The sequence below is a fragment of the Streptomyces noursei genome (assembly GCF_001646665.1).
GTDB classification, from domain to species: domain Bacteria; phylum Actinomycetota; class Actinomycetes; order Streptomycetales; family Streptomycetaceae; genus Streptomyces; species Streptomyces lavendulocolor.
In genome coordinates, this window is sequence record NZ_LWBU01000383.1 from 1 (window position 1) to 56,915 (window position 56,915).

The following is a 56,915-nucleotide window of genomic DNA, read 5'->3' on the forward strand; positions in this document are numbered from 1 at the left end:
GGCGTCGACACGCTGCGTGTCCGTGGTACCGATCCCGGCCGCCGCGGCCGGTGCGGCCGGCGGAGCCGCCACGGCCGCGTGCGGCGCGGCAACCGCCGTGACGGAAGCGAGCGCCGTCGCGGTCACAAACCCCCGGGTGACAGCCCTCCGCACACGAGCGGAGTTCACGTTGCTGATCTTCATGCTGGTTCTGGTCCCCCTGCTAGGTCCCGCACGCGGTTCCCGAACGCGTGCCAGGTGGTCGGGGCGCAGTCTTGGAGATCGCCCGAGGGGAGTCAAAGTGGAATTGACAGCTCCTGTCCGATCACCCGCCGGTATGACTGCTTAACGTGCCACTTGGCGCCAATCTTTGACTGAAAGGCGACTTGTACTGACCGGAACAGAACTCACGGGTAACTCGGAACACAACGTTCCACTTGGTGTGCCACCAGCGAGTACGCCCCCGCGCGGGACACACGGAACGGCTCCGCCCCAAGCGGGACACGGCTCGGCCCGCTCCACCGTCCGACCGGATGGCGTCGTACCGCTTTCGTGCGGGACATGTGAGGAAAAAATGTGGGCCGGTACACATCAACAAGGCCACTCGTGTTGATGCCTTATCATCCCGGCCGCTCCGTCTCTCGCCGCCACCCGTCGACGGAAGCGGGGGATACCGTCGTGGCCGATCGCCCGGCAGTCTGGGCTTTCACGGCCGTCGCGGGCGGACGGGCGTCTTCCTGCTGTGGTCGCCGGACTCGCGGCGGTCGTGGGCGGAAGGCCGGACGGCCCCTTTCGACGGAACCAGTGCCGGCCTTCCTCAGACGTGCAGTTCCGCCGGGAAGCCGGTCCAGCGGAGTTCGGCGGGAAGATGGCCGGTGTCGTTGAACAGGAGCACCGCCGGGGGGCGGTCGGGCGTGTAGCGGATGACGGTCATCGCCGCGTTGGCGTGGTTGATGCCCAGCCATCGCCACCTCGGCGCGTCGAGGGCGGCTCGAACGAGCCAGCCGGCGAGGAAGTTGTGCGTGACGACGAGCTCGTGGCGCGGTTCGTCCCCGGCAACGGGTCCGGTGAACTCCGCGAGCGCCGCCGCCGCGAGCCCGGGGCCCTGCTCGCGTTCCTCGCCCGTGAACCGGTCGAGGAACGCGAGCCAGGCGTCGGCCGCCTGCGTCGGCAGTTCCTCACGGGCCGGCAGGTAGGGCAGGTAGTCGCCGGCCGCTTCGCAGGGACGGCAGAAGACGCCGTCGAGCCGTTCGGCGATCAGCCGGGCGGTCTGTTCGGCACGGGCGAGGGGGCCGTGGTGGATCGCCGCCAGCGGAACCCCGCGCAGCCGCTCCCCCAGCAAGGCGGCCTGCCGGCGGCCGGCATCCGTCAGTTCGCTCTCGTCCGAGGACGCCTCGGCGTGGCGCGTGAGGTAGAGGTAGCGGGCAGCCATGCCGGTCATGGGCGCGTCCTTCCACGAGGGTGATCTTGGGGACTCGTGGAGGGACGCGCACCGGCCTGGGCGGGGTTCCACGAACGCTCGGTCGAGCAGGCCGTGGTCGGAGCAGCACGTCACGGGGGCCGGGAGGGCGAGTCCCGATCCTCACGCTCACCGTCGGTTTCCCTCGCCCGCCTACGGCCGGACCGTCGGCGTACTCCGGGAAGCGCGCACCCGGGTACGGAGAAACGTGCCTGGCCCTGGCGATTCAACGGAAAGCGTCGGCGTTCTCCGAGGCCCACTGCCGGAACGGACGAGCCGGTGCTCCGGTGACCCGAGAAACGGTGTCGCGCACCATCAGCAGCTCGGGGTTCACGTCTCCACCGGTGACGTCGAGCACCGCGTCCGCGGCCTCGGGCCCGAAGACCGCGACCATCTGCGCGTGGGCCTGCCGGCGGCTGATCTCCGCGAAGGGAACCTCCCGGCCCAGCACCGCCGCGATGGCCTCGACCTGCTGTCGGGCGGTCACCGGCTCCGGCCCGGTCAAGGGGTAGGTGCGTCCGTGGTGGCCGGGCTCGGTCAGTGCCACCCGTGCCACCGATGCGATGTCCGCGGGATGGATGGTGGGCAGCGCGGTCCCGGCGTACGGCGCGCGGACGGTCTCGCGGTCACGGATGGACGGGGCCCACATCAGGGCGTTCGACGCGAACTGCGTCGGCCGCAGGATCGTCCAGGCCATGCCCGTTTCCTGGAGCAGTTGCTCCACCGCCAGGTTTTCCTGGGCGGGTCCCAGGTGCGGGTGGGTCTGGACGGTGATGGACGACACCAGGACGACGTGCTCCACTCCCGCCTGCCGGGCGGCTTCCAGGATGTCGGCGTCCGAGCCCAGCCGCGGCACGAGGAACAGCGAGCGCACCCCCTTCAGCGCGGGCTTCAGCGACGCCGGCTCCGCGAAGTCGCCCTCCACGGTCTCGACTCCCCGGGGGAAGGAGGCCCGGGCGGCGTCACGGGTGAGCCCTCTCAGCGGCCCGACACCGCGTGCGTGCAGATCCTCCAGCAGGGCACTGCCTATGTTTCCCGTTGCTCCGGTCACCAGGATCATGAGTGTGTTTCCCGTCGTCGGATGATCGAGTGGGCGACACGCTAGAACCTCCATCACGCTTCGGGTCAAGGGCCCATCGCGGTCCGCCACGTACCCTTCGTCGGTCGCCGAAGTGATGGGGCATCCTGGAGTCATGAATCCCGGACCCTCGTCCAGACCTGCGGACACGTCGACCCCCGCCGCCAGGCTCGCCTCCTTCGCCGCCGCCCTGGCGGACGAGACCCGTGCCGCCATCTGCATGACCCTGCTGGAGGGACGCGCCTGGACGGCGGGCGAGCTGGCCCGCGCCACCGGCGTCGCCCCCTCCACCGTCAGCGGGCACCTGACCCGGCTCCTCGACGCGCACATCTGCGTGACGGAGCGGCAGGGGCGGCACAGTTACGTACGCATCGCCGACGCCGCCACCGCCCGGCTCGTGGACGAACTGGCCTCACACGCCGTTCCCGGCCGCGACGCGGCCCACGCCGTTCCGGTGGTCGCCGCCCCCGACCCGCTGGTGCGGGCCCGCACGTGCTACGACCACTTCGCCGGGCGGCTCGGCATGGCGGTGACGGACGCGATGGAACAGCGGGGCCTGCTGCGTACGGAGGGCGTCTTCGCGCTGACCCCGGCGGGGCTCGACTGGTGCGAGGGCGCGGGGATCGACGTGACGGGTGCCGGGCGCAGACCCCTGGCGAGTTCCTGCCTGGACTGGACCGAACGCCGGCGCCACCTGGGCGGCCTGGCGGGAGCGAGGCTGTGCGCGCGGGCCCTGGACGAAGGCTGGGTGGTACGGCCGGAGAGCGGTGGACGGGGCCTGCTGGTGACGCGGGCAGGAGAGAAGGCCCTCGGCGAACTCCTGGGTCTCACCCCGCAGGAGTGGAACTGACGGACCGTCCAGCCCCTCCGGAAACGGGTCAATATTTCGGTGACGGCCGAAGTATCCGCGTGTAGGGTCGGATGCATGAAGACACCCCCGCGTGCCCTTCCCCCCGGCCTCCTCACCGGCGGCGCCGTCTGCTTCACCGTGTTCGCCTGGGCCTCCGCCTTCGTGTCCATCCGCAGCGCCGCAGCCGCCTACTCCCCGGGGGCACTCGCCCTCGGCCGGCTGCTCGCCGCCTCACTGGTCCTCGTGGTGCTCCTCCTCCTCCGCCGCGAGGGCCTGCCTCCGCGCGGCGCCCGGCGAGGCGTCCTGCTGTCCGGAGTCGTCTGGTTCGGCGGCTACATGGTCGCGCTGAACTGGGGCGAACGCCTGGTCGACGCGGGCACCGCGTCCTTGCTCGTGAACACCGGGCCGATCCTGATGGCGCTCCTCGCCGCGCGCCTGCTGGGCGAGGCCCTGCCGCCACGGCTGCTCATGGGCACGGCGATCTCCTTCGCGGGCGCCGTGGTGGTCGGCCTGTCGATGTCGTCAGGGAGCGGCGGATCGACGTCGGTGCTCGGCGTGGCACTGTGCCTGCTCGCGGCCGTGGCCTACGCGACCGGGGTCGTCGCGCAGAAGCCCGCGCTCTCCTACGGAACACCGCTGCAGGTCACCACGTTCAGCTGCCTCACAGGGGCCGTGGCGTGCCTGCCCTTCACCGGCCAACTGGCCGCCGAGATACCCCGGGCCCCGCTCTCCGCCACCCTGAACATGATCTATCTGGGGGTCGTCCCCACCGCCCTCGCCTTCACCACCTGGACCTACGCCCTGGCACGGACGCCCGCCGGGAAGCTCGGCGCGACCACCTACGCCGTGCCGGCCATCGTCGTCCTGCTGAGCTGGTTCGTCCTGGACGAGGTCCCTGCCTGGCTGACCCTGCTGGGCGGCCTGCTGTGCCTGATCGGGGTGGCCATCTCCCGCTACCGCCCCCGGGCCGAGAGGGACGCCGCAGGGCGACCGGACGCGCCCGAACCCCGGCCCGTGGACTCCCCGACGCGACAGCGCACGTCTCCCTGAGGTCCCGTGGCAGCACGGTGACAGTGCACGGCGGCCGCTCAGAGCTTGCCGAGGGCCTGCATCGCGGCGGTCTCGACGCGGGAAAGTTCGCGGAGTGCGGAGCCGGCTTCCACGAGGTTCTCCGGGTCGCCGGACTCGCCCGCTGCTGCGATGAGCGCGGCCACCCGCGTCCAGAGGGCGGCGGCCTCGGTGTACAGGCGGTGGCCGGTGCGCAGATGGCTGTGGTCGATCAGCTGGGTGCACTCGTCGAGGAAGTCCCGGTAGAGGTTGCGGAACAGGGCGCCGCCGGTACCGGCCTTCTCCATCAGGGCGGCGGCCCTCGGGAGGTCCTCGCCCGGGTTCCCGCTGCGCCGCAGCCATCGCGGGACCTGCTGGGCGGCCTTCTCGATGCCGCGGTGGCCCAGGTTCGCGATGGGCGGGTTCAGGAAGGAGTGGGCACAGGTCCTGATCGCGGGAACGATCCGGTCCTTCGGTGCTGCGGGGGCGGCGGGCACGGTGACGGTGAAGGAGCGGTGCCTGGCCGTCATGGGGCCCCGCTCGGCTCTGGCCCTGGCGAGGCCGGCGAGGCCGGTCGTGACCGCTCCGCCCTGCGGGGCGGTGTCCACCAGGTAGGCGCGCTCGTCGTCGTAGCCGTACATGGCGACCATGTGCCCGCCGAAGTGCACCTTGGTGCTGAAGTAATCCAGGTGGTAGCTGTCGAGTTGGAGGCCGACGGGCCGGCCGGCGTCGAGGGGGGCCGCCACGTTCTGCCAGGCCCTGCGAGGGGAGGTGGTCTCCGCGACGAGCAGGTCCAGCCCCAGTACGCCGGCCAGGTTCTTGGTGAGCTCGAAGGGTTTGACCCGGCCCCCCAGAAAGGGAAAGGGCAGGGTCTTGCTGTCCCAGTAGATGAAGGACAACCCGGAGCCCAGGCCGAACAGCATGGGTTCGGAGAAGTCCATCCCCTGGTGCCGCAGCAGCACGCCCAGCGTCGTCGTCTCGCAGTGTTGCGTACCGCGGGCATCGATGTGTTCCACGATGGTCATGCCGCTCACTCTCCCTGTGCCACCCCTGCGTACGGCTCCACGGTGCCGTCCCGCGCGTCATGAACGCCGCCCTGCGGGCGTCCGGTTGCCGGAGTGCGGCCCGCCGCCCCGGCTCCATCCTGCCTCCACCGTGCCCCTGCCGGTCGGACCAGGGGCAGGGGATACGCTGGCGGGCGGCCCATTCGGAAGTGCCATGTGAACAGGTGGGCGTCGTGGACAGCAATCACACCGAACTGGTGGGCCGGGTGCGGCGGGAGCTGTTGGAGGCGGGTTTCGGTCTGGCCGACGGAACGGATGACGAGACGCCCGGCATGCGAGTGGTCCGCGTTCCGGCCGGAGCCAGGGTCTACTGGACGCCGTTGGGCGGGTCCGCCGAGCTGCCCGGGCTCCCCGCCGGTTCCGGGAGAAACACACGGTCGGCCGTGTTCACCGCGGTGAGGGCTGTCCTGACCATGCACGGGCACACCGTCGTGGCGACCAGCGAGACGTCCGACCTGATCGTCCTTCCCTCTCCCCGGACCGATCGCTAGCCGCCCGCGGACCTTCTCGCCGGGCGGCCTCGTACCGGCGCCGCCACACCGCTTCCGCGGACGTCCGTGGTCAGTCGTCTCCCGCGGGAGGCACGCGGATGGCCAGTACGGCCACGTCGTCGTCGTTGTCCGGCGGGCGGGCGTCCATCAGGGCGTCGATGAAGGTTTCCAGCGGGTGGCCGGCGAGGTCCGCGGCGCGCCGGCGCAGGCGGTCGAGGCCGTCGTCGATGGTGTGCCGCGGGGATTCGACCAGTCCATCGGTGTAGAGCACCAGTGTCGACAGCGGCGGCAGGGTGGTGACGGCGTCGGTACGGCGGAGGCCGGACTGAGCACCGAGCAGGATGCCCTGTCCGCCGCTGAGACAGCGGGCCTGACCGTCGTGGGTGACCAGCAGGGGCGGCGGGTGTCCCGCGTTGGTCCACTGCAGGTCCCACTGCCCGTCGCGGCGGGCCTGGAGCCGGCCCAGGATCATGGTGGCCATGCCGACGTCGGTGATGTGGGGCAGGGCCTGGTCGAACCGGTCCACGATGACGCTGGGCGGCTCGTGCTGGGACCACGCGTAGGCGCGCAGGATGTTGCGGAGCTGGGCCATGCCCGCCGCGGCGTCCAGGTCGTGGCCCGCGACGTCACCGATGACCAGGGCGAGGGCGTCGTCGTGAAGGGGGAAGACGTCGTACCAGTCGCCGCCGACCTGGGAGGCATGCGGTGCGGGCAGGTAGCGGGCGCTCATGCTCAGGCCGGGGACGCCGGGCAGGTGCGGCAGCAGGTGGCGCTGCATCGTCTCGGCGACCTTGCGCTGGCGCTGGTAGAGGCGTGCGTTGTCCAGTGCCAGGCCGGCCCGGCGGGTGATGTCCTCCAGCAGGGGGATCTCGGCGGTGGTGAAGGGTTCCGGCTGCTCGGACCGGCCGAGAGTGAGTGCGCCCAGGACGTCACGCAGGCCGCGGATGGGGGCGATGACCGCGGAGTGCATGCCGCTGGTCTCGAAGAGTCGGCGCTGCTCCACGGCGACGTGGGAGTCCGGCGGCCCCTGATACGTCTGCGGTGTCGCCAGAGTGGATCCGGCGCCGCGCAGGGCCCGGGACAGCGGCAGCGGCGAGGTCTCGGGTACGGAGAGCAGGGACCCCTGGAGGTCCGGTCTGCGGCTGATCCGCCCCTCGTCGTCGTGGGCGACCACCGTCCGCTGGATCACGCCGCTCTCGGTGATGAGGTCGATCACGACCCAGTCCGCCAGCATCGGGACGACCAGCCGCACGAGTCGGTCCAGCGCCTCGTTCACGTCCAGGGTGGCGGTCAGCTGCGTCGTGGTCTCGGCCAGCAGCGCCAGCCGCTCCAGCTCCGGGAGCAGTCCCGCGTTGAGGGTCGACACCGGCAGGGCGGCCCCGCCCGGGTCGTACTCGTGGAACACCACCAGAGCCCCGGTCTCCTGGGGCGTGAAGCGCAGGGGGGCCACCAGCCAGGACGCCGTGAGCAGGGAACCGTCACCTCGCGCGAAGAAGCCCCGCTCCTCCTGGCGCACCTGGCCGGCGATGAAGGCCTTGATGATCGAGCAGCGGCTGCGCGACATGCTCGTCCCGTTGGCCCGCCGGTGCAGGAGATCATGCGCGTCACGCCCCAGCAGCTCCTCCGCGGTGCGGTCCAGGAGCATCTCCGCCTGGGCGTTCACAGCGACGACGTTCCAGTCGGCGTCCACCGCGTACGCCCCGGCTCCCAGCCGGTCCAGGGCTCGTCCCAGAAGGCGCTGCAAGGTCCCCAGACGCTCATGAGGACCGGCGGCACCGGTCGGTCTGCGCATCCCTCGCACCTCCACATCCAGAACGGGCCCGTACACCCGGTTGCCCGACTTCCGGCCAGGGAGTCGTCGCCGATCTCCACATCGTAGACATGTGCCGAGGTGGTGCGCCGCCGCTGCTCGGGACATCGCCGCCCCGAGCCGCTGTGCGCGTTGCCGCGTCCGGGCGGCAGAGCCTTGAACGAGGCCGTGGGCGGTTTCACCAGGGGCGGGACGATCGGGGCCGGCACCACCGCGCCGCAGGCACCGGCGCCAGGAGCCGGCGATGGCGGCGGAGCCGCGCCCTTCCGCCGAGGGGGCCGTTAGTGCGGCTCAGCGCACCCTCCCCCGCGGCTTCAGCGCCACCGGCGGGAGTGCGGGCGCGGGCAGCCGGCCGCCGTCGTAGCCGTGGACCTCGCCGAAGCGGGTGCCGGTCTGCCAGTCGGCGCGGGCGCGCTCGATCTCCTCGTGGGAGCGGCCCACGAAGTTCCACCACATGACGATCTCCTCCTCGAACGGCTCACCGCCCAGGAGCATCAGGCCCGCGTCGGAGTCGGCGCGCAGGGGGAGGGAGGTGCGGCCGCAGCCGAGGTAGAGCATCGAGCCGGGCAGGACCGGGACGCCGTCGACGTGGGCCTCGCCGGACATGGAGAGGACCGCGTACTCGAAGTCCGGGTCGAGCGGCAGATTCGTTTCCGCGCCGCGGGTCAGCGCGAGGTCGGCGCCGACCAGGGGGCTGTAGGTGGTGCCGGGCGAGAGCGCGCCGTCGAGTTCGCCGAGGATCACGGTGGCCGTCAGGCCGGGGGCCGTCACGTGCGGGAGGTCGGCGTGGTGCTGGAAGTGCGGCTCGACGTGGCGGTGGGCGTCGGGCAGCGCCACCCACAGCTGGGCGCCGTGCAGGAGGCGGGCGTGCGGGCGGGGGCTCTCCTCCGAGTGGGAGATGGCCCGCCCCGAGGTCATCAGGCCCAGTTCGCGCGGGCGCACCGTCTGCAGGCTGCCCGTGCTGTCGCGGTGCAGCACCTCGCCCTCGTGGAGCCAGCTGACGGTCTGCAGGCCCATGTGCGGGTGGGGCGGCACCTGCATGCCGGGTTCGTCGGCGATGTCGTCGGGCCCGTAGTGGTCGACGAAGGCCCAGGCGCCGACCATCCGGCGGCCGAGGTTGGGCAGCAGGCGGCGCACCTCGGTGGATTCACCGAGCTGTACGCGGCGGGGGCTCAGCAGCTCGCGCACCGGCTCCGCGACGACGAATCCCCGGCCGCCGCACACGGCGGGCACGGCCTGGCGATCAAGGTTGCTCATGCGTCCAACCTAGCCGTGCCCGGACGCCGCGCGTGAGGGATTGTCAGGCTCGGCCACTCACGGGTCATACCACCCGTATGCCGGGGCAACAAGCGGAGCAAAGCGGGCATATGACGTGCCATATGGAAACTCACATGCCCGAGCTCCGTGCCGCCGCCCGGCGTATGGGGCGCCGTCACTTCCTCACGGTGGCCGGTGCCGCGGCCGCCCTGGCGTTCACCACGCACCTCCCGGCCGCCGGTGCGGCGAGCCCGGCCGTCCTGGAGGGGCGGCGGATCGCGGCGGACCCGTTCACCCTGGGCGTCGCCTCCGGCGACCCCCTGCCGGACTCCGTCCTGCTGTGGACCCGCCTGGCGCCCAGCCCGTACGAGCCGGACGGCGGTCTGCCGGCGCAACGGGTCGAGGTGCAGTGGGAGGTGGCGTTCGACGAGCGGTTCTACGCCGTGATCAAGAGCGGGACGGCCACCGCCCACCCGGAGTACGCGCACAGCGTCCACGTCGAGGTCCCCGGTCTCGACCCGGACCGGTCCTACTACTACCGGTTCCGCGCCGGCACCTGGATCAGCCCGGTGGGCCGGGCCCGTACCGCCCCCTCGCCGGACGCCTTCTGGGTGCCGTCCCTGACCTTCGCCGCGGTGGCCTGCGCCGCCTACTTCGACGGCTACTACACGGCGTACCGGCACCTCGCGTCCGAGGACGTGGACATGGTGGTGCACCTGGGCGACTACATCTACGAGTACGGCGTCGACTCCGCCGGCGGCCACCGGGGCTACACCGACCGCAGCCTGCCCGCGCACTTCAACAACGAGACCGTCACGCTGCAGGACTACCGGCTGCGGTACGCGCTCTACAAGAACGACCCCGATCTCCGGGCCGCGCACGCCGCCCACCCGTTCGTCGTGACCTGGGACGACCACGAGACGGAGAACAACTACGCGGGAGCGGTGTCCGAGAACGGCGTACCGCCCGAGGAGTTCCTGCTGCGCCGCGCCGCCGCGTACCGCGCGTACTGGGAGAACCTGCCGCTGCGTCCGCCGCAGCAGCCGGTGGGGGCCGACATGCGGCTGTACCGGCGGCTGCGGTTCGGGCGCCTGGCGCAGTTCGACGTCCTCGACACCCGCCAGTACCGGTCCAACCAGGCCAACGGCGACGGCTGGCAGGCCCCCAGCGCCGAGTCCGAGGACCCCTCGCGCACCATGACCGGCGCCGCGCAGGAACGCTGGCTGCTCGACGGCTGGAAGACGTCGGAGGCGGTGTGGAACGTCGTGCCGCAGCAGGTCACCTTCGCCCAGCGCAAGAGCACCCCCTCGGCGGACTACAAGCTCTCGATGGACGCCTGGGACGGCTATCCCGCCGCCCGCAAGCGCCTCCTGGACGGCGCCACGGCCGCGGGCCTGGACAACCTGATGATCCTCTCGGGCGACGCGCACGTCGGCTACGGCTTCGACCTGAAGGCGGACTTCGCCGACCCGGCCTCCCGGACCGTCGGCACCGAGATCTCCACCACGTCCCTCACCAGCGGCCGCGACGGGGCGCAGAAGCCCGGCAACTGGATCAGCCTCACCCAGGCCAACCCCCATCTGAAGCACTACGACGGGCGCCGGGGCTACACCGTCGTCCGGCTCGGCCAGACGAACGCGGACATCGCCTTCAAGACCGTCTCCACCGTCACCCGCCCCGGAGGCACCCTGAGCACGGCCGCCACCTTCTCCACCGGCACGGGCACGCCGGGCCTCCACACCGCCTGACCGGGCCGGCGACCGACCGCCGGTTCACCCGTTCGGCGCCACCCACGGGCACTCCGGCCCCGCCCGGCTTTGCATGGGGCCATGGGCGACCTCACCTCTCCGACACGGCTCCGGCGGCACCGCCCGCCCCGCGCGGCTCTGGTCCTCGTCGTGGCGATGGTCCCGCTCTCGCTCGCCGGGTGCACGGCCGACGCGCCCTCGGCCCGGGAACGGGCGAGGGCCGCGACGGACGCGCTGTGCGAGGACCTCGGCGCCCTGCGGATGGACGCGGGCCGGATGGCCGGCCTCGGCCCCCGCTCCCGGGGCCGCGACGAGCTGCGCGACCTGCGCGAGGACGTCGCCCACGACCTGGACCTGGTGACGCACAGCGCCCGCGGCGTGCGCAGGGCGCGGACGCGGGCGGTGTCGGACGCCTACCAGCAGGTGGCGAGGGCGATCGACGGAGTGCCCGGCGGGGCGACGGGCGCCCAGGCCGGCCGGCACATCAGACCGCAGCTGGAGGCGCTGGACAGGGCCATCGCCGCCTCGCAGGCGTCCGTGAAGTGCTGACCCCCCGAGGAGGGCCGTGACCACGCCGACCGCGGACCCGGCCGCCGCGCCGCCACCGTCCGATCCGGTGCTCGGGCGGGCCTACGCCCGTCTCCTGCTGCTCTCCGTCCTCGTGGGCGCCCCTGTCGCGCTGGCCTGCTTCTTCTTCGTGGGCCTCCAGCACGAGCTCCAGGGCGCCGTGTGGCAGGACCTGCCGGAGGCGGCCGGGTACGCCGAAGCCCCCTGGTGGTGGCCCCTTCCCGCGCTGGCGCTGGCCGGTCTGCTGCTGGTCCCCGTGGTCACCCGTGCCCCGGGGCGCGGCGGGCACCTCGCGGTCCAGGGGCTCGCCAGGACGCCCAGCGGGCCGGCGGCGGTCCCGGGGGTGGTGTTCGCGACGCTGGCGACGCTGCCGCTCGGCGTGGTCCTGGGCCCCGAGGCCCCGCTGATGGCGCTCGGCAGCGGGCTCGCGCTGCTGGCGCTGCGCCCGGCGCGGCGGAGGGCGGACCCGAGGACGGCGATGGTGCTGGGCACGGCCGGCTCGACCGCCGCGATCTCGACCATCCTGGGCGGTCCGCTCGTGGCGGCGGTCCTCGTCGTCGAAGCGGCGGCTCTCGCCGGGCCCCGGCTCGTGGCACTGCTGCTGCCGTGCCTGCTGGCGAGCGCGGCGGGGGCTCTGGTCTTCACCGGGTTGGGGCAGTGGACGGGTCTGGGGACCGGGGGCCTCTCGCTGCCCGAGGTGCCGGCGCCCACCGGCCCGGACGCGGGCGACTTCCTGTGGGGCCTCCCTCTGGCGGTGGTGGTCACGGTCGTCCTCTCGGCGGGGCACCGGCTCGGGCGGCGCACGGCGGCCTGGACGGCGCGGCACACCGCGGTGCGCACGGTGGTGTGCGCCGTCGCGGTGGGCGGGTGCCTCACCGCGTACGCGCTGGTCACGGGGCGCTCGCCGGAGGAGGCGGCGCTCTCGGGCCAGGACACGATCGGCGCCCTGGCGGCGGATCCGCACGCCTGGTCCGTGGGCACCCTCTTGGTGCTCGCGCTGTGCAAGACCCTGGCGTGGGGCGTGTGTCTGGGCAGCATGCGCGGCGGGCCGATCTTCCCCGCCGTGATGATCGGCGCGGCGCTCGGGGTGGCCTGCTCGGGGCTGCCGGGGCTCGGTACGGGGCCGGCGCTCGCGGCCGGGGTGGCGGCGGCCACGGCGGCGGTCACCCGGCTGCCGCTGGCGAGCGCCGTGCTGGCGGTGCTGCTGCTCGGCCGGGACGGCGGCGAACAGACGCCGCTGATCGTGGTGTGCTCCGTGGTCGGCTACCTCGCCGCGCGGCTCCTCGAAGGCGCGGGCCGGGGCGGGAGCGGCGGCGCGGACGGCGCGGACGGGGGCGGGAGTGGCATGGGCAGCGGGGGCGGGGACGGCACAGGCGGCGCCGGCAGGGGCCGGAAAGGCGGCCCGGACGGGGGCGGCGGCGACACGGGCGGCGCGGGTGCGGGCGGGCCGGGCTCGGGAGCGGGTGCGGGTGCGGGCGGCGCAGGCACCGGCGGGCCGGCCGCGGACGGGCGGTGAGGTGCCGGTGCGACACGGCGCCCGCCCGGTGCGACGGTGCGCCGGTGCGTGAGCGTCGTGTGTGCCCGGGCCGCGGGCGCCGTGGCGGGTGATGACGTGCGGTCAGCCCCGGTAGCCCTCCAGGAGGCGGAGCCACACCTCGCTGATGGTGGGGTACGCGGGGACCGCGTGCCACAGGCGGGCGATCGGCACCTCGGCGGTGACGGCGATGGTGGCCGCGTGGAGCAGCTCCCCCACCGCGGGGCCGACGAGGGTGACGCCGAGCAGGATCTCCCGTTCCAGGTCGACGACCATCCGGGCACGGCCCCGGTAGCCGTCCGCGTAGAGGCCGGCGCCCGCCACGGCGCCGAGGTCCTGGTCGACCGCGCGCACGCGGTGTCCGGCCGCCTCCGCCTCGGCGAGGGTGAGGCCGACGGACGCCGCCTCGGGGTCGCTGAAGACGACCTGCGGTACGGCGGCGTGGTCGGCGGTCGCGGCGTGCGCGCCCCAGGCGCCGGTGTCCAGGGGCGCTCCGCCGTCGGCCCGCACGCCGATGGCGGCGCCGGCGATCCGGGCCTGGTACTTGCCCTGGTGGGTGAGGAGGGCCCGGTGGTTGACGTCGCCGACCGCGTACAGCCACTCGCTCCCCTCGACCCGGCAGGTGTCGTCGACGGAGAGCCAGGAGCCCGGCTCCAGGCCCACGGTCTCCAGGCCGAGGTCGTCCGTGCGCGGCGCGCGGCCGGTGGCGAAGAGGACCTCGTCGGCCTCGACGCGCCCGCCGTCGTCCAGGACGACGGTGACCGGTCCGGCGGGGTCCGGCCGTTCGACGGCGGTGACGGAGACCCCGGTGCGGACGTCCGCGCCCGCGTCGGTGAGGGCGTCCGCCACGTGCTCGCCGACGAACGGCTCCATGCGCGGCAGGAGGCCCCCGCCGCGTACGAGCACGGTGACGCGGGAGCCGAGCGCCTGCCAGGCGGTGGCCATCTCGGTGCCGACCACTCCCCCGCCCACCACGACGAGCCGGCCCGGCACCCGCTCGGCGCCGGTCGCCTCGCGGCTGGTCCACGGCCGGGCGCCGGCGAGCCCCGGCAGGTCGGGCAGGACGGCGCGGCTGCCGGTGCACAGGGCGACGGCGTGCCGTGCGGTCAGGACGCGCCGTTCGCCGTCGGGGCCCTCGACCGCGACCCTCCGCTCGCCGTCCAGCCGGCCGCGGCCCCGGTGGAGGCGGGCGCCGATCGAGTCCAGCCAGCCGGCCTGGCCGTCGTCCTTCCACTGCGACACCGTGGCGTCCCGGTGGGCGAGCACCGCCGGGGCGTCCAGCGGCCCCTGGACGGCCCCGCGCAGGCCGGGGACCTTGCGGGCGTCCGCCCGGGCGAGCACCGGGCGCAGCAGCGCCTTGCTGGGCATGCAGGCCCAGTAGGAGCATTCGCCGCCGACGAGTTCGCTCTCCACCACCGCGACGCTCAGCCCGGCCGCGGCGGCCCGGTCGGCCACGTTCTCGCCCACGGGCCCCGCGCCCACCACCACGACGTCGTACTCCACCGTTTCGGTCATGGGGTCAGTCTGGTGGTACGTGTGCGCCCTGGCCACATGGGCAGTCGGAATAGCGCGGCACCGGGCGTGGTTGTCCGGGGCGGTCCCCCCACACACCGGGAAGAGGTAGGCAGCATGAGCACCGTAGAGCTCACCAAGGAAAACTTCGATCAGGTGGTGACGGACAACGACTTCATCCTGATCGACTTCTGGGCTGCCTGGTGCGGGCCGTGCCGCCAGTTCGCCCCGGTGTTCGAGGGCGCGTCCGAGCGCCACGCCGACCTGGTGTTCGCCAAGGTCGACACGGAGGCGCAGCCGGAACTGGCCGCGGCGTTCGAGATCCGGTCGATCCCCACCCTGATGATCGTGCGGGAGAAGGTGGCGGTGTTCGCCCAGCCCGGCGCGCTGCCGGAGGCGGCGCTGGAGGACCTCATCGGGCAGGCCAGGAAGCTGGACATGGACGAGGTGCGCGCGTCCATCGAGAAGGGGAAGACCCAGGCCTGACGGCCGCCGCCCCGGCGGCCGTCCCCTGTCCCCCCGCGCGGGCCGGTGCGCGGCGCGCTCAGCGCTCCAGGACCAGCGCGAGGCCCTGTCCGACGCCGATGCAGAGCGCCGCGAGCCCGGTCCCGGAACCCGCCGCCGCCAGCTGGTGGGCGACGGAACCGGCGAGGCGGGCGCCCGAGGCGCCCAGCGGGTGGCCGATGGCGATGGCGCCGCCCCACGGGTTGACCACGGCGGGGTCGAGCTCGGGCCACTCGGCGAGGCAGCCCAGCGACTGCGCGGCGAACGCCTCGTTCAGCTCGAAGGTGGTGAGGTCGGCGAAGGTGCGGCCCGCCTTGGCGAGGGCCCGCTGGACGGCCTCCACCGGTCCGAGACCGAACAGCTGGGGCTCGATACCGGTGACGGCCGACGCCCGGATCCGGGCGAGGGGCTCACGGCCGCAGGCCTTGAGCCCCTCCTCGTCGACCAGCAGCAGTGCGGCGGCGCCGTCGTTGAGCGGTGAGGCGTTGCCGGCCGTCACGGTGCCGGTGCCGTCCGTGCGGAACGACGGCTTCAGCTTGGCCAGGGCCGCCATGGACGTGTTGTCGCGGACGCACTCGTCGCGGCTCAGGTCCACTCCCGCGCAGGGGACGACCTCACCGTCGTACAGCCCCTCCGCCCAGGCGGCGGCGGCCTTCTGATGGCTCGCCAGCGCGAAGGCGTCCTGCTGCTCGCGGGTGATCGCGTGCTTGTCGGCGATCAGCTCCGCCCCCTCGCCCAGCGGCACGGTCCACTCGGCGGGCATCCTCGGGTTGGTCATGCGCCAGCCGAGGGTGGTCGAGTGGAGCTGCTGGTGGCCGGCCGGGAACGCCCGCTCGGGCTTCTGCAGCACCCAGGGCGCCCGCGACATGGACTCGACCCCGCCGGCCAGGACGATCGACGCGTCGCCCAGCGCGATGGCCCGCGCCGCCTGGATGACGGCCTCCAGGCCGGATCCGCACAGGCGGTTGACGGTGACTCCCGGGACGGAGACGGGCAGCCCGGCGAGGAGGACGGCCATGCGGGCCACGTCGCGGTTGTCCTCACCGGCCCCGTTGGCGTCGCCGAAGTAGACGTCGTCGAGGCGGGCGGGGTCGAGCGCGGGCGTACGGTCCATGAGCGCCCTGACGACGTGGGCGGCGAGGTCGTCCGGGCGGACGGAGGAGAGCGCGCCGCCGAACTTGCCGATCGGCGTGCGGACGGCGTCGACGATGTACACGTCGCGGATGCTCATCGGGTGCTCTCCCCTGTGACCTCGGCTGTTCGCCAGGTGAAACAATCTTCATCCCCGGCCTCGCCCGAGTCTCCGTCCGGGCCCGCCCGGCTGTCAACGGCCGCCGGCCACGGGCCACGGGCCGGTTCCCGGCCCGGACCGGGAAGGTCAGCGGATCCGTGCCGAGAGCCCGTAGTCCAGCTCCGCGCCGTCCACCAGCAGGGCCTCCACGGTGCGGGTCTCCGGGTCGATGTCGGCCTCCATCCCCTCACCGGCGTAGCGGGGGAAGCCCGAGGCGCCGGTCCGGCCGGTGGCTTCGACGACGGCCGAGCGGATGGCGCTGTCCGCCAGGCGTGCCGGGTCGCCCCCTTCCACGTGCTCGGGAACCAGCAGGATCTCGAAGCGCTGCGGATGTGTGCTCATGCAGGCGACGCTAGAGACGTTCCGCCCGGGCCGCACGTCAGGTGGAGGCGCGGTGGATCGCGCGGGCGGCCATCAGCTCGCGGGGCTCCGGCGCGTGGTCCGGCTCCACGACCAGGTGGTCGACCAGCTCGGCGAGGTGCCGGCCGGTCTCCATGTCGATCCGCACCGTGCTCAGCCGGGGCCGCAGCAGCCTGCCGAGCAGCAGGTCGTCCGCGCCCATGACGGCCGTGTCACCCGGTACGGACACCCCCGCGTCGAGCAGGGCGCGCATCAGCAGCATGGCGTACTCGTCGTTGTGGGCGAACACCGCGTCCAGGCCCAGATCCGGCCAGCGGGCCGCGAGGGCCCCGGCCGCCTCCTCGGTGTAGGCGAGCGGCAGCGGTACGACATCGGCCCCGGCGCCGGACCCGGTGCCGCCCACTGCCTGCCGCACCCCGTCCAGGCGGGGCCCGGAGAGCGGTTCGAGACCGGCCTCCTCCGGCAGCACCACGCCGATCCTCCGGTAGCCGCGGTCCAGCAGGTGGGCACCGGCGCAGCGGCCCACCCGGCGCTGGTCGACGGGCAGGCAGTGGGCCCCCTCGACGGGCTGCGGCCCGAGGGTGATGACGGCCCGGGCGCCGGACCTCTTCAGGACGTCGACGCCGTGCGGGGTGAGCTGCGCCGCGCCGAACGCCACGACCGCGACCGGGCGCAGTTCCGCCCAGGCGCGGGCCGCCTCGTCGCCGTCCAGGCCCATGCTCGCGTACTGCACGACGGTGTAGTCGAGGCGGCGCAGTGCCCACTGCAGTTCGTTCAGGAAGTGGCCGAGGAGCGGGCCGACGGGAACCGGGACGGTGGGCAGCAGGACGATCCTGGTGCGGCCGGCGCGCAGGCTGCGGGCGGCGGCGTGCGGCACGTACCCCAGTTCCTCGGCCGCCTGGCGCACCCTGTGGCGGGTGGGGTCGCTGATCCGTACGGCGGAGGCGTTGTTGAGCACGTACGAGACGGTGGCCCGGGAGACACCGGCCAGCCGCGCGACGTCGGCGCTGGTCGGGACCGGACGTGGGGCCGGAGGTCCGGCGGGCGGCCGGGGAGGTGTCTGGCTCATCGCTCTCGGCATCCTTCCAGAACGCCCCCCGTTCCGGTCCGGCGTATGGCGCGAAAGAGAGGCGCGAAGGGGCGCTGAACGGCCTTCCCTCGCGCCGCCGACACGTGTCACCGTGGGTTCCCGGCCGCCTGCCGGCCCCGGTGCCACCTGCCGGCACCGGTGTGAACGCTGCCCGGCGGGTCCTGGACGGTCGCTTCGCCCGCTTTCACGCCCCGGAAGAGGAAGGTGTCGACGTGCGACTGCATACGACCACGTGGGACGGGGGTGACCGGGTGGCCGTGCTGGTTCACGGCATCATGGCCGACCACCGCACCTGGCGGCGTGTCGGGCCGGCCCTGGCGGAACGGGGCCACCGCGTCGTGGCCGTCGACCTGCGGGGGCACGGCGCCAGCGGGCGGGCGCGGACGTACACGGCGCAGGACCACGCCGACGACCTGGTCGAGACTCTTCCGAAGGGGGCCGACCTGGCCATCGGGCACTCGCTCGGCGCGCTGGCGCTGGCTCTCGCCGTCGAGCGCCTCGCGCCCCGGCGGGCCGTCTACGCGGACCCGGCGTGGTACCTGCCCGCGGGCGAGGGCGGGTACCGGGGCGAGCTGTTCGCGAGCCTGAAGACGGCGTCCCGGGAGCGGATCCGGGCGATGAACCCCCGCTGGGAGGAGGCGGACGTCGACATAGAGCTGGAGAGCCTCGCGGTGTGGGACGAGGCGACCGCGTACGGTCTGGAAGCCGTCGCCGGTACGGACCTGACGCCCCTCGCGCCGGTCGTGCCGTCCCTGGTGACGCCGGCCGATCCCAGCCGGCTGGTGCCGGCGGAGCGGGCCGCGCTGCTCAGGGAGCGGGGGTTCGAGGTCCGGGTCGTGCGCGGGGCCGGGCACACCGTCCACCGGGACGACTTCGACGCCTTCATGGCCGCGCTCGACGGCTGGGCCGGGCGGGCCGGGGGCGGGGTGGCGGTCACCCCGCCGTGACGGCCGCGAACGTGTCGCGGAAGGCGCCCAGCGTCGTCGCCCCGGGCGTCCGGTCCAGCACCGCCATGACGACCTCGTCGAAGTGACGGGCGAACCTGCCCTCCCCGGTCAGCAGCGCACGGAACACGGCCGCCACCTGCCGGGGGTCGTTGCGGAAGACACCGCACCCCCAGGCGCCGAGGACCAGCCGCCGGTAGCCGCACGCGGCGGCGGTCTCCAGCACCCGCTCCGCCCGCGAGGCGAGCGCGGCCGGCACCCGGCCGGCGTCCTCGGGCGCGCGGGCGGCGATCACGCCCGCGTTGGGCGCGGGAGAGGTGAGGAATCCCACCGTGAACGGCGGGTCGAGCAGCCGGCCCCGGTCGTCGCGGAAGACCGGCACGCCCGGGGAGTGGATGACCCGGTCGGTGTAGAAGGGGCTGCGCTCGGCCCGGTGGTGGGCGTAGAACTCCGGTGCGCGCAGCAGGGTGGCGTACAGCGCGGAGGCGCGGCACAGGGCCTCCTCCTGGGCCTGGGCCCCGTTGAGGTAGCCGCCGCCCGGGTTGCGGGCGGAGGCGAAGTTCAGGACGGCGACAGGGGCCGGCCCGGCGCCGGTGAGCCGCCGCGCGGCTTCCAGGCTGCTCTCCCCGGTGACCTCGAAGCGGGTGTCCCGGTCGGTGTCCGGGGTCACCGGGACGGGCTCGGGACCGTACATCGCGGTCCCGGCGAGAGCCGAGGCGACCTGGGGGGCGATGACGACCGGACGGCCGCCGGGGGCGTCGTACCGGCCCACCGCGACGATCTCCTCGGTCCGCTTGGCGATCTCTCGCAGACGTGCACTCATACCCGGCATGGTCGACAATCATTCAAGCTCCGGGCAACCGGATTTCCGCCCCCCAGGGCGCTCTTGTGGGAAGCCGCACGGGTGGCTTTAGGTGGGACGGAACCCTTCGACAGGAGGAGCCCACATGCCACAGAGCGACGTGCCGGACCGCGGAGGTCCGCTCGCCGAGGACGAGGCGGAGGATCTGCTGCGATGCATCTGCTTCAAGACCGGTCCCCCGCGCACGGTCGGTGTCGAACTGGAGTGGTTCGTCCATGACCTGCGCCTCCCCCGCCTCCCCGTCCCCGCCGACCGGCTCCGCACCGCCTTCGCCGCACTGCGGACCGTGCCGCTGGCGTCGGCACTCACCTTCGAACCCGGCGGGCAGCTGGAGCTCAGCTCGCCGCCCGCCGCGTCCCTCATGGAATGCGTCACCACCGTCTCGGCCGACCTGACGGCCGTACGGACCGCGCTGGCCGCCCAGGGCCTCACCCTCACCGGCGCCGGCACCGACCCCTGGCTCCCACCGCGCGACCGGCTGCTGCGCCGGCCGCGGTACGACGCGATGGAGACCTACCTGGACCGTACGGGCCCGGCCGGGCGCGCCATGATGCGCGACTCCGCCTCCGTGCAGGTCTGCCTCGACGCCGGTCACGAGGAGCCCGGTCCGCTGGGCTTCGAGCGGCGCTGGCGCCTGGCCCACCTGCTGGGCCCGGTGCTGGTCGCCGCGTTCGCCAACTCCCCCGTCCTGCACGGCAGGCCGTCCGGTCTGCGGTCCACCCGGCAGGGCCTGTGGGCCGACCTCGATCCGGTGCGCGCCACGGCGCCGGACACCCGCCGGGAGCCGCGTGCCGCGTGGGCGGCGCACGTCCTGGACACCCCGGTGATGTGCGTGCGGGGCGGGGACGGCGACGGCCCCTGGGCGGTGCCGGAGTCGCTGACGTTACGGCAGTGGCTGCGGCACGGGCGGCCGAGGCCCGCCACGCGCCAGGACCTCGACTACCACATCACGACCCTGTTCCCGCCGGTCCGGCCGCGGGGCCACCTCGAACTGCGCATGATCGACGCCCAGCCGGGCGAGGACGGCTGGATCGTCCCTCTCGCGGTCACCGCCGCGCTCTTCGACGACCCGGTGGCGGCCGAGGCCGCGTACCGCGTCGTCGAGCCCCTGGCGGCGGCCTCGGCCGACGCCCCGCCGCGGGACGCGCTGTGGCGCGGCGCCGCACGCGACGGGCTGACGGCGCCCGCGCTCCACGAGGCGGCCGTCGCCCTCTTCGCCCTCGCTCTGGACGCACTGCCCCGCAGGGGCGCAAGCACCGCCGTGCGGGACGCGGTCGCCGCGTTCCACGAACGGCACGTCCTGCGGGGCCGATGTCCCGCCGACGACCAGCCGATCCCCGTGACCACGTCCGGGGCGCCCGGGAAGGACATCCGTACATGACCGACCCCGAGAGGCTCAGGCGGCGGGCGCTGGACGCGCTCACCACCGCCCGGGCCCGCACCGCGCTGCTCACGAGCTGTGTCGACGACGCCGAACTGACCGCGCAGCACTCGCCGTTGATGTCGCCGCTGGTGTGGGACCTGGCGCACATCTCCAACCAGGAGGAGCAGTGGCTGTGGCGGGCCGTGGCGGGCCGTGAGGCGCTGCGCCCCGAGATCGACTCGATCTACGACGCGTTCGAGCACCCCAGGGCCGCCCGTCCCGCGCTGCCGCTGCTGGCGCCCGCGGAGACGCGCGCGTACGCCTCGGACGTACGCGGCCGGGTCCTCGACGTGCTGGAGCGCACCCCGCTGGAGGGCGGCCCGGCACTGGTCGATGCGGCGTTCGCGTTCGGGATGGTCGCCCAGCACGAGCAGCAGCACGACGAGACGATGCTGATCACCCACCAGTTGCGGCGCGGTCCCGCCGCGCTGGACGCGCCCGCCCCGCCGCCGGGCCCCGGGACGGCGGGTCTGCCGGCCGAAGTGCTGGTGCCGGGCGGCCCGTTCACCATGGGCACGTCGGCCGAGCCGTGGGCGCTGGACAACGAACGGCCGGCGCACACGCGCGTGGTGCCGGCCTTCTTCATCGACACGGTGCCGGTCACCAACGGCGCCTACATGGCGTTCATCGCCGACGGCGGCTACGGCGACGAGCGGTGGTGGGCGCCGGAGGGCTGGGCGCAGATCCGCGCGCACGGCATCGGCGCGCCGCTGTTCTGGCGCCGCGAGGGCGGGCAGTGGCTGCGCCGCCGGTTCGGTGTGGTGGAGCCGGTGCCGGAGGACGAACCGGTGCTGCACGTCAGCTGGTACGAGGCCGACGCGTACGCCCGCTGGGCCGGGCGCAGGCTGCCGACCGAGGAGGAGTGGGAGAAGGCCGCCCGCCACGACCCGGTGTCCGGGCGGTCGCTGCGCCACCCGTGGGGCGACGACGACCCGACGCCCGAGCACGCCAACCTGGGCCAGCGGCACCTGAGGCCCGCGCCGACGGGCAGCTACCCGGCCGGGCGGTCGCCGCTCGGGGTGCGGCAGTTGATCGGCGACGTGTGGGAGTGGACGTCCAGCGACTTCCTGCCGTACCCCGGTTTCGTCGCGTTCCCCTACCGGGAGTACTCGGAGGTGTTCTTCGGGCCGGGCCACAAGGTGCTGCGCGGCGGTTCGTTCGCCGTGGACCCGGTGGCGTGCCGGGGCACGTTCCGCAACTGGGACCTGCCGGTGCGGCGCCAGATATTCTCCGGGTTCCGCACCGCCAGGGACGCGGGGGCCGCCTGATGTGCCGTCATCTCGCCTATCTGGGGCCCGGCGTGCCCCTGCGCGACGTGCTGGTGAAGCCGGCGCACGCCCTGTACCGGCAGTCGTGGGAGCCGCGCCGGCAGAAGTACGGGACCGTGAACGCCGACGGCTTCGGCGTGGGCTGGTACGCGGACGGCGACCCGGTGCCGGCCCGCTACCGGCGCGCCGGGCCGATCTGGGCCGACCTGTCGTTCGCCGACCTGGCCCGCGTGGTGCGCAGCGGGGCCCTGCTGGCCGCCGTGCGGGACGCCACGCTGTCCGGCGCCGACGCGGAGGCCGCCGCCGCGCCGTACGCCGCCGGGCCGTGGCTGTTCAGCCACAACGGCGCGGTCAGGGGCTGGCCCGGGTCCCTGGGGCGGCTCGCCGCGGGGCTGCCGGCCGACGAGCTGCTGTCGCTGGAGGCCCGCAACGACTCCGCCCTGGTGTGGGCGCTGGTCCTGCACCGGCTGCGGGACGGTGACGAGCCCGGCCAGGCGCTGGCCGACACCGTGCTGGACGTCGCCGCCGAGGCGCCCGGCTCGCGGCTGAACCTGCTCCTCACCGACGGCGAGACCGTCTGCGCCACGGCGTGGGGCGACACCCTGTGGTACCTGGCCGAACCGGGCCGCCACCGCACGGTCGTCGCCTCCGAGCCGTACGACGACGATCCGGGCTGGCAGGAGGTCCCCGACCGGACCGTGCTCGCCGCGACCCGTACCGATGTCCTTCTCACCCCGCTCAAGGAGCCGTCCGAGTGAGCCCGTTCCTGGTTACCCGCACCCTGCCCGAGGACGCCACGGGCGCCGACCTGCGGGCCGACGTCCTGCACGGCCTGACCCGCACGCCGAAGGACCTGCCGCCCAAGTGGTTCTACGACGCCCGGGGCAGTGAACTGTTCGAGGAGATCACCCGGCTGCCCGAGTACTACCCGACACGGGCGGAGCGGGAGATCCTCGTCGCCCGGGCGGCGGAGATCGCCGCGGTCACCCGGGCGCGCACCCTGGTGGAACTGGGGTCGGGGTCGTCGGAGAAGACCCGTCACCTGATCGCCGCGCTGCTGCCGGGGCTGGAGAGCTACGTGCCGGTGGACGTGAGCGAGAGCGCGCTGCGCGGCGCCGCCGCGGCGCTGACCGCCGAACACCCGGCGCTCCAGGTGCACGCGCTGATCGCCGACTTCACCCGGGGCCTGGCGCTGCCCGGCACGCCGGGTCCCCGGCTCGTCGCCTTCCTCGGCGGCACGCTCGGCAATCTGCTGCCGGAGCAGCGGAAGGCGTTCCTGCGGTCGGTGCGCGCGCTGCTCGCGCCCGGCGACGCGCTGCTGCTCGGCACCGACCTGGTGAAGGACGAGCGGACGCTGGTCGCGGCGTACGACGACGCGGCGGGCGTGACGGCCGCGTTCAACAAGAACGTGCTGTCGGTGCTGGCCCGCGAACTGGGCGCCGACGTCGACCCGGACGACTTCGAGCACGTCGCCGTCTGGGACCGGGAGAACGAGTGGATCGAGATGCGGCTGCGGGCCCGCGGGCCGCTGACCGTGAAGATCCGCGAACTGGACCTGGCGGTCACCTTCGAGGCCGGTGAGGAGATGCGTACAGAGGTGTCGGCGAAGTTCCGTCAGGAGGGGGTGCGCGGCGAGCTGGCGGCCGCCGGGATGGAGCTGGCGCACTGGTGGACCGACGAGGCGGGGCGGTTCGCGCTGTCGCTGGCGACGGCCGTGTGAACGGCCCGCTGAGCCGCGGCGGCGAGTGAGCGGCGGTCGGTGTGGCGGCCGGCGGGGACCGGGGGCAGGATCCGGATCTCCGCGGTGAGCCCGTCGGCCGCCGCCACGCGCCACAGGGAGGCGAGGAGCGGGTCGTCGGCGACGAAGGCCGCCGGGCCGGTCGGACGGTAGGTGACGCGTACGGGCTGGACGGCGGCGCCGGCGTCCAGCGCCGCCTGGAACACGGCGGGCCGGAACCGGCCGTGGGCGCGCCCGCACCAGGTGGAGCCCTCGGGGAAGACGACCACGCGTGATCCGCCACGCAGGGCGTGCGCCAGCGCCCCGACCGTGCCGGGCAGGGCCCGCAGCCGGTCGCGTTCGAGGAACAGGGTGCCGCCGCGGGCGGCGATCGGGCCGAGCAGCGGCCAGTGCCGCACGTCGCTCTTGGCGAGCATCCGGCCGGGCAGGACGGCGGCGACCACCGGTATGTCGAGCCAGGAGACGTGGTTGGCGACGACCAGGCCGCGGCCGCCGTCCGGCCGGCCGACGACCCGCAGGCGGACCCCGAAGGCCCGGAGCACGGCCCGGCACCAGAGCCGGGTGGCCCGTTCGCGGCCGGGGCGCCCGAGGGGCGCGGTCAGCGGGGCGAGGAGCACCCCGGCGACGACGGTGCCCATACCGGCCGTCAGCCGGGCGACGGCCCGGCCTCGCGAGACCGCCGGGCGGGCCGTACGGGCGCACAGGCGGGGTGTGCAGGGTGCGGTGGGCAGCCACGGCGACGCGGGCGCGGGTCCGGTCACCGGGCGGGCGCGAGGGTGAGGAAGTGGCGCAGGTAGCGGGGGTCGGTGTGGCGCAGCGACAGCAGGACGAACAGGTCGGCGACGCCGAAGTCCACGTCGTGGGCGGGCGCCCCGCAGATCCGGGCGCCGAGCCGCAGGTAGCCGCGCAGCAGCGGCGGCAGTTCGGTGCGCCCGGCGGGACGGGCGACACCGTCGGCCGACCACAGCCGGTGCGGGGTGACCCAGTACTTCTCGGGCGCCAGGTGCTTGGCCCTGACGGTGTCCCAGGTCGCGGCGGCGAGGGCGCCGCCGTCGGCGAGCGGGACGGAGCAGCAGCCGGCCAGCCAGGTGTGGCCGGTGCGGACCATGTAGCGGGCGATGCCGGCCCAGATGAGGGAGATGACGGCGCCGTTGCGGTGGGCGGGGTGGACGCAGGAGCGGCCCACCTCGACGAGGTCGTCGCGGAGCGGCGCGAGGCGGCCGAGGTCGAACTCCCCCTCCGAGTACAGCCGGCCGGCGACGCGGGCCCGGTCGGGCGGGAGCAGGCGGTAGGTGCCGACGATGTCGCCGGTGGCCTCCTCCCGTACCAGCAGGTGGTCGCAGTACGCGTCGAACGCGTCGCCGTCGAGGCCCGGTTCCGGCCCGTCGAGCCGGGCGCCCAGTTCCCCGGCGAAGACCTGGTGGCGCAGTCGCTGGGCGGCCCGCACCTCCTCCTGCTCGCGGGCGAGGGCGACGACGTAGCGGGGCTGCGGCGCGGCGGGGTCGGCGGGGGCGTGGGCGAGCGTGGTGGGCGATGCGGGCATGGTGGTCTCCAGTGCCGGAGGGAAGGACCCGGACCGTGGCCGTGCCGGCCCGGCTCCTTACTTCTTCCGTGGCCGGCTGGATTCGACATGACCGCGCGGCGGAGCGTGGATGTGCGACGGCTGAATGCCCGGTACGCGACCGTGGCCGGCGCCCCGGGCCGGGACGGGCGGACGCGTCGGATCCGCGGCGCGGGGAAGGCTGGGGCGGGGGGACGCGTCGGATCCGCGGCGCGGGGAGGCTGAGCGGGACCGGGGCGTCCGCCGTCGCGGCCGCACGAACACGGCGTCCGCGACGGCACGGTGGGTGCACCGCCCGGACCGGCTCGCGCCGGCCCCCGGCGGGGGTCCGGCCCCGGACGGCCCGGACGGCCCGGACGGCCCGGACGGCCCGGGCACCCGGTCGCCCCGGCAGGCACGCCCCACCGGCCATGACCAGCCCCATCGGCCCCGGCCCCGGCCCCGCGACGACCGCAGGCCGAGCGCGCCGCCGCCACCGCCGGGCAGGGCGCGGCGAGCTCCGGGGGCCGGGCGCCGGGGCCGGGCGCCGGGCCGGGCGGATCAGCGGTCGTCGTTGAGGGTGGCGGTGATGCGGGCCGAGGCCGCCTTCGCCTCGCGCTCCGCGGACTTGCCCTCCAGGACCGCCGTCATGTACGGCTTGATCGGGTTGGCCGCCTCGACCGCGGCCCACTGCGGCGAGTTGGGCGTGGCCCGGCCGCGGGCGGCGCCGACGGCCATCGCCGCGGTCGCCTCCTGGCCGCGCACGGCGCCGGCCAGGGTCGACTTGTTGGGGACGTAGTTCATCGTGCGGGCGAGGTCCGTCTGCCACTTCTCGCCCGCCAGCGCCGCCACCACGTCCATCGCGGCGTCCCGGTCGCCGGAGTTGCGCGGGATGATCAGGTCGGAGCCGCCGGTGAACACCGCGCACGGCTCGTCGGCGGTGCGGCCGGGGATCGGGAAGAAGCCCACCTTGCCCTTGAGGGCGGGGTTGCGTTCCTCGATGGCGGCCGCGGCGCTCGGCGGAGCGATGATCTGGGCCACGTCGCCCCGGGCGAAGACCTGTGCCTGCGGCGGGTTCTCCTCGTCGGCGTTCCTGGGGCCGTCGCCGAGTGCCTGGAGCTCCTTGTAGACGGCCATGCCGCGCAGTGCGGCGGGGGTGTCCAGGGTGCCCGTCCACCTGCCGTTGCGCTCCACCGCGAGTTCACCGCCCTCGTCCCAGACGAAACCGGCGAGGGTGTACCAGTCCTGCCCGGCGAGGTAGATGCCCTGGGTGCCGCCGGGCCCGTCGTCGAGCTTCTCGGTGTCCTCCAGCCACTGTTCGCGGGTCCTGGGCGGTGCCTCGACGCCGGCCCGGTCGAACAGGTCCTTGTTGTAGATGACGACGCGGTTCGCGGCGTACCAGGGGATCCCGTACTGCGCGCCCCGGACCTTGCCGGGCTCGGCGAGGCCGGGCAGCCAGTCCTGGTAGCCGAGGTCCCGCACGGACTCCAGCGTCAGGTCGTGCAGCAGCTCCGTCTCGGCGTACTGGGCGACCTGGGTGTTGCCGACCTCGATGACGTCGGGGGCGTCCTCGCTCGCGAGCGCGGCCGTGACCTTCTTCCCGATGCCGGTCCACTCCTGGAAGGTGACGTCGAGCGTGACGCCGGGGTGCTCCTTCTCGTACGCGGTGGTGAACCGCTCCAGGAAGTCGTCGGACACGCTGCCCTTCATGAGCCAGACCGAGACCGTCCGGGCGCCTCCCTCCCCGTCGCCGCCGCCGGGCAGGACACCGCCGCACCCGGTCAGGCCGGGCACGGCCACGGAGACGAGCGCGCACGCCCAGACGGGCAGGCGCTTCTTCACGTAGGTCACAGAGGTCACCTTTTGCGTGTGCAGGGACAGTGGACCCGACGTGGGGGGAGGCGAAGCGGGTTCGCCGCGGGCGTGATGGCTGGGATTTTGGTATGGACCAACTGGCGGGTCAAGGGGGAGGCGGCTCCGGGCACCACACCCGGGGCCCGCATGCCGCGCGGACCTCGGCGTCGTGGTGCACCGTGGAAGGAGGCACCGGGCGATGACGACCTGGCGAACGAGGAGACCCCCATGTCGCACCACACCTACCGCGTCACCGAGATCGTCGGCACCTCGCACGAAGGCGTGGACGACGCGATGCGCAACGGCATCGCGCGCGCCTCCGAGACCCTGCGCAACCTGGACTGGTTCGAGGTGACGCAGGTCAGGGGGCACATCGAGGACGGACGCATCGCCCATTACCAGGTCGGGATGAAGGTCGGCTTCCGCCTGGAGGAGCCCACCGAGGGAACCGGCTGACCGCCGACCGGCCGCACACGAGCCCATCCCCTCCGAAGGCATCCGAAGGCCCGCCCGGGCACGGCCCTCCGGCTCAGGTGCGGCCCTCCTTCTCCTGGGCCTCCACCAGGGCCTCGGAACTGTCCGCCCAGCGGGCCCGTACGACCCGGTATCCCGCCCGTTCGGCGGCGTCGCACACCAGCTCGTCGTCGTCGACGAGCATGCGGACCTCACGGGTGCCGGAGAGGCGACGCAGGACCTCCAGCTTGGTGACCCGGGCGGGCCTGCGGTCCTGGTTGCCGCGCATGTGGATCGGGCCCTCGGGCAGGCCGTGCTCGGCCAGCCAGGCGACGGTGTCCCGGCGGCACCGCTCGGGACGGCCGGTGAGGTACACCACGTCGCACTCCTCGGCGGCCTCCAGGCACAGCTCCACGCCCCGGGCGAGCGGCGGGTCCTGCGGGGCGGCGGCGAAGAAGGCGTCCCAGTCGCGCGGGCGGCGCTCCAGAAAGCCCTGCCGGTGCCGGGCGTCGGAGAGGGTGTTGTCCAGGTCGAAGACGGCCAGTGGCCTGCTGTTTCGCGTCACGGGGCCCAGCGTAGGGAATCCCCGCCGGGCGGAGGTGTTGAACAGGGGCGTGAGCTCATCGATCGCCAAGACACGTCTGTCGGTACTGGACCGGTCCCGCACCCGCGAGGGGGAGGACGGCGGGTCCGCCCTGCGCGCCACCGTGTCCCTCGCCCGCGAGCTGGAGGGGCTCGGCTACCACCGCTTCTGGGTGTCGGAGCACCACGGCGTGCCGGGGGTCGCGGGTTCGGCGCCGACCGTGCTGGCGGCCGCCGTGGCCGCCGCGACGAGCACCATCCGGGTGGGCACGGGCGGGGTGATGCTGCCGAACCATCAGCCCATGGTGGTGGCCGAGCAGTTCGGGGTGCTGGAGTCCCTCTTCCCGGGGCGGATCGACATGGGACTGGGCCGTTCGGTGGGGTTCACGGACGGTGTCCGGCGGGCGCTGGGCCGCGGCAAGCAGGACGCCGACGACTTCGCGGGGCAGCTGGACGAGCTGCTGGGCTGGTTCACGGGCTCGCAGCGGGCGCACCCGCAGGTATACGCGCGGCCCGCCGAGGGGTTGCGGGTGCCGCCGTACGTCCTGGCCACCGGCGAGGGCGCGGCCGTCGCCGCCGCGGCGGGTCTGCCGCTGGTGATCGGCGACCTGAGGGGGCGGGCGAAGGTGGTGGCGGCGGTCGAGCGGTACCGCGCGGAATTCCGGCCCTCCGTCTGGTCCCCGGAGCCGTACGTGGTGGTGGCGGGTACCGTCGCGGTCGCCGCGACCGAGGAGGAGGCGGCTCGGCTGCTGATGCCGGAGGCCTGGGCGCTGGCGTACTCCCGTACGCGGGGCGTGTTCCCGCCGCTGGAGCCGCCGGAGCGGATCGGCTCGCGGGCGATGACGGACAGGCAGCGGGAGTTCTACGCGTCGGGGCTGCGCGGGCACATCCACGGCACCGAGGAGCAGGTGCGGGACGCGCTGGAGCGGGCGGTGGCGGAGACGGCGGCCGACGAGGTCCTGGTGACGACGAGCACGTACGACCGTGCGGCGCTGCTGGACTCGTACGCCAGGCTCGCCCGGGTCGCGGGCCTGACCAGGGCGGACACCTGGACTGGCGGGCATGTCCGGCCCTCATGACCTTGATCCGTGCATCCGCGTCCGGGGCGCCCGGGAGCACAACCTGCGCGGGGTGGACGTGGACGTCCCGCGTGACGCGCTCGTCGTGTTCACAGGGGTCTCCGGTTCGGGCAAGTCGTCGCTCGCGTTCGGGACGATCTACGCGGAGGCGCAGCGGCGGTACTTCGAGTCGGTCGCGCCGTACGCCCGACGGTTGATCCACCAGGTCGGGGCGCCGAAGGTCGGGCGGATCACCGGTCTGCCGCCCGCGGTGTCGCTGGAGCAGCGCCGCTCGTCGCCGCAGGCGCGGTCCTCCGTCGGTACGGTCACCACGCTGTCGAACTCGCTGCGGATGCTGTTCTCGCGGGCGGGCGACCACCCGCCGGGCGCCGAGCGGCTGGACTCGGACGCCTTCTCGCCGAACACGGCCGCCGGGGCGTGCCCCGAGTGCCACGGCCTGGGCCGGGTGCACAGCACCCGCGAGGAGCTGCTGGTGCCGGATCCCGGGCTGTCGATCCGGGAGGGGGCCATCGCGGCCTGGCCGGGCGCCTGGCAGGGCAAGAACCTGCGGGACGTGCTGGACGCCCTGGGGTACGACGTCGACCGGCCGTGGCGGGAGCTGTCCCGCGAGGACCGGGAGTGGATCCTGTTCACCGACGAGCGGCCGGTGGTCACCGTGCACCCGGTGCGGGAGGCGGGCCGCATCCAGCGCCCCTACCAGGGCACGTACACCAGTGCGCGGCGGTACGTGCTGCACACGTTCGCCGACTCGAAGAGCCGGACGCTGCGGGCGAGGGCGGAACGGTTCCTGGAGAGCGCGCCCTGCCCGGTGTGCGGCGGGAGCCGGCTGCGGCCCGAGGCCCTGGCCGTCACCTTCGCGGGCCGGACGATCGCCGAGCTGGCGGCCCTGCCGCTGACCGAGCTCGCCGGGGTCCTCTCGTACGCGGGCGAAGGCGGCGGTGACGCGGGCGGCGACGGCGGCGGCGCCGGCGAGGAGACCGCGCGGGTGCTGACCGCCGACCTGGCGGCCCGGATCGGCACGGTCACGGAGCTGGGTCTCGGGTATCTGAGCCTGGACCGGCCGACGCCGACCCTCTCCCCCGGTGAGCTGCAGCGGTTGCGGCTGGCCACCCAGCTGCGCTCGGGCCTGTTCGGGGTCGTGTACGTGCTGGACGAGCCGTCGGCGGGGCTGCACCCGGCCGACACGGAGGCGCTGCTGGTGGTGCTGGACCGGCTGAAGGCGGCGGGCAACTCGGTGCTCGTGGTGGAGCACCACCTGGGCGTGGTGCGGCGGGCCGACTGGCTGGTGGACGTGGGACCGCGGGCGGGCGAGCACGGCGGGCGGGTGCTGCACAGCGGCCCGCCGGAGGAGCTGCGCGCGGTCGGGGAGTCGGTGACGCGCCGGTACCTCTTCGACCGCGGCGCGGCGCCCGCGCGGGCGGTGCGGGAGCCGTCGGGGTGGCTGAGGGTCGGGCCGGTCACGCGGCACAATCTGCGGGGCCTGGAGGCCGAGCTGCCGCTGGGCACGCTGACGGCGGTGACGGGGGTGTCCGGTTCGGGCAAGTCGACCCTGGTGGGCGAGCTGACCGGCGACCTGCCGGGGGTGGGCCGCCTGGTCACGGTGGACCAGCGCCCGATCGGCCGGACGCCGCGCTCGAACCTGGCGACGTACACGGGACTGTTCGACGTGGTCCGCCGGGTGTTCACGGCCACGGAGGAGGCCCGGGCGCGCGGTTACGCGGCGGGGCGGTTCTCGTTCAACGTGGCGGGCGGGCGGTGCGAGACGTGCCGGGGCGAGGGGTTCGTCTCGGTGGAGCTGCTGTTCCTGCCCAGTACGTACGCCCCGTGCCCCGACTGCGGCGGTGCCCGCTACAACCCGGAGACGCTCCGGGTGCGGTACCGGGGGCGGAACATCGCCGAGGTGCTGGACCTGACGGTGGAGGCGGCTGCGGAGTTCTTCGCGGACACCCCCGGCGCCGTCCGCAGCCTCGGCGCCCTGCTCGACGTGGGCCTCGGCCACCTGCGGCTGGGGCAGCCGGCGACGGAGCTGTCGGGCGGCGAGGCCCAGCGGATCAAGCTGGCCGCCGAACTCCAGCGCGCGCGCCGCGGCCACACCCTGTACGTGCTGGACGAGCCCACGACAGGGCTCCACCCGGCGGACGTCGAGGTGCTGATGCGGCAACTGAACGGACTGGTCGACGCCGGCCACTCGGTGGTGGTCGTCGAGCACGACATGGACGTGGTGGCGGGCGCCGACTGGGTCGTCGACCTCGGCCCGGGCGGCGGCGACGAGGGCGGCCGTGTCGTCGCCGCCGGCACCCCCGCGGAGGTGTCGCGTTCGACGGCCGGCCGCACCGCGCCGTACCTGGCGGCGGCCCTGGGGGGCTGCCGCGGCAGCGGTCCCTGATCCGACGGCGGCCCGCTCTCCGGAGGTGCGTGGCCGCATCGTCGCAACCGTCGCCCGCCACCCGCTCCCCCTCGCGCACGATCGTGGGCTCAGCGCCCGTACTGTGCCCGTACCGGCCGGCTGACGAGCCGCATGCACGGGGATTTCCGATGTGCCTGGAGGGGCGATGTTGCGTCTGGGAGTGTTGAGTACGGTCTTCGTGGTGGAGAGGCTCGCCGGGACACGGGAGCCTCCCGCCGGCGCCTGGCACGCCCTCGTGCGTGCTCCGGAAGGCCTGACCGTGGTGCGGGGCGCCGGGGCCGAAACCGCCGCGGAGGACCGATGGACGGGTCTGTACGACGTGGACGCTGGACATGGTCTGGACACGCCCGGGTTGCTGGCCTCCGTGGTCGGGCCACTGGCGGAGGCGGAGGTGCCGGTCTTCGTGGTCTCGACGTACGACGCCGACCTGGTGCTCGTGCCCGCGCGCCGAACGGACGACATGGTCGTGGCGCTGGAGGCGGCGGGACACGAGCTGGTGCGTGACGACACGCGCTGGGACGCCCTGGCCCGGAGCTGACGCCGCGGGTCCGCGACGTGGTCACATGTCGCGGACGGCGTGGAGGGCGTCCGCCGCGATGCGGTGGAGTGCCTCGGGGTCGGCTGCGTAGATGCCTTCCTCACGGGGCGCGTGGAGGACGAGGTGGGTGATGCCCGCCTTCGCGTAGGACTCGGCCATCTTGAGGAAGGCGTCCGGTGTGGACAGGAAGTCGCCCGCCGGATCCGTGACGACGAAGATGCGATCCACTTCGTCGACGTCGCGGCCCGAGCGGCCGCAGGCCTCACTCAAGGCGGCGACCTGCGCCGCGACCGCCTCCAGGCACTCCTCCGGGGTGAACCCCCGTGCCCAGTCGGTCGGCCCTGTCGTCACCCAGGCCTGTCCGTACCGTGCGGCCAGCGCGAGTCCCCTGGGCCCGGTGGCGGCGATGGCCATCGGGAGGCGGGGGCGCTGAACGCACCCGGGGATCATGCGGGCTTCGTACGCGGAGAAGTGCGTCCCCGTGAAGGTGGTGACCGGGTTGCGCAGCAGTTCGTCCGTGAGCTGCACGAACTCCTCGAAGCGCTCGGTGCGTTCGCGCCGGGAGAAGGTGTCCTGGGTCAGGACGTTCGAGTCGCCCGCGCCGACCGATCCGGTTCCGACGCCCAGGACGAACCGGCCTCCCGAGATGTCGTCGAGGGCGATGGCGTCCTTGGCCGCGCCGACCGGATGGCGGAAGTTGGGTGAGGTGACCAGCGTCCCGAGCGTGGCTCTGCTCGTGACGCCGGCCGCCGCGGCGAGGACCGGAAAGGTGGAGAGCCAGGGGCCGTCCTTCAGGCTGCGCCACGACAGATGGTCGTAGGTCCACAGGGAGTCGTAACCCAGCTCGTCGCAGGTACGCCATGTGTGGGCGGCTTGCGCCCATCGCTTCTCCGGCAGGATCAGGACACCTGTACGCATGATCGAGTCCCTTCAGCTGTCGAGGAAGGCATCGGCTTCCACTTCCACCAGCAGCGAGGGATGCGCCAAGGCCGAGACCTCGACGATCGTGCTGGCGGGGAGGATTCCGGCGAAGAAACTCAGGTGTACGCGACCGATGGCCTCGAGTTCACTGATGTCCGTGACGTAGAAACGGGTCCTGACGACGTCCTGGAGTGAGGCACCGGCCTCTTCCAGTGCGTCCTTGATCCGCTGTAGGCACTCGGCGGTCTGGGCCACGATGTCGGGGCCGCCGACCGGTCCTTCCGGCGCCGAGGCCGTACACCCGGCGACCGTCACGCAGGGCCCCACACGAACGGCGCGAGAATACCCGAAGATCTTCTCGAAATGTGTTCCCGCGGCGATCAGCTGGCGCTTCGACATAATGGCTCCCTATTTCTCCTACCGGCTCTCACCGCCGACGGATTCGGCTTCCGACTATGTCAAAGCCTGCCCCCGCGTTCCGCGTTGTCGGCGAGGTGATGTCCCGCCGGCGAGACGCTGCACCACGAAATTCGATCCCCCGGTTCTCGAACACCGCACCGCGGTCGAGTCGGAAGTACGTTTACGGTCGTCGGCCGCCACATCCCGGCCCATGTCACCGTCACGGAGTCCGACTCCTTCTCTCCCACAGGAAGCACTCATGAATCTGTCAGAGAACAGAGCTCTCTCCACCGCTGCGCCGACGGCGGGGCGTTGGGGATACGGCGGGCATCTCTACGGTCTGGAGCCCCTGGCACTCCCCGCCACGTTCCTCGGCCGGGACACCGGCGACGGTCCCCCGTACGACCCGGATGACGATCCGCTCGCCTCGGGCGCCCTGCTGCCGGAGTTCGAGCCGGCCATGGGCGCCGACCTGATGCCGTACGACGAGGGCGAGCTGGAACGGCTCTTCTGGTTCCGGTGGATCACCGGCCATCAGACCACCTTCGCGGTATGGCAGGTGCTGAGTGCGGTTCTCGAGGAGGGAAAGGACCCGGGTGCGGACGGCGACGGGCTCGCCCGTGCGGCAAGCTGCCTGGTTCGCACCTATTCCTTGATGCTGCTGTACGCGAGCTCCACGCCGCAGGACATGTACGAGCGGGTCATCAGAGACCCGATGGCGCGGCAGCATCCCAATCTCAGCGGCTCCTGGGCCCGCGATTACGCCGGGGTCCGCCCTCTCATCCGTGGAAAGGTCTCCCTCGGAAGTGAGGCCGCGGCAGCCGACCTGGCCTTCGAGTGCGATCTCAACGAGCGCATACACAAGGGCATCGCGGCGCGGGTCGTCCCGTCCGGAGTGTCCTTGCTCCTGACGCCCGGCGTGCGGCAGCGAACGAGGGAACTCCGGAGGGAGACCCTTCTCTGGTTGTACGACGGCATTTTTCTGACGACCAGGATGCCGGTTTCCTACACGACGGTGGTGCGCCAGCTCGTCCGCCGGATCCAGGCGATCCACCTCGACGTCTCGGCGAACGGCCTGTATCCCGCCCGCGCGCGGAACACCGCCCCCGAGCCCGCCGAGTTGTCGACCGACGACGTCAGGGAACTCAAGGCGTCGTTCATCTCCACGCTGCAGGAGCTGACCGACCTCCTCGGCGCCCCCGCATGCGCGTCGAGGCGCGCAGCCCAGTGACCGAACGTGCATTTCCCAGCCGCGACATTCAAAGGGGTAGGTGTTCCATGGGTACTGCCGAACAACGGCTTTCCGAAGAGGCGCAGTATTGCGCCGACACGTTCAACGGAGCCATCGCCTCGGCCGCGATCAGCGCGGCCTGGGAGATCGGCCTCCTCGACGAGCTCGAGCGGGCCGGCCGGGTCGGCATAGCGGAGTTCTCCGCGACGGCGGGAGCCGATCCGGGTGTGGTGCGAGCCCTTCTCGTCGCACTCTCCTCCCGGCGGATCGTGACGCTCGGCCCCGAGCGGACCGAGGCGGCCACGGGTGCCGGGTTCGCGGACGCCTACCGCACCAAGGGCTTCTTCTACTGGCTGACGCGCGGCTGCGGCGAGCTCCTGACGACCCTGCCGGCCAAGGTCCTGGAGCACGACAGAGAGGGAGACTTCGTCCGGCGGGATTCCCGCGCCATCAGCGTCGCCTGCCGCAACATCGCCCGCACGTTCTTCGACCCGCCGTTGCGCGAGCTGCTGGAGACCGTGGAGTGCACGACCGTCGCGGACCTCGGCTGCGGAAGTTCCGACCGCCTCATCATGCTGGCCGACCTGATGCCCGAGACACGGGGCATCGGCATCGATGTCGCCGCCGGTGCGATCACCGTCTCCAAGGAGGCCATCGCGGCGGCGGGTATGGAGGACCGGATCGCCTTGGTGCAGGACGACGTGCTGAATCTGTCTCCCCGCGACGAGTACGCGGACGTGGACCTTCTGACGTGCTTCCTCATGGGGCACGACTTCTGGCCGCGCGACAACGCCGTCACGACGCTGCGCCGGCTGCGCGAGACCTTCCCGAACGCCAAGAACCTCGTCATCGGTGACACGTGCCGCTCGACCGACGTCCACGGCCCCGAGCACGGCATGTTCACGCTCGGGTTCGAGACCGTGCACACGGTGATGGACCAGTACATCCCCACGCTCGACGAGTGGTCGTCCGTACTGGAGGAGAGCGGCTGGCGCATCGCCGACCGCCGCATGATCGACCTTCCGGCCTTCAGCTTCATCTACCGGCTCACCCCCGCCTAGGACGCCGGCGGACGCGAAGCGTTCCGGAGGACCTGACAGCCGGTCCGATCCATCGGAGCCGTCGTCGGCGAACACCTCATCAGTCGCACATCCGGTCCTCCCGGACCGCCACCACCCAGAAGGACATCCATGACCACCCGAACCGTCGAACCGTCCACCCCGACCCCCCTGGTGGAGCGGGATCTGCCCGTCTTCCAGCAGATTCCGGGCCACTACGGGCAGACGCCGTTCTTCCTGACCCAGGACATGCTCGGTGGCCAGCCCATCGAGATCGCCGGGGGTGAGATCAGCGACAAGGTCGGCAAACCGGTGGCGGCACCCCACACCCATGAGGTGCCCGAGATCTACGTGCTGATGTCGCCGACCCCGGGGGGCGCGGTGATCGACGTCGTCGCCGGCGGGCAGCACTACGAGCTCGCATCGCCCGCCACCATGCTCATTCCGGCGGGAACGGTCCACCACTTCGTCACCAAGGAGGCTGAACCCGGCAGTTACTGCCTCGGGGTGCTGCTCACCGGGGGGACGTCCGTGGCGGCGGCCGGCGGACGTGCGTCGGCCGGTGAGCCGTCCCCTCAGCCGAGCCGCCGGGTCCAGCCGTACGGGTCCGCCGTGCGCCCGAACTGGATGCCGGTGAGCGCGTCCCGCAGCTTCTCGGTGACGGTCCCGGCCTCGCCCCCGCTGACGGTGAATTCCCCCTCCGGCGACCGGACCGTGCCGACGGGGGTGACGACCGCCGCCGTGCCGCAGGCGAAGACCTCGCGCAGCCGCCCGCTCACGGCGTCCGCACGCCACTCGGCGAGCGCGTACGGCCGCTCGACCACATGGTGCCCGGCGTCACGGGCCAGCGTGATGACCGAATCCCGCGTGACCCCGGGCAGAATGGTCCCGCCGAGAGGCGGCGTGAGCAACGTCCCGTCGTCGAAGACGAAGAAGAGGTTCATCCCGCCCAACTCCTCCACGTAGCGCCGCTCCACGGCGTCCAGGAAGACCACCTGGTCACAGCCCGCTTCCCGCGCCTGCGTGTGGGCCGCCATCGAGGCGGCGTAGTTGCCGGCGCACTTGGCCGCCCCGGTGCCACCGGGCGCTGCCCGGGTGTAGGCGTCCGAGACCCAGACCGCGAGGGGGGCCGTACCGCCGGGGAAGGAGGAACCGACGGGGCAGGCGATCACGCCGAAGAGATACTCCCCAGCCGGCCGCACACCGAGGTACTCCTCCGTGGCCATCTGGAACGGCCGCAGATACAGACTCGTGGCCGGGGCGCTCGGCAACCACTTCTCGTCCGCCGCGACCAGTTCGCCCACGGCACCGAGGAAGAGAGCCTCCGGCACTGCGGGCATCGAGAGCCGGGCCGCGGAAGCGCCGAAACGCCGCGCGTTCGCCTCGGGCCGGAACAACTGCGGGGAACCGTCCGGCGTGCGATAGACCTTGAGCCCCTCGAATATGGCCTGTCCGTAATGGAGCGCGGCCGTCGCCGGGGACATCGCGATGGGCGCGAAGGGCTGGATCCTGGCGTCGTGCCAGCCCTTGCCCTCGACGTACCTGGCAGTGGCCATGTGCTCGGTGAAAACGGTGCCGAACAGGGGGTCCGCCATGCGCTCCGCCCGCACCCGGTCGCTCACCCGGATTCTCACAAGGTCTTTCACGAATGTGCTGGGATGCGCGATGTCCATTTTCTCACCTCGGTTTTCGACCGGAAAAGGGCTGAGGCCAGGGTAGCGTCGTGTCCCGCCGGCGAGACGAGCCGGAAATCCAATTGGAGGGTGAGGATGACCAATCCGTTCGAGGACGAGGAAGGTGGTTATCTCGTGTTGACCAACGACGAGAACCAGCATTCCCTCTGGCCTGACTTCGCCGATGTCCCGGAGGGCTGGAAGGTGGTCCACCAGGGCATTCGCCAGGACTGTCTCGACTTCATCGAAAACAACTGGACCGACATGAGGCCGAAGAGCCTTGTGATCGCCATGGGCGCGGCCGGCAACGCAAAGGGTGGTGTGTGAGAGTGAACGCGGGCAGGCCCGAGCTGAGCGGTACCTTCGGAGCGGTTTCCTCCACGCATTGGCTGTCGTCGGCGGCCGCCATGTCGGTTCTGGAAAAGGGAGGCAACGCTTTCGACGCCGCCGCGGCCGCGGGCTTCGTCCTCCAGGTCGTGGAGCCTCATTTCAACGGGCTCGGGGGTGACGTACCGATCGTCTCCTATTCGGCGGCCACGCAGTCGGTACAGGTCGTGTGCGGGCAGGGGCCGATGCCCCAGGCCGCCACCATCGACCACTTCCGGTCGCTGGGACTGCGTCACATACCGGGTTCGGGTCTGCTGCCCGCCGTGGTCCCGGGAGCCTTCGGCGCCTGGATGCGCATGCTGTCCGAGCACGGCACTCTGCCGCTCGCCGACATCCTCGACCATGCCATCGGATACGCCGAGAACGGCTTCCCCCTGCTGCCCGGTGCCGCGGACGCCATCGAGGTGCTGGCACCTCTCTTCGAGACGGAATGGACCGAGTCCGGCCGGGTCTACCTGCCGGACGGGCGTCCCCCCAAGGCCGGTTCCCTCTTCCGTACGCCCGCGCTCGCCGACACGTACAAGCGGCTCCTGCGCGAGGCCACCGCCGCTCCGGGTGGCCGGGAGGCCCAGTTGGCCGCCGCCGAGAGGGCTTTCTACCAGGGCTTCGTGGCAGAGGCCATCGATTCCTTCGTCTCCTCGACGCCTGTTCTGGACGCCACCGGCCGCCATCACACGGGACTGCTGACGGGCCAGGACATGGCGGACTGGCGGGCCACCGTCGAGAGCCCCAGCAGCCTCCAGTACCGGGGGCTCACGGTCCACAAGCCCGGCCCCTGGTCCCAGAGCCCGGTCTTCCTGCAACAGCTCGCGCTCCTGGAAGGGTTCGACCTCCGGGGCATGGGGCTCGACAGTGCGGAGTACATCCACACCGTCACCGAGTGCGCCAAGCTCGCCTTCGCCGACCGTGAGGCGTGGTACGGCGACCCCGACCACGCCGACGTCCCCCTCGACATCCTGCTGAGCCCCGCGTACACGGCGGCCCGCCGGGCCCTCGTCGAGGACAAGGCGGCCGACGTGCTGCGGCCGGGTTCACCCGGTGGCCGCACACCGTTCGTGCCCGAGCAGGCGGACGCCGACTGGCCCGTCGCGGACGGCAGCTGGATGTCCCAGCTGGCCAACGGTCTGCCGACGGTCGTGAAGGCCACCGCCGCCCGCAACGACACCTGCACGATCGTGGTCGCGGACCGTTTCGGCAACCTCGTCGCCGCCGTACCCAGTGGAGGCTGGCTCAAGAGCTCCCCGGTCGTGCCCGGCCTCGGGCTCTCCCTCGGCACGCGCGGCCAGACGATGACCCTCCAGGAGGGTCACGCCAACTCCGTAGGTCCCGGGCGTCGTCCGCGCACGACCCTCAGCCCGAGTCTCGTGGTCAAGGACGGGAAGCCGCTCATGGCGTTCGGTACTCCCGGTGGCGACCGCCAGGACCAGTGGACCCTGGAATTCTTCCTCGCCGTCGTCGAGTTCGGCCTCCCCCTGCAGGAGGCGACGGAGACGCTCGCCTTCCACACCGACCACTTCTCCGCCTCCTTCACCCCGCACGAGTCCCGGCCGAAGGTGCTCGCCGTCGAACGCAACTGTGACCCGGCGGTCATCGACGACCTGCGCTCGCGGGGACACGACGTGGAACTGGCGGCCGAGTACTCGCTCGGAAAGGTCTGCGCCGTCGCGGTGGACGAGGAGGCCGGCCTGCTGCGCGCGGCCGCCAGCCCCCGGGGCCGCCAGACCTACGCCGCGTGCCGCTGACCCGACCACACGAACTGGGAGACCGACATGTCCGACGCACCGACGACTGCCGTCGAGGAAGCTCCCGCGGCACCGACCGCCCCGGCGAGGCTGAGCCTGCACCACATCGCGGTACAGACGGGTGACCTGGACCGGAGCATCGCTTGGTACCGGGACTTCTTCGGGGCCGAGGTGAAGTGGACGCTCGGCACCTTCTCCGAGCTGAGCATGGAACGCCTGCCGGGGTTGTCCGGCCTCGCCGAGCTGGAGGCGGGCGGACTGCGCTTCCACCTCTTCACCCGGGGCCCCGAGTACGGCGTGACCCCGCCGGCGGACACCAACCAGTACCAGCACATCTGCATCGAGGTCCGTACGCCGGAGGAACTGCGCGCCTGGCACGCCAAGTGGTTCACCGTTCACGCATCCGGAGCGCATTCCTTCGTCCGGCGGGAAGACGCGACGGACATCGTCGTCGACAGTGACGGTGTCGAGAGTTTCTACGCCTTCGACGTCAATGGCCTCGAATTCGAGTTCACGTATCTCCCCGGTGAGCGGGCCTGACGTTCCCGGTTCTGCCGAAAGAGAAGCCGGACCTCGCGTCCCGTTCCTTGGGGAAGGGTCGTGGGGGTCGGTTCCGTGACGTGATGGAGGTTTCCCCGTGGGCCTGGTCCTGAGTCGTGTGATGCGCTCGTCGCCCTACTGGCCGGTGATGAGCCACACGACGCTGCGCCGGGTCCTGCCCGGATTCGCGGTCTCCTCGGTGGGTGACGGCATGGCCGTGGTGGCGGTGAGCTGGCTGGCGATCGAGCTGGCTCCAGCCGCCGACCGCGGCATATGGGTGGCGCTGGCAGCCGCCGCCTACACCCTGTCCGGAGCGGCCGGCGCGCTGCTGCTCGGCCGCTTACTGCGCCACCGCAGGCCTGCCCAACTGGCCGGCTGGGACGCGGCGCTGCGGGCCGGGGCGCTCGGCGCGATCCCCGTGCTCCACGCCGCGGGTGTGCTCGGCATCCAGGGGTACGTCGCGCTGCTGGCGCTCTCCTCCGTGCTGCACTCGTGGGGCCAGGCGGGCATCTACACGCTGATCGCCCGGCTGCTGCCGGAACGCGATCACCTGGCGGGCAACGCCGTACTGTCCGGCATCGGTTCTATCGCCACGGTGGTGGGGCCGCCACTGGCGACGCTGCTGATCGTCTTCGGGGGCCCCGCGACGGTGCTGGCCGTGGACGCGACGACGTTCCTGGTCCTGGCACTCACCTTCCTGTGGGGCGTCCCCAAGGACGGTGTCCCCGAGCCCGACCAGGACCAGGCCTCCCGCACGGCCGGCTTCGCGGTGATCCGGCGCATCCCCGCACTGTCCGGACTGCTCGCCCTGAGTTTCGTCTTCTTCTTCCTCTTCGGCCCCGTCTACGTGGCACTGCCGCTCCACGTGTCGGACGACCTGGGCGCATCGGCCGGTGTGCTGGCCGCCTTCTACACGGCCTTCGGGATCGGCGCCGTGCTCGGCTCGGTCCTCACCGGCTTCCTCAGCACATGGCGCCTGTGGCCCACGACCGTCGGCATCGTCATCGGCTTCGGCTCCCTCATGCTCCCGATGGGCCTGGGCGCCCCGACGGCCGTGTCGGTCGTCTGCTTCGGGCTCGCCGGGCTGCTCTGGCCGCCGTACTCGTCCCTGTCGACCACGCTCTTCCAGCGCTCCGCACCCAGCGCGGTCCTGCCCCAGGCCCTGGCGGCGAGCTCCGCGGTCAGGGTCCTTTCGGTCCCCCTGGGCACGGCACTCGCGGGACCACTGGTCGCCACCCTCGGACCGGTCGGGACACTGCGCCTGTCCGGCGCGGCCATCGCCGTCCTGGGCCTGACCGCCGCCGCCGCACTCGCCCTGCGCACCCCCGAACAGCGCCGAAGGCCGAGCCGTGAAACGACGGGTGAGGCTCCACGTGGGACAGCCGCCATGGACGACGAGGACGCACGGCCGCACCCGTAGGCCTGTCATGCGGACGGCGGACCCGTGGGCGGGTCCGGGCTGTCGCCGAGCACGCCGGACATGGCGATGAGATAGCCGAGCTGGCCACGGCTGCGGCTGCCCAGCTGCTCCGAGGCCCGGCGCACATGCACCGCGACGCTGCGGCGGCTCATACCGAGCTTGCGGGCTATGGACTCGTCGGTCTCGCCGGCGACGATCGCCTGGAGGATCGTCCGCTGGGTGTCGGACATCACGGCCGCCGGCCGGTCCGCGACGCTCTGTTCGTCCACCGGGATGCAGCGCGCCCAGTCCCGCTCGAAGGTCTGGGCCAGGAAGCGGACGACGGCCGGGTGCCGTATCTCGAGCGCCGCGGCGCCCCGGTCGTCGGACACGGGGATGAACGCGACCTTGCCGTCACAGATGATGAGGCGCTCGAACACTTCCGCCGCGGTACGGACTTCGGCACCTGCGGCGACGACTTGCTCGATGTAGGCGAGCGTCGGCGGGTGGGCGCGCACCGTGTGCTGATAGATGGTGCGCTGATGCGTTCCCCGCGCGAGCAGCCGCATGTCGCGGTCCAGGGCGTCGCCGAGGTGTTCGACGGGACGGCCGCCTCCGGGCTGGGCCGTCAGCAGTTCCTCGCGGCACGCGTCCACGGCCGCCTCCAGGGTGTCGCCGATGGCGGTTGCCCCGACGAGCAGGGTGAACGCCGGCTCCTCCCGCGTCCTGGTGTCGTTGTAGACGGCGTCGAACCGCGCGAACGCCGCCTGAAGGGACTGCTCGGTCCGGTGGAACCGGTCCAACTGCTCCTTGAGCGGGCGGAAGACGGACACCGCGGCCGCTGTCGGCGGGACGGGGTGGACGACGTCCGGCTCGGTGGGTCTCCGGCTCACCAGACGGAGGGCCGTGAGGCACGGACGGCTGTCCTGCACCGGCAGGCTGCCTTCCGCCAGCGCCCTCCGATAGAGATTCAGCGCCGCCTCGCACGGCTCCAGCTCCGCGATACTGCCACATCTGTCCGGTTTTGAACACAGTTGCACGTCGTTCACAATCATGCAGCTTACATTCGTGCAGGAGTTCCCTTCTTACTGTCGGCCGCTCGCGGGCGACAGCATGAGGCCAGGGAGTGGATCGCCAACTCCCCGATTACAGGGGGAATTTGTTGTGAACACGTACTTCGGAAAGCTTGTCGTTCTGTCCGTCGTCATCGCCGGGGTTTCCGCCCCCATCACCGCCTCGTTCGACCAGCCCGGCCGGACGGCCGTCGTGGCCGACTCCGGATGGGGGCCGACCGAGCCCAGGACGACGCCTCTTCTCTCTTCCCACGCAGATCCGACATCCACATTCGCCAGCTGATTCCCACGTCTCCCTCGGCATGCTCAATGACGAAACCAGCGTTTGGAGTTCCGTGATGGACACCAAGGTATCGGCCGGGACGCCGGCCCGGAATCACACGGGAATCTTCGCCACCGAACTGACGGCCTGCGCGGAACGCACGCGACTGCGGCTCCCGGAAGACCTGCCACTGGAGAAGTGGTGCCGCATCGGTGACCAGATCCTCGCGGTCTCGGACTCGTCGGCGTGGTGGATAGGCGACTGGCTCGTCTTCGGCCAGCAGAAGTATCGCGATCGATACCAGCGGGCCATGAAGGAGACACTGCTCGACTACCAGACCCTGCGGAACTACGCATGGGTGGCCCGCAAGTTCGTCCCGCGGCGCAGGCGGGCCGACCTGACCTTCCAGCACCACATGGAAGTGGCGTCGCTGCCCGAGGACCAGCAGGACCATTGGCTGGACTTCGCCGCACGGCTGAAGTGGTCCAAGAGCGAGCTGCGCAGGCAGATCAAGGCCAGCACCGCGCCGGACGAGCCGTCGGCGGCGCGGGCGGAGATCAGCCTGAGCCTCCGGCTCGAGGAGGCGCGCGTCAAGCGCTGGGAAGAGGCCGCGCAACGGAGCAGCAAGAGCCTGACGGAATGGATGTCCACCGTCCTCGACAGTGCGGTGTGACCCTTCCGGCCCAGGCCACCCACATCCCGCGCGGGGAACGTGTCCGTTCGACAACTCGGTAAGCAAGAAGACAATGCGGAGGAGTGCAATACCTGTGGGAAGCATACGCAGTGCTGCGGGGACCAATGGGACCGAGATCCTGGAACTCCGCGACGAATCGCTGATCGACACCTGGCAGCAGTTCCAGACTTCGTCGATGCCGGAACTCATCAGTGCCATGCACCTGTGTCACGTCATCCAGGCGGTCGCGGAGACGGGCATCCTCGAGAGGCTGCGTGACGGCAGGCGGAGCGTGGAGTCCGGCCTCCTGGAGGGTATGAACCAGCGGATCGGGGAGAACGTCCTGCGCTATCTCGTCGTGCGCGGTCTCCTGGAGGAGTGGCACGGCTCGTACTTCCTCACGCACAAGGGGAAGCTGCTGACGTCGGAGATCTCACTGGCACGGCTCGGCTTCTACGTGGAGGCGTACGGTCCGGTCACCCGGCGCACGGCGGACCTGCTGACGGGAACCGCCGTGTACGGCACGGACGTGCACCGGAGCAACGGTCCGCTCAGCCGGCACTGCGGCACCGTGTTCGCCAAGTACTACACGCCGATCATCCTGGAGGCCATGCGCGACCGGGGTGCCAAGCGGATCCTGGATCTGGGCTGTGGTGCCGGGCAGCTCCTGGTGGACGCCTGCCTCAACGACCCCGAGATCACCGGGGTGGGTCTCGACATCGCTCCCGCGGCCGTCGAGGTGGCACGCGACCTCGCCCGCCGGCACGGCCTCGAGGACCGTCTGGAGTTCGTGGTGGGCGATGCCTTCGACCCCACGACCTGGCCCGAAGTGTGTCACGGAGCGGAGGTCATCAGCGGGATCGGGGTGCTGCACGAGCACTTCCGGGACGGCGACAAGGCGGTGGTGGACATCCTCGACGCCTACGCGGGTTACCTCACCGGCGAGAAGATGCTGCTCATCGGAGAGCCCGAACCGTTCTACGACGACCGGGAGAACGACTCCGACTTCTTCCTCATGCACGTCCTGACCGACCAGGGCTTCCCGGTCGACAGGAAGGCGTGGGCGGCGATCTTCGAGCAGACCGGGCTGACCTGCCGTCGTGTCCTCACCCGTGCCACGGCGGGGCCGCGGATGTGCTTCTACGACCTCGTGCCGCAGGCCTAGGTCCGTGCGCAGCGCGGCCATCGTGGGTACGGGCCTGATCGGCACGTCCGTCGCCCTGGCGTTACGAGCCGGTGGCACCGTCACCCACCTGATCGACACCGATCCCCGGGCGGCCCGGACGGCCGAGGCGCTCGGGGCGGGGACGACGGGGATGCCCCGGGAGGTGGTGGACCTCGCCGTCGTCGCGGTCCCGCCGACCCAGGTGGCGCCGGTGCTCGCATCGTTGCAGGCCCAGGGGGTCGCCCGCTTCTACACCGATGTCGCCGGTGTGAAGTCCCTGCCCCGCCGGGAGGCCGAGGCCCTCGGCTGCGACCTCACGTCCGTGGTGGGCGGACATCCGCTGGCCGGCGGTGAGCGGTCCGGACCGCTCACCGCCCGCGCCGACCTCTTCGAGGGCCGGCCCTGGGTCCTCGTACCGAGCGAGACGACCAGTACGCAGGCGCTCAATTGCGCCCTGGAGCTGGTGGCGCTGTGCGGCGCGACCTCCGTGCTCCTCGACGCGGAGACGCACGACCGGGCCATGGCACTCGTCTCGCACACCCCTCATCTGCTGTGCAGTCTCGCGGCCGCCCGGCTGTCGGACCTGGACGAATCGGTGCTGCGGCTGGCCGGACCCGGGCTGCGGGAGATCACCCGGACCGCGGACGGCAACCCGGCGCTCTGGGCGGACGTGCTCGCCGCCAACGCGGGCCCGGTGGCTGCCGCCCTGGACGCCTTCGCCACCGATGTGCGCGAAGCGGCGGACGCCCTCAGGGCGTTGGCCGATGACAACGGGCAAGGAAGTGAGCGCACGCGTGGCGGGGACCGGCTGAGCCTTTCACTGCAGAAGGGGGCCGACGGGCGCTCGGGCATCCCCGGCAGGTACGGAGTGCCGGAGCCGGCGTTTCCGGCCGTGGAGGTGGCCGTCGGCGACGCCCCCGGCGAACTGGCCCGGCTCTTGGGGGATGTGGCGGCCGTCGGATGCAACATCGAGGACGTGGACATCGAGCACTCCACGGAACGACGGGCGGGCCGCGTCCGGGTCTTCGTGGTGCGCGACCGGCTGTACGACCTCGCGGCGGAACTGCGGTCGAGAAACTGGGACGTGCAGGGGCTCCTGTCACCGGCCGCTCCGTAGGAGCCCCCGTCCGGCGTCGCACCGGTCCGGGGGAACGGCGGCGGCCGTTCCCCCGGATCCCGTCCGCTCCTGCGGCGGGCGGGCTGGGGCGCGGCAGCAGGCGCGAGTAGCCGGTCGGTACGCGACGAAGCGCTACGGGGCGAGGAGTTCTCGTTCGAGCCATCCTGCGGCGCGCGCCACCTCGTCGCCGGACGGCTCATTGCCGCCGGACGACGTCCACAGGCCGGCCATGCCCCGCCACACGGAGGCGTCGGGCTGCGCGCCGGTCCGGCGGCAGAGGTCCGTGAGCGTCATGAAGAGTGCGGCCGCACACCACCAGGCCCGTTGCAGGGCGTCCGCGACCTCGGCCGTGCGTTCCGGTGCGGCGCCGGTCGCACTCTTCACGGTGTGGCAGTGCGTCCTGATCACTGTGAGGTGTTCCCGGACGGTGCCGGGGAGGTCCGAGCGTCCGCGGGCGGTGCTCCGTCCGGAGGCGGCGAAGAGCGATATCCCCCCGTTGTGCCGCGGATCGAGGAGGAGCGCCTGCTGCCTCCCGGCGAGGAAGGCCGAGCGGTGCAGGCACGTCAACTGCTGTGCGGCGTGACCCGCCGGCGGCTGCGCGTCGTGGATGGCCGCGTGGGTCAACCGGGCGCCCTCCGTGGTGACGTGGTCGACCGATGCGAGCACCAACTGCCAGGAGCGCCGCATGATGTACGGCGCGCCGAGCACGTGTTCACCCTGCTCGGCCACCGGGTGAGGCCGTTCCGTCCCGTGGCCGAGCAGGGCGAGGAGCCGTCGCGTACCCAGCGTGTTCGCGAGGACCAGGGCCCGCAGGCTCACATGGTGGTGCAGCGCCTCGGCGAGTCCGGGGAGCCCGTCGGCGAGCACCGTGGCGGCTCGGCCGGCCTGGTGGGCGGGGTCGAGGCCCAGCCGGCGGAGTGCGTCCGCGGCCGGCACCTTGCGCCAGGTGCCCCTCCCGTCGCTCCACCAGGCCAGACCGTGGCCGGCCGCGGCTCGTGCGGCGTGGGCGAGTGGCTGCCCACCGGGGCCGGCACCGGTGCCGGGGCCCCGGGGGACCACGGGTGTGAACTCCCGGTTCCACTGTTCCGCGAGCGCCCTGTGCCATGTGGCGTCATGGCCGGTACCGTGCGTCGGCGTACGGCTCAGCAGGAGCCAGACCATGGTGCGGGTGACATCCGGAGGCTGGACGTCCGCGTCCCGCGGGTATTCCGGCACAGCGCTCCGGGCGGGTGCCGGCCCAGCACTCTCGAACACGCCCCGGCCGAACGGCGGGCAGTACCGCCCCGGGATGACGCGGCGCCCCCAGCCGGACCACGACAGCAGAGCGGACACGGGGCACAAGGATTCCCACGGCTCCGCCCGCCGGTGAATGCCGATCATATCCGTCCCCGCTTCTTCCGACGTTTTGCACGCCGATCCCAGAGGTGTCTCGCCGGCGAGACGATATCGGTGGTCCAGCCTGCCAGAATTCCCACCGGAAAAACCAAGGAGCGGTGACCGCCCGGTACGTTCGTGGTGGATCAAGCGCTCGGAAGATGAACGGCACCTGGCCATGACCTCACGTAAGTCAGGGAAGGTGGATGCCAATAGATTCAAGGGGGAAAATTTCGTGAACGGCTTTATGGACAGCATTTCCGGTGCTCTCGCGGAGGAGTTGACTCCGCGCGCCGCCGACGGGGTTCCGTGTCTGGAACTGAGTCCGGCCGAGAGCGCCCTCCTTCAGGAGATCGCCGATGCCGTGCTGGACGTGTGCCCCGGAATTCCGCTGGAGCAGCGGCTCGATCATCTGGCCCTCCTGGCCCACGAGGTGCCACTGCGCGTCAAGGCGCAGTTGACGACCTTCCGTCTCACCGGGCAGCCGTACGGCGGGCTGATGCTGGCGAACCTGCCCATCGACGAGGCCGAGGCCGGTCCGACTCCCACCACCTACGGGGACGAGCCCGCCAGCAGGGAGGCGCAACGAGCCTCAGCTCTCCTGCTGCTGCTCGGATCGCTGCTGGGCGACCCCGTCTCGTACATGACGCAACAGCGCGGCCGTATGGTCCTTGACCTGTTCCCCATCGCGGGGCACGAGGAACAGCAACTCGGATCCAGCTCGACGGGCAACCTCGAGTGGCACAACGAGGACGCCTTCCACCCGCTGCGGGCCGACTGGATCATGCTGCTGGCACTGCGCAACCACGACAAGGTGCCGACCACCTTCGCCCCGGTCCAGGACATCACGCTGGATCCGTCCACGCGTGAACTCCTCTTCGAGGAGCACTACGTGATCCTTCCCGACGAGTCGCACACCGCGGGCTTCAACGACTCCACCGTCGGAATCGCCGACGACGGCCGCACGGCCGAGGCCTTCAGACAGATCGCGGAGCTCTGCGAGCAGCCCCGGCGGACCGCCGTGCTGTCCGGATCGGCCGAGGCGCCCACCGTCTGCGTCGACCCCGCCTTCATGCCGGACCATCTGCACGAGGGCGAAGCGGCGCAGGCGCTCCGCACGCTGATCTCGGGCATCGACGCCAATCTGCGCGACGTGGTGATCGGGCCGGGGGACCTGCTGATCATCGACAACAAGCGGGCCGTGCACGGCCGCCGCCCCTTCAAGGCCCGGTACGACGGCAGCGACCGCTGGCTGCGCCGCGTCAACGTCCTCGCCGACCTCCGCCGGGCGGACGGCAGGCGCCACTCCGCTCATGGACGTGCGCTCACGTGACTCGAACGTTCGGGCCGGAGACATGGACGGTCGGACGGCCCGCGTGCGCGTGGCGACCAGTGGCGCAGACAACGGGATTCACGGAGCGTGGACGATGAGGAAGAACGGCATTCACCGGTACGACAGTGATCCGCTGGAGTTGTTCGAGGCTCGTGCGGCGGCGGAGCCGGACGCGGTGTCGCTGGTGTGCGGCGCGGAGCGGCTGACGTACGGGGAGCTGAACGCGCGGGCGCAGCGGCTGGCCGGTGTGCTGCGCGCCTCGGGAGTGGCACCCGAGGACGTGGTGGGCGCCTGCCTGGGACGGGGTGTGGACGCGGTGGTCGGCCTGCTGGGCATACTGAAAGCTGGCGCCGCCTGTCTGCCCCTCGTCCCGGAACTGCCGGCGGACCGGCTGGCCCACATGGTGCGCGACGCGGGCGCACGCATACTGCTGACCAGCCCGGCACACCGGGCCGCCCTCCCGGCGGACGGCTGCCCCGTCGTGGAGTACGACCCCGCCACCGGGCCGGCCGGCCCCCTCGACACGACGCAGCCCCCGGCGGCGGTCCTCCGCCACGACCGGTCCCTGATGTACGTCATCTACACATCCGGATCGACGGGCACCCCCAAAGGCATCGCCGTCGACTGGAGCACCATCACCAACGTCGTACGCTTCGACCGATACCGGGACCAGTACTTGGGTGACACCCCGTCGGTCTGCCTCCAGCTCGCGTCGGTCGGGTTCGACGTCTCGTTCCTCGAGATCTTCGCGACCCTGGTCCGCGGCGGCCGGCTGGTGCTCGTCGAGGAAGCCGTACGCCAGGACCCCGAACGGCTCCTGGAACTGCTGGCGGCCGAGCGCGTCGAGCGGATGTACCTCCCGCCGGCCCTGCTGGCCCAGCTCGCGATCTCCTGGTCGGAGCGGCCGGTGAGCCTGGCTCTCACCCATGTGTTCGTCTCCGGGGACACCCTCGCGCTGACCCCGCAGACGCGGGCGTTCCTCTCGGCTCTGGACGGGGTGGTGCTGGAGAACCAGTACGGCCCCTCCGAGACCCACCACGCCACCTCCACCATCCTCACCGGCGACCCCGCCACCTGGCCGGCAGCCCCCACCATCGGACGCCCCCTGCCCGGCGTGCACATCTACCTCCTCGACACCCAACTCAACCTCGTCCCACCCGGCGTCCCCGGCGAGCTCTACATCGCCGGCGACCACCTCGCACGCGGATACACCGGCAAACCCGCACTCACCGCCGAACGCTTCACCGCCGACCCCCACCGCCCCGGCCACCGCATGTACCGCACCGGCGACCTCGCCCGCTGGACCCACGAAGGAAACCTCACCTACCTCGGCCGCACCGACGACCAGATCAAGATCCGCGGCTTCCGCATCGAACCCGGCGAAATCGAAACCGCACTCACCCACCACCCGGACGTGCACGACGCAGCCGTCGCGGTCTACGAGGACCCGCCCGGTACGCGCCGGCTCGCCGCGCACGTCGTCCCCACCGACCCGGCGCGCGCGCCGGGCGACACCGCGTTGTTCGACTTCCTGCGCGACCGGCTGCCCGCGCACATGCTGCCGTCGGCCTTCGTGGAGGCGGCGAGCCTGCCCCTGACCCGCAATGGCAAGGTCGACCGGCGCGCCCTGCCGGCGCCCTCCGGATCCCGGCGGCGCACGGGCACGCACGCTCCGCCCACCGACGCCGTGCAGCGGGCGCTCGTCGACATATGGGAGGGCCTGCTCAAGGTCGAGGGCATCGGCGTCGACGACGACTTCTTCGAGCTCGGCGGGCACTCCCTGCTGGCCACCCAGGCGGTGTCGCGCACGCGCGCGGCCCTGGACGCCACCGTCTCCGTACGCGACCTCTTCGAGAGCCCCACGGTCAGGCGGCTCGCCGAGGTCATCGGGGCGAGGGTGGCGCCGGAACAGGACGGGGCGGCCACGGTCGTTCCCCGCGAGGCGGGCGACACCCGCCTGTCCTTCGCGCAGCGGCGGATGTGGTTCTTCGACCAGCTGGTACCCGGCTCGGCGGCGTACAACGTCAGCGAGATGTGGCACATCCGCGGCCCGGTCGACCCCGCACTGCTGCGGCGGGCACTGCACGCGGTGGCCGACCGGCACGAGGTCCTGCGCACCACGTTCGCCACCAGGGGCGGAGACCCGTACCAGGTGATCGCGCCCACGGCCGACATCGGCTGGGAGACGGCCGACCTGACGGCCATGGGCACCCGCGCGGCCCGCGACGAGGCCGGGAGGCTGGCGCACGCGGCGGCGGCTCGGCCGTTCGACCTGCGGACCGGGCCCCTCGTCCGGGCCCAGCTTTTCCGCCTCGGGGACGACCACCACTGCTTCGTGCTCCACCTCCACCACATCGTCGTCGACGCCTGGTCGATGGAGGTCATCTGGCGTGACCTGTCCGCGCTCTACGACGCCTACGCGGCCGGCCGGCCCGACCCGCTGCGCCCGCTCGCCGTCCAGTACGCGGACTACGCGGCCTGGCAGCACCGGCTGGACAGCGGCGGACGCACCCAGGAACAACTGCGCTTCTGGAAGGAGCTGCTGGACGGCGCTCCCGACCTGCACGGGCTGCCGACCGATCACCCCAGGCCCCGGGCCCTCAGCGGACGCGGCCATCGGATCGACTTCACCGTCCCGGCCGGGACCGCCGACGCCCTGCGCCGCATCGGGCGGACACACGGCGCCACACCGTTCATGGTCATGCTCACCGTCTTCGACATCCTGCTCGCCCGGTGCACCGGCACCGCCGACGTCGTCACCGGATCACCGGTCGCCGGACGCGTGCGGCCGGAACTCGAGGATCTGGTCGGCTTCTTCGTCAACACGATGGCGCTGCGTCTGACCTGGACCGGGGACCCTTCGTTCGTGGAGCTGCTGGAGCGGCTGCGGGCCGTCGTCCTGAGCGCCCAGGAGAACCAGGACGTGCCCTTCGACCGGGTGGTGGAGGAGCTGGCACCCGAGCGGGACGTCAGCCGTACCCCCGTGTTCCAGATCGTGTTCGCCCTCAGCCCCGCCGACGAGCACGCCAGACCGGCCGGCTGGTCGGTCGAGCGGGTGAGCAGGGACCTGGGGCAGACGCGCTTCGATCTGGAGATGCAGCTCCAGGAGAGCGAGGAAGGGTTCACGGGCTCCGTCTGCTACAGCACCGATCTCTTCGAGCCGGAGACCGTACGCCGCCTGACCGACGGCTTCGTCGCCCTGTGCCGGGCCGTCGCCGACGCTCCGCGGGAGCGGGTGTCCCGCCTGACACGAAGCCTGGCGCCGTCCGCCGCGGGGCACGCGGAGGGGCCGGCGGAGGGACCGGTGGGCCATCCGCTGGAGTTGTTCGAGGCTCGTGCGGCGGCGGAGCCGGACGCGGTGTCGCTGGTGTGCGGCACGGAGCGGCTGACGTACGGGGAGCTGAACGCGCGGGCGCAGCGGCTGGCCGGTGTGCTGCGCGCCTCGGGAGTGGCACCCGAGGACGTGGTGGGCGCCTGCCTGGGACGGGGTGTGGACGCGGTGGTCGGCCTGCTGGGCATACTGAAAGCCGGCGCCGCCTGTCTGCCCCTCGTCCCGGAACTGCCGGCGGACCGGCTGGCCCACATGGTGCGCGACGCGGGCGCACGCGTAGTGCTGACCAGCCCGGCACACCGGGCCGCCCTCCCGGCGGACGGCTGCCCCGTCGTGGAGTACGACCCCGCCACCGGGCCGGCCGGCCCCCTCGACACGACGCAGCCCCCCACGGCGGTCCTCCGCCACGAGCGGTCCCTGATGTACGTCATCTACACATCCGGATCGACGGGCACCCCCAAAGGCATCGCCGTCGACTGGAGCACCATCACCAACGTCGTACGCTTCGACCGATACCGGGAACGTGTGCACCGGGTGGCGCCGCGCTCCTGTGCCCAGCTCGCCTCCCACGGGTTCGACGTATGGCTCCAGGAGGTGTTCGTCACCCTGCTGCGGGGCGACCGGCTGGTGCTGGTCGACGAGGAGACCCGGCGGGACGCCGAGCGGCTCCTGGAACTGCTGGCGGCCGAGCGCGTCGAGCGGATGTACCTTTCGCCCGGGCAACTGGAACAGCTGGCCGTCTCCTTCAGCGAGCGCGCCACCGACCTCGCGCTGCGGCACATCAGTGTCGGCGGTGAGCCGTTGCGGTTGTCGGCGGAGACGCGGGCGTTCCTCTCGGCTCTGGACGGGGTGGTGCTGGAGAACCAGTACGGCCCCTCCGAGACCCACCACGCCACCTCCACCATCCTCACCGGCGACCCCGCCACCTGGCCGGCAGCCCCCACCATCGGACGCCCCCTGCCCGGCGTACACATCTACCTCCTCGACACCCAACTCAACCTCGTCCCACCCGGCGTCCCCGGCGAGCTCTACATCGCCGGCGACCACCTCGCACGCGGATACACCGGCAAACCCGCACTCACCGCCGAACGCTTCACCGCCGACCCCCACCGCCCCGGCCACCGCATGTACCGCACCGGCGACCTCGCCCGCTGGACCCACGAAGGAAACCTCACCTACCTCGGCCGCACCGACGACCAGATCAAGATCCGCGGCTTCCGCATCGAACCCGGCGAAATCGAAACCGCACTCACCCACCACCCCTCGGTGTCCCGGGCCGTCGTCGTCGCGCACGAGGACCGGCCGGGACAGCGCCGGCTGATCGCCTACGCCGTACCGGCCACCTCCGACGGCATCGACGGTTCCGCACTGCGCGAGCACACGGCACGGTTGCTGCCCGACTACATGGTGCCCGCGCAGTGCGTGCAGATCGACGTGGTGCCGCTGAACGCCAACGGCAAGGTCGACGTCCGGGCCCTCCCGATCCCACGACCGGCCGCCCCGGGCGGGCAGGAACCTCGCTCCGTACGGGAGCAGTTGCTCAGCGAACTGTTCGCGGAAGTGCTCGGGGTGCCCGAAGTGGGCATCCACAGCAGCTTCTTCGACCTGGGCGGACACTCGCTCCTGGCGACCCGGCTGATCAGCCGCGTACGCAACGCCCTCGGCGTCGAGCTGCCGGTTCGCCGGCTGTTCGACAGCCCCACCGTGGCGGGTCTGGCCGCTTCGCTGGACGGACCCGCCGACGGGCCACGCTCGACGAGCGGCTTGGAGACACTGCTACCGCTGCGTACCGGCGGCACCGAGGACCCGTTGTTCTGCGTCCACGCCGTCGCCGGGACCAGCTGGTGTTACGCGGGTCTGCCACGGCTCGTCGGCGAGGGCCGTCCGGTGTACGGACTCCAGGACCCGGCCCTGCTCGACCCAGCCAGCGCGGGCGAGGGCATCGAGGACCTGGCGGCCCACTACGTCCGGCGGATCCGCGCACTGCGGCCGCACGGTCCCTACCACCTGCTCGGCTGGTCGTTCGGCGGCCTCGTCGCGCACGAGATGGCCGTACGGCTGCAGGAACTGGGCGAGGAGGTCGGCCTGCTGTGCGTGCTGGACGGCTACCCCGTGGAAGGCGGCCGGGACAGCGGGCGGTACACGCCGGTCGCCTCCGGTGCGCCGCAGGACCGTGCCGCCGAGCTGCGCCGTTTCGCGGGTGTGTCGGTGCCCCTCGACGAGGAGGAGGTGGCGGCGGTCCACCGCTCGATGCTCCGCAACGCGGCCTCCATGCGTGACTTCGTGCCGAAGCGGTTCGAAGGTGACATGACCTTCGTCACCGCCATCCGGGAACGGGAGGCGGATGCGCCCGTGTGGCAGGACTGGCTGCCGTTCGTCACCGGTACGGTCACCGAGCACCAAGTGGACTGTGCCCACCTGGACATGATGCGTCCGGAGCCGCTGGCCCGCATCGGCGCCATGGTGGCGCGGGCACTCGCCGCCCGCACACCGACCGCCACGGACACGTCCCGTCCGGGGTGTGCCGGATGAGCCCGTACACCGATCGCGCGGTCCCGCACGCTCCGGACCGCCGGGGCCGCCAGGTCATCCTCGGGGTGGCCGCCAGCGACGCCCACGCGGTCGCCAACCAGCTGATCGCCATGCGTCTGCGCCACGACGGCTTCCTCGTCGTCAACCTCGGAGTGTGCACGCCGCTGGACGAGTTCGCGGACGCCCTGGACGCCAACCCGGGCGCCGAAGCCGTGCTCGTCGGCAGCCTGAACGGCCATGCGTACGAGGATCTCCAGCGCCTGCCCGCCCTGCGGGCGGCCGGCCGGCTGAACGTGCCCCTGGTGCTCGGCGGCAACCTCGCCGTCGGCGGCCGCGGAACGGCCACCGCACGCCAGGCACTGCTCGGCCTCGGGGTCGACCACATCGTCGGTGATCCCGACGACCTCACTCCACTGCTCGACTCCCTCCAGCCGCCCCGGGCCTCCGCCCCCGTCACCGGACCTCTCCATGTTTGATCAGGACACTCTCGGCCTCCCCCCGGCGGCCGTCGCCGAACTGCCCGGCCGGCAGGAGCTGATGCACCATCTGGCCGGGCTCGCCAAGGAGTCGGTGCCCGATGTGCTGCGCGCCGCTCACCGCTCCGGTACTCCGGTGATCCAGCCGCGCTGCGGAGTGGGCGGGCACTCCGCGATGCTGGATCTGCTGCGCGAGCTGGAAGCGGGCGCGGCGCCGGGGATCCTCAGCGTCACCATCGACTCGCACACCCGGCTGGGGCACTTCGACGCCGCGGCATCGACACTCCGCGACAACCCCGGCCACCTCAACGGCTACCCGCTGGTCGCCCACGGCTGGCAGCGGGGACGGGAGCTGAACGCGAGCGTCGCCGCCCCGCTCGAGGTACGGCACGGCTCACCGGACGCCCGTCTGTTGTTCGCCGTGTCGGTCGCGTCGGGAATCACGTCCTTCGAAGGCGGCGGGATCTCCTACAACCTGCCGTACTCCAAGGACGTACCACTGGAGCGGTCGCTGCGGGCGTGGCGGCGGGTGGACCGGGCGTGCGGCGAACTGGCCCGGTCCGGGGTCGTGGTGGACCGCGAGCTGTTCGGCACCCTGACGGCGGTCCTCGTGCCCCCGTCGATCAGTCTCGCGATCACTCTGATCGAAGCGATCGCCGCGACCGCCGAAGGGGTGCGCTGCGTGTCGATCGCGTATCCCCAGGGCGGCGAGATACACCAGGACGTGGCCGCCCTCCGGTCGGTGCGGGCGCTGGCCGCCCGCTACCTGCCGCCGGAGGTCGAGGTCTTCCCCGTCCTCCACCAGTTCATGGGGGTCTTCCCCGAGGATGCCGGCCGTGCCGAGGCGCTGATCTTCCACGGTGCCCTGACCGGACGGCTCGGCGGTGCCACGAAGATCGTCAGCAAGACCTGCCGGGAGGCGCACGGCATCCCGGACGCCGACGCGAACATCCACGGCATGAGGACCTCGGCGCTCGCGCTGTCGGAACTGCTCGACTTCATCACGCTGGACGAAGGTCGCGTGGAGGAGGAGGCGTACTGGATACAGCGCGAGGTGAGCGAGATCCTCGATCCGCTGCTGGGTGGCGGCGCTCTCCAGGACGAGATCGCCGCGGCCTTCCGCGCGGGCCGGCTCGACATCCCGTTCAGCGCCAGCGTCCACGCCCGGTCGGAGGTCGTGCCCAAGCGGGACGCGAGCGGCGCCCTGCGTTACCTCTCCACCGGCGGCCTCCCCCTCTCCCGGGCCGCCACGGACCGCAACGAGAGGTTGCTGGGCCGGGACGGCGCCCGGACGGGGACGCGACTGATCGAGGAAATCACCCGCGACATCAACCACTTCGCCGGCCGTGACCAGGGTCGGGCACGGCGCCCCCTCGGACAGGAGCGGACATGGACCACCTGACGTACTGGAAAGACACACTCGCGGGCCTGCCCGCCCTCTTCGACCTGCCCACGGACGGGCCGCCCCCTGCCGAACCCAGCGGGCTGCGCACCGCGGTGACCCTCACCGTCGGGCCGCGCGCCCACCGGGCCGTCGCCGCGCTCGCCGAGCGGGAGGGCACCGGTGTGGTCACCGTGGCGCAGGCCGCACTGGTGGGTCTGCTGACCCGGCTCGGCGCGGGTGAGGACCTCGCCCTGGGAGCGACGGGACACGGTCCGGCAGGGTTCGTGCTGCTGCGGGTCGACTGCTCGGGAGAACCCACCCTGGCCGAGCTGACGCGCCGCGTGCGGGACGCGGACCGTTCGGCGCGCGCGCACTCCGCTCCCTTCCGGCAGGTCACCGAAGCGCTGGGCATGCCCGCCGGGCAGCGTCGGCACGCCCTGTTCCAGCTGTACTGCGGCGGACCGGAGGAGCCGGAACACCCGGCCCCGTACGCCCCGATGCCGGACCTCCACGTCC

Annotated in this window: 49 protein-coding genes and 1 pseudogene (1 of these 50 running past the window's edge); 30 read left to right on the top strand and 20 right to left on the bottom strand. The window is 72.6% G+C overall.

Annotation, left to right across the window (positions count from 1 at the left end):
• The 3 genes and pseudogenes from A4V12_RS39250 to A4V12_RS30300 all read right to left on the bottom strand — a co-directional run.
• Window positions 1-183 (bottom strand): annotated as a pseudogene (locus tag A4V12_RS39250) (hypothetical protein); the annotation flags it as partial.
• A gap of 613 nt (window positions 184-796) precedes the next feature.
• A complete protein-coding gene (locus tag A4V12_RS30295) occupies window positions 797-1,420 on the bottom strand; it encodes a histidine phosphatase family protein (RefSeq protein ID WP_064072667.1) in 624 nt (207 codons plus the stop codon).
• A gap of 244 nt (window positions 1,421-1,664) precedes the next feature.
• The gene (locus tag A4V12_RS30300; protein ID WP_064072668.1) at window positions 1,665-2,498 is read right to left on the bottom strand and encodes an NAD(P)H-binding protein; all 834 of its coding nucleotides are present in this window, start codon (window positions 2,496-2,498) and stop codon (window positions 1,665-1,667) included.
• Between the two features lie 133 nt (window positions 2,499-2,631).
• Between A4V12_RS30300 and A4V12_RS30305 the strand changes: the two genes are divergently transcribed.
• On the top strand, window positions 2,632-3,366 hold the full coding sequence (locus A4V12_RS30305; RefSeq protein WP_064072669.1) for an ArsR/SmtB family transcription factor: 735 nt from the start codon (window positions 2,632-2,634) through the stop codon (window positions 3,364-3,366).
• 75 nt (window positions 3,367-3,441) lie between these two features.
• Entirely contained in the window at window positions 3,442-4,416 is a 975-nt protein-coding gene (locus A4V12_RS30310; protein ID WP_064072670.1) for a DMT family transporter, read from the top strand.
• A gap of 38 nt (window positions 4,417-4,454) precedes the next feature.
• On the opposite strand, the gene A4V12_RS30315 is transcribed toward A4V12_RS30310, so the two are convergent.
• Complete coding sequence (locus A4V12_RS30315) at window positions 4,455-5,438, bottom strand: BtrH N-terminal domain-containing protein (RefSeq protein ID WP_064072671.1); 984 nt, start codon at window positions 5,436-5,438, stop codon at window positions 4,455-4,457.
• A 212-nt stretch (window positions 5,439-5,650) separates the two neighbouring features.
• Between A4V12_RS30315 and A4V12_RS30320 the strand changes: the two genes are divergently transcribed.
• Window positions 5,651-5,968: a hypothetical protein gene (locus tag A4V12_RS30320; RefSeq protein ID WP_064072672.1), complete on the top strand. Its 318-nt coding sequence runs from the start codon at window positions 5,651-5,653 to the stop codon at window positions 5,966-5,968.
• Between the two features lie 70 nt (window positions 5,969-6,038).
• On the opposite strand, the gene A4V12_RS30325 is transcribed toward A4V12_RS30320, so the two are convergent.
• Entirely contained in the window at window positions 6,039-7,760 is a 1,722-nt protein-coding gene (locus A4V12_RS30325; RefSeq protein WP_064072673.1) for a SpoIIE family protein phosphatase, read from the bottom strand.
• Window positions 7,761-8,069: 309 nt separating this feature from the next.
• The gene (locus tag A4V12_RS30330; protein ID WP_064072674.1) at window positions 8,070-9,035 is read right to left on the bottom strand and encodes a pirin family protein; all 966 of its coding nucleotides are present in this window, start codon (window positions 9,033-9,035) and stop codon (window positions 8,070-8,072) included.
• Window positions 9,036-9,169: 134 nt separating this feature from the next.
• On the opposite strand from A4V12_RS30330, the gene A4V12_RS30335 reads away from it, so the two are divergent.
• From A4V12_RS30335 to A4V12_RS30345, 3 genes are all read left to right on the top strand, one after another.
• A complete protein-coding gene (locus A4V12_RS30335; protein ID WP_234372384.1) occupies window positions 9,170-10,783 on the top strand; it encodes an alkaline phosphatase D family protein in 1,614 nt (537 codons plus the stop codon).
• Window positions 10,784-10,864: 81 nt separating this feature from the next.
• Window positions 10,865-11,332: a hypothetical protein gene (locus tag A4V12_RS30340; protein WP_064072676.1), complete on the top strand. Its 468-nt coding sequence runs from the start codon at window positions 10,865-10,867 to the stop codon at window positions 11,330-11,332.
• A gap of 16 nt (window positions 11,333-11,348) precedes the next feature.
• Window positions 11,349-12,866, top strand: coding sequence for a chloride channel protein (locus A4V12_RS30345; protein ID WP_064072677.1), 1,518 nt, complete (start codon window positions 11,349-11,351; stop codon window positions 12,864-12,866).
• 102 nt (window positions 12,867-12,968) lie between these two features.
• Here A4V12_RS30345 and A4V12_RS30350 read toward each other — a convergent pair whose 3' ends face one another.
• Complete coding sequence (locus tag A4V12_RS30350) at window positions 12,969-14,399, bottom strand: dihydrolipoyl dehydrogenase family protein (protein ID WP_064072678.1); 1,431 nt, start codon at window positions 14,397-14,399, stop codon at window positions 12,969-12,971.
• A gap of 114 nt (window positions 14,400-14,513) precedes the next feature.
• Between A4V12_RS30350 and trxA the strand changes: the two genes are divergently transcribed.
• On the top strand, window positions 14,514-14,882 hold the full coding sequence (gene trxA, locus A4V12_RS30355; protein WP_064072679.1) for a thioredoxin: 369 nt from the start codon (window positions 14,514-14,516) through the stop codon (window positions 14,880-14,882).
• Between the two features lie 58 nt (window positions 14,883-14,940).
• On the opposite strand, the gene A4V12_RS30360 is transcribed toward trxA, so the two are convergent.
• From A4V12_RS30360 to A4V12_RS30370, 3 genes are all read right to left on the bottom strand, one after another.
• The gene (locus A4V12_RS30360; RefSeq protein ID WP_064072680.1) at window positions 14,941-16,131 is read right to left on the bottom strand and encodes a thiolase family protein; all 1,191 of its coding nucleotides are present in this window, start codon (window positions 16,129-16,131) and stop codon (window positions 14,941-14,943) included.
• A 147-nt stretch (window positions 16,132-16,278) separates the two neighbouring features.
• Entirely contained in the window at window positions 16,279-16,533 is a 255-nt protein-coding gene (locus tag A4V12_RS30365) for a hypothetical protein (protein ID WP_064072681.1), read from the bottom strand.
• A 37-nt stretch (window positions 16,534-16,570) separates the two neighbouring features.
• Window positions 16,571-17,620 carry a LacI family DNA-binding transcriptional regulator gene (locus tag A4V12_RS30370; protein ID WP_064072682.1) on the bottom strand — a complete coding sequence of 350 codons (1,050 nt, stop codon included), beginning with the start codon at window positions 17,618-17,620 and terminating at the stop codon, window positions 16,571-16,573.
• Window positions 17,621-17,853: 233 nt separating this feature from the next.
• Between A4V12_RS30370 and A4V12_RS30375 the strand changes: the two genes are divergently transcribed.
• Entirely contained in the window at window positions 17,854-18,588 is a 735-nt protein-coding gene (locus tag A4V12_RS30375) for an alpha/beta fold hydrolase (RefSeq protein WP_064072683.1), read from the top strand.
• On the opposite strand, the gene A4V12_RS30380 is transcribed toward A4V12_RS30375, so the two are convergent.
• The gene (locus tag A4V12_RS30380) at window positions 18,575-19,408 is read right to left on the bottom strand and encodes a TIGR02452 family protein (RefSeq protein WP_064072684.1); all 834 of its coding nucleotides are present in this window, start codon (window positions 19,406-19,408) and stop codon (window positions 18,575-18,577) included. The two genes, A4V12_RS30375 and A4V12_RS30380, sit on opposite strands and share 14 nt — an antisense overlap.
• A 124-nt stretch (window positions 19,409-19,532) precedes the next feature.
• Here A4V12_RS30380 and egtA point away from each other — a divergent pair, with 124 nt between their 5' ends.
• Genes egtA through egtD form a run of 4 tightly spaced genes read left to right on the top strand, consistent with a single transcriptional unit; the run spans window position 19,533 to window position 23,858 of the window.
• Window positions 19,533-20,828, top strand: coding sequence for an ergothioneine biosynthesis glutamate--cysteine ligase EgtA (gene egtA, locus A4V12_RS30385; protein ID WP_064072685.1), 1,296 nt, complete (start codon window positions 19,533-19,535; stop codon window positions 20,826-20,828).
• On the top strand, window positions 20,825-22,138 hold the full coding sequence (egtB, locus tag A4V12_RS30390; RefSeq protein ID WP_064072686.1) for an ergothioneine biosynthesis protein EgtB: 1,314 nt from the start codon (window positions 20,825-20,827) through the stop codon (window positions 22,136-22,138). The genes egtA and egtB overlap by 4 nt, the downstream gene beginning before the upstream one ends.
• Complete coding sequence (egtC, locus tag A4V12_RS30395) at window positions 22,138-22,896, top strand: ergothioneine biosynthesis protein EgtC (RefSeq protein WP_064072687.1); 759 nt, start codon at window positions 22,138-22,140, stop codon at window positions 22,894-22,896. Before egtB ends, egtC begins: the two co-directional genes overlap by 1 nt.
• Entirely contained in the window at window positions 22,893-23,858 is a 966-nt protein-coding gene (egtD, locus tag A4V12_RS30400; protein WP_064072688.1) for an L-histidine N(alpha)-methyltransferase, read from the top strand. The genes egtC and egtD overlap by 4 nt, the downstream gene beginning before the upstream one ends.
• On the opposite strand, the gene A4V12_RS30405 is transcribed toward egtD, so the two are convergent.
• The 3 genes from A4V12_RS30405 to A4V12_RS30415 all read right to left on the bottom strand — a co-directional run bounded on the left by A4V12_RS30405 (window position 23,753) and on the right by A4V12_RS30415 (window position 27,258).
• Window positions 23,753-24,637: a lysophospholipid acyltransferase family protein gene (locus A4V12_RS30405; protein ID WP_064072689.1), complete on the bottom strand. Its 885-nt coding sequence runs from the start codon at window positions 24,635-24,637 to the stop codon at window positions 23,753-23,755. The genes egtD and A4V12_RS30405 overlap by 106 nt on opposite strands.
• The gene (locus A4V12_RS30410; protein WP_064072690.1) at window positions 24,634-25,419 is read right to left on the bottom strand and encodes a GNAT family N-acetyltransferase; all 786 of its coding nucleotides are present in this window, start codon (window positions 25,417-25,419) and stop codon (window positions 24,634-24,636) included. The genes A4V12_RS30405 and A4V12_RS30410 overlap by 4 nt, the downstream gene beginning before the upstream one ends.
• Window positions 25,420-25,977: 558 nt before the next feature.
• The gene (locus A4V12_RS30415; RefSeq protein WP_064072728.1) at window positions 25,978-27,258 is read right to left on the bottom strand and encodes an extracellular solute-binding protein; all 1,281 of its coding nucleotides are present in this window, start codon (window positions 27,256-27,258) and stop codon (window positions 25,978-25,980) included.
• A gap of 240 nt (window positions 27,259-27,498) precedes the next feature.
• On the opposite strand from A4V12_RS30415, the gene A4V12_RS30420 reads away from it, so the two are divergent.
• Complete coding sequence (locus A4V12_RS30420; RefSeq protein WP_064072691.1) at window positions 27,499-27,726, top strand: dodecin; 228 nt, start codon at window positions 27,499-27,501, stop codon at window positions 27,724-27,726.
• A gap of 73 nt (window positions 27,727-27,799) precedes the next feature.
• On the opposite strand, the gene A4V12_RS30425 is transcribed toward A4V12_RS30420, so the two are convergent.
• The gene (locus tag A4V12_RS30425) at window positions 27,800-28,288 is read right to left on the bottom strand and encodes an LNS2 domain-containing protein (protein WP_064072729.1); all 489 of its coding nucleotides are present in this window, start codon (window positions 28,286-28,288) and stop codon (window positions 27,800-27,802) included.
• Window positions 28,289-28,337: 49 nt separating this feature from the next.
• Here A4V12_RS30425 and A4V12_RS30430 point away from each other — a divergent pair, with 49 nt between their 5' ends.
• The 3 genes from A4V12_RS30430 to A4V12_RS30440 all read left to right on the top strand — a co-directional run bounded on the left by A4V12_RS30430 (window position 28,338) and on the right by A4V12_RS30440 (window position 32,329).
• Complete coding sequence (locus A4V12_RS30430; RefSeq protein ID WP_064072692.1) at window positions 28,338-29,384, top strand: MsnO8 family LLM class oxidoreductase; 1,047 nt, start codon at window positions 28,338-28,340, stop codon at window positions 29,382-29,384.
• Window positions 29,368-31,770, top strand: a complete 2,403-nt coding sequence (locus A4V12_RS30435; protein ID WP_064072693.1) for an ATP-binding cassette domain-containing protein — start codon at window positions 29,368-29,370, stop codon at window positions 31,768-31,770. The genes A4V12_RS30430 and A4V12_RS30435 overlap by 17 nt, the downstream gene beginning before the upstream one ends.
• A gap of 166 nt (window positions 31,771-31,936) precedes the next feature.
• Window positions 31,937-32,329, top strand: coding sequence for an ACT domain-containing protein (locus A4V12_RS30440; protein WP_064072694.1), 393 nt, complete (start codon window positions 31,937-31,939; stop codon window positions 32,327-32,329).
• 21 nt (window positions 32,330-32,350) lie between these two features.
• Here the strand turns inward: A4V12_RS30440 and A4V12_RS30445 are convergent, their stop codons facing one another.
• On the bottom strand, window positions 32,351-33,247 hold the full coding sequence (locus tag A4V12_RS30445; protein WP_064072695.1) for an LLM class flavin-dependent oxidoreductase: 897 nt from the start codon (window positions 33,245-33,247) through the stop codon (window positions 32,351-32,353).
• 12 nt (window positions 33,248-33,259) lie between these two features.
• Complete coding sequence (locus A4V12_RS30450; RefSeq protein ID WP_199831426.1) at window positions 33,260-33,649, bottom strand: RidA family protein; 390 nt, start codon at window positions 33,647-33,649, stop codon at window positions 33,260-33,262.
• Window positions 33,650-33,908: 259 nt separating this feature from the next.
• Between A4V12_RS30450 and A4V12_RS30455 the strand changes: the two genes are divergently transcribed.
• On the top strand, window positions 33,909-34,880 hold the full coding sequence (locus A4V12_RS30455) for a hypothetical protein (RefSeq protein ID WP_064072697.1): 972 nt from the start codon (window positions 33,909-33,911) through the stop codon (window positions 34,878-34,880).
• Between the two features lie 47 nt (window positions 34,881-34,927).
• On the top strand, window positions 34,928-35,941 hold the full coding sequence (locus tag A4V12_RS30460) for a class I SAM-dependent methyltransferase (protein ID WP_064072698.1): 1,014 nt from the start codon (window positions 34,928-34,930) through the stop codon (window positions 35,939-35,941).
• 572 nt (window positions 35,942-36,513) lie between these two features.
• Here A4V12_RS30460 and A4V12_RS30465 read toward each other — a convergent pair.
• Window positions 36,514-37,572 carry a branched-chain amino acid aminotransferase gene (locus tag A4V12_RS30465; RefSeq protein ID WP_234372385.1) on the bottom strand — a complete coding sequence of 353 codons (1,059 nt, stop codon included), beginning with the start codon at window positions 37,570-37,572 and terminating at the stop codon, window positions 36,514-36,516.
• Window positions 37,573-37,707: 135 nt separating this feature from the next.
• On the opposite strand from A4V12_RS30465, the gene A4V12_RS30470 reads away from it, so the two are divergent.
• From A4V12_RS30470 to A4V12_RS30485, 4 genes are all read left to right on the top strand, one after another.
• A complete protein-coding gene (locus A4V12_RS30470) occupies window positions 37,708-37,938 on the top strand; it encodes an MbtH family protein (protein WP_064072730.1) in 231 nt (76 codons plus the stop codon).
• Between the two features lie 2 nt (window positions 37,939-37,940).
• A complete protein-coding gene (locus A4V12_RS30475) occupies window positions 37,941-39,740 on the top strand; it encodes a gamma-glutamyltransferase family protein (RefSeq protein ID WP_064072700.1) in 1,800 nt (599 codons plus the stop codon).
• Between the two features lie 27 nt (window positions 39,741-39,767).
• Complete coding sequence (locus A4V12_RS30480) at window positions 39,768-40,280, top strand: VOC family protein (protein WP_064072701.1); 513 nt, start codon at window positions 39,768-39,770, stop codon at window positions 40,278-40,280.
• 148 nt (window positions 40,281-40,428) lie between these two features.
• Window positions 40,429-41,700 (top strand): MFS transporter, encoded by a 1,272-nt coding sequence (locus A4V12_RS30485; RefSeq protein ID WP_234372386.1) that lies wholly within the window; start codon window positions 40,429-40,431, stop codon window positions 41,698-41,700.
• A gap of 5 nt (window positions 41,701-41,705) precedes the next feature.
• Here A4V12_RS30485 and A4V12_RS30490 read toward each other — a convergent pair whose 3' ends face one another.
• Window positions 41,706-42,728 (bottom strand): LuxR C-terminal-related transcriptional regulator, encoded by a 1,023-nt coding sequence (locus A4V12_RS30490; RefSeq protein ID WP_234372387.1) that lies wholly within the window; start codon window positions 42,726-42,728, stop codon window positions 41,706-41,708.
• 362 nt (window positions 42,729-43,090) lie between these two features.
• Between A4V12_RS30490 and A4V12_RS30500 the strand changes: the two genes are divergently transcribed.
• From A4V12_RS30500 to A4V12_RS30510, 3 genes are all read left to right on the top strand, one after another.
• Entirely contained in the window at window positions 43,091-43,687 is a 597-nt protein-coding gene (locus A4V12_RS30500; RefSeq protein WP_199831428.1) for an LmbU family transcriptional regulator, read from the top strand.
• Between the two features lie 94 nt (window positions 43,688-43,781).
• Entirely contained in the window at window positions 43,782-44,852 is a 1,071-nt protein-coding gene (locus A4V12_RS30505; RefSeq protein ID WP_234372388.1) for a methyltransferase domain-containing protein, read from the top strand.
• A 4-nt stretch (window positions 44,853-44,856) separates the two neighbouring features.
• Window positions 44,857-45,969: a prephenate dehydrogenase gene (locus tag A4V12_RS30510; RefSeq protein WP_064072705.1), complete on the top strand. Its 1,113-nt coding sequence runs from the start codon at window positions 44,857-44,859 to the stop codon at window positions 45,967-45,969.
• Window positions 45,970-46,101: 132 nt separating this feature from the next.
• On the opposite strand, the gene A4V12_RS30515 is transcribed toward A4V12_RS30510, so the two are convergent.
• The gene (locus tag A4V12_RS30515) at window positions 46,102-47,301 is read right to left on the bottom strand and encodes an aromatic amino acid lyase (protein ID WP_159028961.1); all 1,200 of its coding nucleotides are present in this window, start codon (window positions 47,299-47,301) and stop codon (window positions 46,102-46,104) included.
• 289 nt (window positions 47,302-47,590) lie between these two features.
• Here A4V12_RS30515 and gntD point away from each other — a divergent pair, with 289 nt between their 5' ends.
• The 5 genes from gntD to A4V12_RS30540 all read left to right on the top strand — a co-directional run.
• Window positions 47,591-48,676: a guanitoxin biosynthesis L-enduracididine beta-hydroxylase GntD gene (gntD, locus tag A4V12_RS30520; RefSeq protein WP_064072707.1), complete on the top strand. Its 1,086-nt coding sequence runs from the start codon at window positions 47,591-47,593 to the stop codon at window positions 48,674-48,676.
• Between the two features lie 94 nt (window positions 48,677-48,770).
• A complete protein-coding gene (locus A4V12_RS30525) occupies window positions 48,771-54,539 on the top strand; it encodes an amino acid adenylation domain-containing protein (protein WP_064072708.1) in 5,769 nt (1,922 codons plus the stop codon).
• Window positions 54,536-55,015 (top strand): cobalamin-dependent protein, encoded by a 480-nt coding sequence (locus A4V12_RS30530; RefSeq protein WP_064072709.1) that lies wholly within the window; start codon window positions 54,536-54,538, stop codon window positions 55,013-55,015. Before A4V12_RS30525 ends, A4V12_RS30530 begins: the two co-directional genes overlap by 4 nt.
• Window positions 55,008-56,417, top strand: coding sequence for a methylaspartate mutase (locus tag A4V12_RS30535; RefSeq protein ID WP_064072710.1), 1,410 nt, complete (start codon window positions 55,008-55,010; stop codon window positions 56,415-56,417). The genes A4V12_RS30530 and A4V12_RS30535 overlap by 8 nt, the downstream gene beginning before the upstream one ends.
• Window positions 56,405-56,915, top strand: the 5' portion of a protein-coding gene (locus A4V12_RS30540; protein WP_064072711.1) for a non-ribosomal peptide synthetase. 5,297 nt of this gene lie beyond the right edge of the window; the window shows 511 of its 5,808 coding nt (coding positions 1-511); its start codon is at window positions 56,405-56,407; the stop codon falls past the right edge of the window. Before A4V12_RS30535 ends, A4V12_RS30540 begins: the two co-directional genes overlap by 13 nt.

Bases quoted from the DNA above. Each gene is read 5' to 3' on its own strand.
- A4V12_RS30420 (WP_064072691.1), top strand. From the start codon at position 27,499: ATGTCGCACCACACCTACCGCGTCACCGAGATCGTCGGCACCTCGCAC.
- A4V12_RS30325 (WP_064072673.1), bottom strand. From the start codon at position 7,760: ATGCGCAGACCGACCGGTGCCGCCGGTCCTCATGAGCGTCTGGGGACC.
- trxA (WP_064072679.1), top strand. From the start codon at position 14,514: ATGAGCACCGTAGAGCTCACCAAGGAAAACTTCGATCAGGTGGTGACG.
- A4V12_RS30370 (WP_064072682.1), bottom strand. From the start codon at position 17,620: ATGAGCCAGACACCTCCCCGGCCGCCCGCCGGACCTCCGGCCCCACGT.
- A4V12_RS30435 (WP_064072693.1), top strand. From the start codon at position 29,368: ATGTCCGGCCCTCATGACCTTGATCCGTGCATCCGCGTCCGGGGCGCC.
- A4V12_RS30315 (WP_064072671.1), bottom strand. From the start codon at position 5,438: ATGACCATCGTGGAACACATCGATGCCCGCGGTACGCAACACTGCGAG.
- A4V12_RS30530 (WP_064072709.1), top strand. From the start codon at position 54,536: ATGAGCCCGTACACCGATCGCGCGGTCCCGCACGCTCCGGACCGCCGG.
- A4V12_RS30535 (WP_064072710.1), top strand. From the start codon at position 55,008: ATGTTTGATCAGGACACTCTCGGCCTCCCCCCGGCGGCCGTCGCCGAA.
- A4V12_RS30410 (WP_064072690.1), bottom strand. From the start codon at position 25,419: ATGCCCGCATCGCCCACCACGCTCGCCCACGCCCCCGCCGACCCCGCC.
- A4V12_RS30335 (WP_234372384.1), top strand. From the start codon at position 9,170: ATGCCCGAGCTCCGTGCCGCCGCCCGGCGTATGGGGCGCCGTCACTTC.
- A4V12_RS30300 (WP_064072668.1), bottom strand. From the start codon at position 2,498: ATGATCCTGGTGACCGGAGCAACGGGAAACATAGGCAGTGCCCTGCTG.
- A4V12_RS30380 (WP_064072684.1), bottom strand. From the start codon at position 19,408: ATGAGTGCACGTCTGCGAGAGATCGCCAAGCGGACCGAGGAGATCGTC.
- A4V12_RS30305 (WP_064072669.1), top strand. From the start codon at position 2,632: ATGAATCCCGGACCCTCGTCCAGACCTGCGGACACGTCGACCCCCGCC.
- A4V12_RS30525 (WP_064072708.1), top strand. From the start codon at position 48,771: ATGAGGAAGAACGGCATTCACCGGTACGACAGTGATCCGCTGGAGTTG.
- A4V12_RS30350 (WP_064072678.1), bottom strand. From the start codon at position 14,399: ATGACCGAAACGGTGGAGTACGACGTCGTGGTGGTGGGCGCGGGGCCC.
- A4V12_RS30455 (WP_064072697.1), top strand. From the start codon at position 33,909: ATGAATCTGTCAGAGAACAGAGCTCTCTCCACCGCTGCGCCGACGGCG.
- A4V12_RS30445 (WP_064072695.1), bottom strand. From the start codon at position 33,247: ATGCGTACAGGTGTCCTGATCCTGCCGGAGAAGCGATGGGCGCAAGCC.
- egtA (WP_064072685.1), top strand. From the start codon at position 19,533: ATGCCACAGAGCGACGTGCCGGACCGCGGAGGTCCGCTCGCCGAGGAC.
- A4V12_RS30500 (WP_199831428.1), top strand. From the start codon at position 43,091: ATGGACACCAAGGTATCGGCCGGGACGCCGGCCCGGAATCACACGGGA.
- A4V12_RS30330 (WP_064072674.1), bottom strand. From the start codon at position 9,035: ATGAGCAACCTTGATCGCCAGGCCGTGCCCGCCGTGTGCGGCGGCCGG.
- A4V12_RS30440 (WP_064072694.1), top strand. From the start codon at position 31,937: ATGTTGCGTCTGGGAGTGTTGAGTACGGTCTTCGTGGTGGAGAGGCTC.
- A4V12_RS30360 (WP_064072680.1), bottom strand. From the start codon at position 16,131: ATGAGCATCCGCGACGTGTACATCGTCGACGCCGTCCGCACGCCGATC.
- egtB (WP_064072686.1), top strand. From the start codon at position 20,825: ATGACCGACCCCGAGAGGCTCAGGCGGCGGGCGCTGGACGCGCTCACC.
- gntD (WP_064072707.1), top strand. From the start codon at position 47,591: ATGGACAGCATTTCCGGTGCTCTCGCGGAGGAGTTGACTCCGCGCGCC.
- A4V12_RS30450 (WP_199831426.1), bottom strand. From the start codon at position 33,649: ATGTCGAAGCGCCAGCTGATCGCCGCGGGAACACATTTCGAGAAGATC.
- A4V12_RS30340 (WP_064072676.1), top strand. From the start codon at position 10,865: ATGGGCGACCTCACCTCTCCGACACGGCTCCGGCGGCACCGCCCGCCC.
- A4V12_RS30310 (WP_064072670.1), top strand. From the start codon at position 3,442: ATGAAGACACCCCCGCGTGCCCTTCCCCCCGGCCTCCTCACCGGCGGC.
- A4V12_RS30365 (WP_064072681.1), bottom strand. From the start codon at position 16,533: ATGAGCACACATCCGCAGCGCTTCGAGATCCTGCTGGTTCCCGAGCAC.
- A4V12_RS30485 (WP_234372386.1), top strand. From the start codon at position 40,429: ATGAGCCACACGACGCTGCGCCGGGTCCTGCCCGGATTCGCGGTCTCC.
- A4V12_RS30295 (WP_064072667.1), bottom strand. From the start codon at position 1,420: ATGACCGGCATGGCTGCCCGCTACCTCTACCTCACGCGCCACGCCGAG.
- A4V12_RS30460 (WP_064072698.1), top strand. From the start codon at position 34,928: ATGGGTACTGCCGAACAACGGCTTTCCGAAGAGGCGCAGTATTGCGCC.
- A4V12_RS30470 (WP_064072730.1), top strand. From the start codon at position 37,708: ATGACCAATCCGTTCGAGGACGAGGAAGGTGGTTATCTCGTGTTGACC.
- A4V12_RS30480 (WP_064072701.1), top strand. From the start codon at position 39,768: ATGTCCGACGCACCGACGACTGCCGTCGAGGAAGCTCCCGCGGCACCG.
- egtC (WP_064072687.1), top strand. From the start codon at position 22,138: ATGTGCCGTCATCTCGCCTATCTGGGGCCCGGCGTGCCCCTGCGCGAC.